The following is a 57,671-nucleotide window of genomic DNA, read 5'->3' on the forward strand; positions in this document are numbered from 1 at the left end:
TGAGCGAGACCCGGTCCAGAACGAGAGGAAGGTCGGTTAGCGCGGCCCGCATCATCAAGCCACCCGTTGCTCCGACCACAATCGCAGGCCCCAGGCAGCGGCATTGATGGCAAGAATGAGGCCGATCAGGATGACGCCGAGCCCGATCGCGAGCGGCAGGTCTCCCTTTGATGTTTCGAGCGCGATCGTGGTGGTCATGGTTCGGGTAAAGCCCTCGATATTGCCGCCGACGATCATGACCGTGCCGACTTCGGCGGCCGCCCGGCCGAAGCCGGCGAGCATTGCGGTAATCAGGCTGAAACGGCTGTCCCACAAGAGCGTCGCCACCCGGCCTGTCGGGCCGACGCCCATCGCCGTCAGTTCCTCGCGATATTCGCGCCACAAATCCTCGATGGTCTGGCGCGTCAGAGCCGCGATAATCGGCAGGACGAGAAGCGCCTGCGCGATGACCATGGCGGCCGGTGTGAACAGCAGGCCGAACGCGCCGAGCGGCCCTGATCGCGACAACAGCAGGTAAACGGTCAGGCCGACGACTACGGGCGGCAGGCCCATGAAGCCGTTGACAAGCACGACGAGCGCGGAACGTCCCGGAAAACGGGTCAGTGCCAGCAACGCCCCGAGCGGCAGTCCCACGACGGCCGCAACTGCAACGGCGGCCAGGGTAATGGTCAGCGAAAGCCGCACTATCGAGATCAGCGTCGCGTCGCCACTCGCGATAAGCTGCCATGCATTTAGGCCTTCTGACATACCCTTTCACCTGCGCTGCGTCGTCCTGCTATTTCTGCTGCATTTACTCCGCATTCGTCAAACAATTGAACCTGCGCAGGAATATGCATAGGATTGCAGGATGGATTTGCTGACGACTGCAGAAGCCGCAGACTATTTGCGCCTTGGCGAACGCAAGCTTTACGAGCTGGTCGCCAAAAACAGCATCCCGTGCAGCAAAGTGACGGGCAAATGGCTGTTTCCGCGTAACGAGCTCGACCGGTGGGTTCTGTCGGGATTGGCGCGTCCCGACGGAATGATTGCGCCCGAGCCGCCGCCCATAGTCGGCGGCAGCCAGGACGACCTGCTTGAATGGAGCCTTCGTCAGGCGGGCTCTGGCCTCGCCTCGCTTGCCGAGGGGACGGCAGGCGGCGTTGCGCGTCTTTTGCGTGGCGAGATTGCCGCTGCGGCGATCCATTTCCACGGTGATGCCGCCGACCCCAATGTGGAGGCCGCGCGCGCCATGCCGCGGCTGCACGATGCGGTGCTGATCGGTTTCACGCGGCGCGAACAAGGGCTGCTGCTGCCGCCGGGCAACCCCCGATCGCTCAACAGCCTGGCCGATGTCCTAGAAAGCGGCGCCAAGATCGCGATGCGCCAGGTCGGGGCCGGAGCCCAAATGCTGCTGGATGTCCTGGTCGCCCGCGCCGGCGCCAGCCAGAGGCGGTTGAACCGGCTCGAGCCGCCATGCCTGACAGGGCCGGAACTCGCTGCCGCGATCCGGACCGGCAGGGCCGATTGCGGCATCGCCACACGCGCCGCCGCGCGCGCCGCCGGCCTCAAATTCGTGTCATTGGCGTGGGAGAATTTCGATCTGCTGATGCGGCAGCGAACCTATTTCCAGCCTTCGATCCAGGCGCTGATCCGCCTCATGGCCGAGGACAGCTTCACCCAGCGCGCCGCAGAACTTACGGGCTATGACACCGACCCGGCCGGGCAGGTCCGATTCTTCCATTGATGTGGGGTGTCGATGGAGCGCCGGGCGCACCGCCGAACCTGTTCAGCCAAGGTCGATGTCGCCTTCGACGACGTGGTGCAGACCCGCGCGTTCGGCCGTGATCACGGCCCTCACGGTCAGGCGCCCCTGCCCTTTCAGTCCCGCATCCGCCACGGCCTTTTCGATCGCCTGCTGCGAGGTGACGCCGACCTGCTTCAGGAACTTGCGCATCGACACGTTGAAGGCATCGGTTTCCATGTTTTGAGTCATAGGATTGCCTCTAATAGCTTGGACTGTGCGGCTGGTCGGGTCGCGATCGCATGCTGTTCCCCGGCAAAGACGCTGCCCGCCAGCGGAACACGGAAACGTATGATGCGCAATGCATAAGACGCTCGCAACTGCTTTGCTCGCTGCTGTTTTCCTCGCCGGCGCGACGGCACTTGGTGCGGAACTGCGCGGGCATGGCGGTCCGGTGCGGGCGATTTCCGTGGCGCCGGACGGAAAGACGGTGGCAACCGGCAGTTTTGATACCAAGGCAATCATCTGGTCGCTTGAGACCGGCGAAGCACGCGACGTGCTGCTCTTCCATGAAGGTGAGGTAACTGCCGTCGCTGCATTGCCGAACGGGCGCTTTGCCAGCGCCGGTACGGATGGTCGTATCGCGATCTGGCAAATCGGTCGAGGCGAGCCGGCCCGCATCCTGGAGGGCCACACCGGGCCTGTCGCCGATCTCGAACTGTCACCCGACGGATCGATGCTGGCTTCGGCGTCCTGGGACACCACCGTCCGGCTCTGGCCGCTTGCCGGTGGGCCAGCGCGCGTCCTCGAAGGCCATCGTGCAAACGTCAATGCGCTCGCCTTCTTGGCGGACGCAACCCTCGTCAGCGCCGGCTATGACGCGACAGTCATCTTTTGGCCGAGCGAGGCTGGGGCGGCTCCGCTTCGGGCCATCATGCCGACGCCGCTCAACGCGCTAGCAAGAGCGTCCGGCGACCGCCTGTTCGTCGCAGGTGCTGACGGGCAGCTGCGGCTGCTCGACCGGCGCGGCAAAGTGCAGCTGGAAGTTCCGGCCTTGGGCAAACCGGTGATTGCTCTCGCCGCCACCCCAGACGCGAACTATCTCGCCGTCGCCGGCATCGGTGATGGAATCCTGTTGCTGGACGCCATCAGCCTCTCCACCATCCGCACGCTCGACACCTCCGGCGTGGCGGTATGGTCGCTTGCGTTCGCGGCTGGCGGCAAGACGCTTCTGGCTGGCGGCGCCGACCATCTGGTGCGGGAATGGAACGTCGAGACGGGCGAGCGCCTTGGAGCCGCTACAGCAGGCAGGACCGATCCGATGGCCAGATACGCAGGCAATCCGGACGCAGAAGTATTTCGCGCCTGCGTTGCCTGCCATACGCTCGACCCGAACGATGGCCATCGAGCCGGGCCGACGCTGCATGGCATTTTCGGGCGCAAGATAGCGTCCGTGCCGGGTTACCATTATTCGCCCGCTTTCCGGAAAATGGACATCGTCTGGACACCGGAAACCGTGTCAGAGCTGTTCGAGCTCGGTCCGAACGCCTACACCCCCGGCACCAAGATGCCTGAACAGACGATCAGCAATGCCGAGGATCGGGCAGCCCTGATCCGCTTTCTTCAGGCCGAGACACGCACCGACTGAACTTCGACATCACCGCATCGACCGAGCGCCCAAAAGGCTCGATGACTCCAGCCTGTGGAACACCGCCCGATTGCGGCCAGTCTGCTTGGCAACATAGAGTGCTCGATCGGCCTGCCGCTGGAGCTGCTCCGGCGAAATGGCCTGGTCCGGCGCCTGGACCGCCACGCCGATGCTGAGGGTGATATAGCGGGACACGCGGGATCCAGGATTAGGAAGACGAGCAGCTTCCACACACTCGCGAATTCGCTCGGCTACAATGGCGGCCTCCTGCTCGTTCACACTTGGAAGCAGCACGAGAAATTCCTCACCGCCGTAGCGCGCAACATGATCGCGATCGCGCCTCACGTTCTCCCGGATCAAGCGGGCGACCTCGATGAGGCAACGATCGCCCTCGGCATGACCGAGACGATCGTTGAGCTTCTTGAAGTCGTCGATGTCGCACATCAGCATGGCGGCGCCGCCGGGGCATTTGCCGCCACCGCCCCAGACGTGGTCGAGCGTTTCCGTCATCCGGCGCCGATTGTCGACGCCGGTCAGCGGATCGGTTCTCGCCAGAAGCTCCAGCCGATCGTTCGCTTCTGCCAGTTCGGCAACCCTGTGTCGGTCTCGAAGCTCGAACAGAAAAGTCTTCTGAGCCAAAATTGTCATCGTACGCCGCGCGGCGACCGTAGCGAGAATGCCGCTGGCAAAAAACAACGTGGCAGCCACCGCATTGCCAATCTCAAGGCCCGGGTTCTGCACCTGGAAGACGAGATAGAGACCGAGAGCCAAAGCCGCGACCGTCACGGTCCATGCCTGAGGGACGCCGAAGATGATGATGGCGGTAATCGCTACGAACAGCATGATGTTCAAGTGCCGTTCGTAGAACTCGCCGCCGGCGCTTGCGCCGACCAATACGATCGACAACAGGATGAGGAACATGCCTGTGATCAGGGAACCCCCCTGGACCCAGGACGGGCGCCGTTTTCGCCAGACAAGGACCACGGCTGCAGCGACGGGAGGGATGATGGCGCCAGGCAAGAGCATGGATAGCGCGATCGACCTTGGAAGCATCACCAGGTTGAGCGCCAGCGTCAGGACATCCAGGAACGCCACCCATGTCATCCAGGCGCGGATGATCTTGGCCGTTTGCGACCAGACACGTGCCTGAAACAGGCGCTTGATCTCGCCTTTGAGCCGGATGTCGCGCGTGCGCTGCGCCAGAAGTCGCTCAACTTCCGCCGTGACGGCAGGATCGTCCTGCATGTCGAGGTGCGTTCGATCTATCAATCGACGGGCCCTGAGGCCCCCCTTTCCCATACATCCATTCGAGCCACCCGGTGGTCAGCCGAGCGGCAAGCATGTCACGCTATGCTGAAGATTTGATTGCTAAAACCGTTTATTTGCGTGTTGATTGCAACCCTCGAAACCGGCTCTCCGCTTGACGCCGCAAGGCGGTGCACCCGACCTATGTCGAGGGGCAGTCCAAAGCGAGGGCTCAGACCGAGGGCTCAGACCGCCTTGTCGCTCGAGGCCTTGCGCTCCCGCAGATAGTCTTCAGTGGTTCGCGGCGGCGAGCGACCAGGGCCTGCATAAGGATCGAAGCCCTCATTCATCGCCGCATCGACGCGGCAATTGTCGCACATCCGTACAAGGTCGAGCCGCCGTGCGTTCTCGCCTGCAAACATCCAGTGTTTGCCTTCGAGCTTGGCGACGATCCGCTCGACGGTGCTCCTTGTGCCGAACGGCTTTGCGCAGCGGATGCAGTTGTACGGCTCCTCTTGCTTCACGACCCGGCTGCGAGCACCCCATGCCTGGAAATCCACCTGCGGCGTCAAGGTGATGACCTTCTCCGGGCAGGTCGCGGCGCAAAGGCCGCACTGCACGCAGGCGCTCTCGGAAAAATACAGGGCCGGCTGCTGTTCGCTGTCGGAAAGCGCCCCGGTTGGACAGGCGGAGACACAAGAGAGGCAGAGCGTGCAGCCGTCGACATTGACGTCCAGGCCGCCGAACGGAGCTGCAGCAGGCAACGCCACCCGGTCGACCGGCGTCGGCGCGGCTCGATGGAGCTCGAGCATGGTGCTCGTCAGCAGGCTGCGCTTCTTGCCGAGCGGCAGGAATGCCGCCGGGCGCCGCGACGCAACATCTGGAGTAATCAGGTCGAGCGCCGAGGCGAGTATGTCGGGATCGTCCACTTCGATCAATCCGCAGACCTCCGCGCCATAACCGAGAGACCGGCTCAAAAGATTGGCGATTGCGATGTTTGCGGCAATTCCGGTAAGCTCATGCCTTGGCTTGGCCGACGACAGCGCCCTTACGGCGCAAGCGCCCCAGGCGACCGGCGCGGTCCACGCCTCGATCCCTAACTGGGTTATCTCGTTCACCGCGACCGGCAGGACATTTGCGGGCAGACCCGCGCCGAAGCGGGCAAGTGCGTCGATCAGCGGCTCGCCATGGCCGAGATCATGGAAAAGCACAATCGCATCCAGGCCGCCCGCCTCACGATAGGTGACAAGAAGCGTCCGCAGCCGCCGAAGCAGCGACTCGGCATCCGGCACGGCGTAGGCGGCAGCGCCCGTGGGACATGCCGCCGCGCAGCTGCCGCAGCCGGCGCATACTTCCGCATCGATCGCGACGTGGTTCCCGGCGGGCGTTATCGCCCCAGTCGGGCACAGGTCGAGGCACCGTGTGCAGCCGGTGATGCGCGATCTCGAATGGGCGCACAGATCGGAGGAGAAATCGATGAAGCGCGGCTTGTCGAACTCGCCAACCAAATCGGCTGCCGTTGCGATCGCAACGGCGACGGAGGCGCGATCGCCGGGATCGGCCTTCACGTAGCCGTCGCGCAATTCATGAGCAGGAAAAAGCGGAGCCCCGCCGGAGAGATCAAGGATGATGTCGGCGTTCGAGACCGCTCCATCCCGCGATATCCCAAAGCCAAGCCGATCGCGCGAAGATGGATTGGGCGCCGCGAAATCGTCGACTGTCAGCTCGAAGGCGCCAAGATGGCCTCGCGCTTGCCGGATCGTTCCCTGCAAGACGGGAAAATCCCAGACCCGGTGCGGCGCGATTTCGCGCGGACGGCTAAGCAACACGGTGACGTCCAGCTTTTCGGCGAGTTGCCGGCCCGCATCGATCGCCGTGGCGTCGCAGCCATAGACCAGGACGACACCATTGCTCGAAAGCGTAACCAGCGCGGGTGGCGAAGCGGGTTCGGCCGCCATGGCGAGCAGAGCCGCCGCTTTCGGGCCGGCAGCAGCAGCATCCTGCGACCAGCCGCCCGTCTCGCGAATGTTTGCGAAAACCAGATCGCCTGCGAAACCGAGTTCCTCGGCGAGGTCGCCGAAAAGCGGCGCCTGCTGCGTGCAGCTGATGGTGACTGCTTCGCCGCCGCTCAGGGCGCTGCGCACCCGGTCGAGTTCCGCGCCGCAGAACTGGTCCCCCGCCTCGACCCGTGCGCCCGTGCATCCGCGGGCGACGCTGGCGCCGAAGCGTGGCATGCTCCGCTCGCAGGAGCAGACCAGGACCGTGCGTCGTTTGTCCAGGCTCATCCCGACTCCCGTGGCATCTTCCTTGCCCACGCGGTAGCGCCTCTTGTCTGGAAGTATTATAAAGACATTACAGTCGCCGTCATCAAAATATGGATCGGCCTATGAGGCCCTCTGTCAGCGACCTCCAACTGCCACCGCCTTACAGCCTCGTGCCGCTGAGAGAGGCGGGTGACGCCTTTGCGCACGCCTGCGCGATTGCGGCAGACGAAGGGGCAGGCACGCTTGCCTGGGTGCGCCGCTACGATCTGGCCGAATTCGCAGTGGTGCTCGAGCCTGAAGAGCCGCTGGAGGATGCGCGTCGCGCGATCTATGCCGGCATGAACGCACTTGCCGATGCGCTTGCGGTCCATGCTCCGCCGTCGCGGCCCATCACCTTCGACTGGCCCGACACTGTTCGCGTCGACGGGGTTCTCGTCGGCGGCGCCCGCCTGGGCTGGCCGGAAGGGGCACGGGAGAACGAAATCCCCGACTGGATCGTCTTCTCCGGCATGATCCGCACCGCCGTCATCCGCGCCGGCGAGCCCGGTCTGCGGCCGCTGCTTGGCGCGCTTGACGAACTCGGCTTCGTGGCGCTCGATGCCGGTGAGATCGTTGCGAGCTTCTCCCGCCATCTGATGGCCGCATTCCACGAATGGAGCGATACCGGCTTCGGTTCGATCGCCAGCCGCTGGCTCGACCGGCTGCCCCGAAACGGCGATGAACATGCAGAGCTTGCCGGCAACGGCGATCTGCTGATTTCCGACACGGCCTCTCACGGGCTTCGCGATCGAAGAAGCCTGCCCGAGGCGCTTGCCAGGCCCTCCTGGCTCGATCCGATGACGGGCACGCCATGGCTTTGAAGCTGCCGCGAACGATCCGCCTCGATCCATCGGATACTTTTGTCTATTCGCGCGCTGCAGAACCGGGCGAATGGGCGGTGACCGGCACCTTCCTGTTCTTCGGCGCCGATGTGGCCAGGCTTTCCGGCAAGCAACGGCAGGCGTTCCGCGCCGGGTTCCTCGGCATTGATAGCTTCGGCTGGTCCACCCTCGTCGTGGTCACGGACGCGACCGTGCATGATCGCGCGGCGGCCGTCGATCGGCTGGCCGAGCAGCTTGTGGTGCGATGCGGTGCGCCGGACACCGAAACGGCGCGCGCCGCCGCCGAAGAGGAGATAGAATTCGCGCAATCGCTGTGCGACCACCCGCCAAACACGCTGATTGCGGTCAACCGCACCAGCGAACAGGCCGGCACCCGCGAGTGTTTCCGAACCCTGCATCGCAAGGCGAGCCGGCTGGAGCCGGCAACGGCATTCCGCTTTGTCGAAATCGACGGCGAGGAGGAGTCGACGGAAAAGTTCGATCTCCTAGCATTGGCCGGGAGGCAGAAGTGAAGGATTTCTGGGTTTCCTCAGGTCATCACCTTCTCGACAGGGATGAGGCCGGGCGCCTGCTGGTGACCGACTCCTTTCTGAAGGCATATTTTGCGCGGCCAGAGCTTCTCCCTCCCGAAACGGCCTGCCCGGCGGAGCTGCGCCTGCATCACGAGCTTTTGATGCATCATCCGCGCCGGCCGGTCGCGAAGCAGGAGATCGCCGCCCTGGAGGACCCGGATGCGCGCGAGAACTGGGAGTTCATGATCGCCTTTCGCGACCATGTGTTGGCCGCTCCCTCACTCGAGGCCGCATATCTCGCGCTGGCGCGCGGCTCGGCCGAAACTATCCCGCCGCTGTTCATGAACCAGCTTGCGCAGGTCGTCCTGCGCAATGCGCTGGATGGTCAGCACGACGCCTGCGTCGTGCGAGCCGCGGAGCTGTTTTATCGGCCGCAACGGGTGACGTCTAACGAGGGCGCCGTGCTTCTCGCCGATGCCGAAACCATAGAGCTGCATGAACAGAACCGCCATGCCTCGCCACTCCTGAACATGCTTGGTGGCCCAGCCGTCACCGAACTGGAGATACTCGACGAGAACAATGCCGAGCGTTACTTCGCCAGGAGCGACGCTTTCGATATGGTGCTCAAGCTGGGCAGCGCGCGCAGTCCGACCCGGCGCGGCCTTGCCACAGCAATGGAGATCTGGGTTCGCCATCTACTTGCGGTGGACGTGGAGATCGAGCCGGTGGAGCGGATCGAGGACGAGGACTGGGCCTGGTTCGTCGGCCTCGACGCCGAAGCGACCCGCATCGGCAACACGCTCTGGGCCGGCGATGAACTTGACCCGGAGGCTGCACAGCGCGTGATTGCACTGTTCCGGCTCACCTTCTCCGACACAGGCGAAGTACTGCCGCAGGTGGGCGCCAGGCCCGTCTGGCTCATAATGGCCATGACCCCTGACCGAACGATCCGCATGAAGCCGCAGAACCTTGTCGCAGGCCTGCCGTTTCGCGTCCCAGGGACGGTGAACTAGGAGGATTGGTGCCATGGTGCAGGAGACGGCGGAAGTCGGGGTGATCGTCGAGCGACGGGCTCTGGACAACCCGTGGATCGACCATGTCTGGGTTCCCGTGGCCGTGCTGGCGGGCGCGCCGAGCGCGGCGCCATGGTCGGTGCTGCACGAATCAGACGGCGTGACGCGCTTCTATGCCGGAACTTTCAAGCTTGAGCTCTTCGGGTGCGACACGGGCATGTACCGGGACAACCTCCGTTCGGGGCGGCCTAGCCTGTGGATCGCGCTCCGGTCGAGCGATGCTCCACCCGGAGTTGTGCTGCACCTGGTGACCGCTGACCCTTTCGAGGGCGAGTCGCTGACCGAGGCTGGCCCCGACATCATCGAGGCCGTGCCGATGCCGATCGAGCTTCAGCAATGGCTGGCCGCCTTTGTCGAGACGCATCACGTCGAGCGTCCTTTCATCAAGCGCAAGCGCGATCGGGCGGACCCTGATGCCCTGGCGAGGCGCGGTCCTCGTTCCGGAACAACGGATGATGCCGAATGAGCGCGGGACGCGACAATGTCTTCGCCCGCTGGTCGCGCCTGAAACAGGCGGCGCGTTACAGTTCGACTGCGGGGCCGCAGAACGATCAGCTTTCGCCTGACGAAGTTGCGGCGCCAGCCGATACTGGTGAGCAGCTTGCACCAGCAATTGTCGAGCCGGAGGCCGCCGAGCCCGCCGAGCCCCTCCCTCGCCTCGAGGATCTGACCGCTCAAAGCGATCTCTCAGCCTTCCTGCGCAAAGGCGTGCCCAAAATGTTGAAGCGCGCCGCATTGCGCAAGATGTGGTCGCTCGATCCGGCAATTCGTGATCATATCGGGCCTTCCGAATATGCCTGGGACTTCAACAGCCCTGGATCCATGGCGGGATTCGGCCCCTTGAAAGCATCCAGCGAAGCTGTCGTGGATTTCCTGTCGAACGGCGGCAACCCGACCGATCCGGCACCCGCCGCCATGGCTTCGCAGGCGCCGGAGAAGGCGCCAGCGACCAGCGCCGTTTTGGCGGACGAGGGCGTGAACGCCTCAGCCGATGGGTCGGATTCTGTCACGCCGGACAGTTCGATCGAACCGGCAAACCCCGAATCTCCTTCGGCCGACGGCGCCGGGACCGCCATCGACCGCGACGAAGGCGCCGGCGCCGGCGCCGCGGAATCATCGCCGATCGATCGCCAGCGACGCCATGGCGGCGCCATGCCGCGCTGATCTGGATTTGTTGCCATTTTGGCACAGTCGCTGTTGCAATTGCCGGGCGGGGCACTAGTATTCACTTTACCCACTCGTTGAGGGGCACGGTCGAGGTCAGTAGATGAACCCAGACTTGCGCCTGGAGGAGGCAATCGGCACGTCGTTCGGAGCTGACGCTCTGGTTCCCGGCGTAGAAGATGCTGACGTCAACGACGTGAACAGCGCACGCGCGGATGAGTACGCGCTGCTCGCCACGCTTCTCCTGGCCGCTCCGGATGCAAACCTCATGGCGCGGCTTTCCGGGTTGCGAGGCGACGCCGAGACCCCGCTCGGCAAGGCTCATGCCGCACTCGGCCAGGCTGCTTCTTCAGCCTCTCCGGTTGCCGTCAGTCGCGAGTATTTCGAGCTCTTCATCGGGGTCGGGCGCGGCGAACTCGTTCCCTACGCCTCCTACTACCTGACCGGCTTTCTCAACGAACGGCCGCTTGCCCGCCTGCGCGGGGACATGAGGCGCCTCGGCCTTGAACGCGCGGACGGTCATTTTGACCCGGAAGATCATCTCGGCACGCTGTTCGAGATCATGAGCGGCTTTGCCGCCACCCATTTCGTGGTTCCCGCCGGCGAGGAGCGGGACTTCTTTGAACGTCACATCGCGCCGTGGGCGAGCCGTTTCTTGGCCGATCTGGAAAACGCGGCCTCGGCCAGGTTTTACCGGGCAGTCGGCGCGTTGGGGCGGATTTTCATCGACATCGAAGCCGAAGGCTTTGCCATGGAGGCGCGACCAAGCTCGTGACCTGATCGCGTCGACGCATAGGGAGGAAGGCAGATGCAGGAAAAGCAACAGACGGCAATGAACCGCCGCAGTTTCCTTCGCGCCTTCGGCGGCGCATCCACTACCGCCGTGGCCGCCGCCGCCGTGACGCTCACCCCAGGAGAAGCGCAAGCTTACGATCCCGGTGAGGAGGAGACGAGGGCTCGCTACCGCGAGACCGAGCACGTCAAGGCATTCTACCGTGTGAACGGTTATGAGACGTTGAAGAAATGAGGGCGCCATGCTGACCAAGCGCAAGAACGGTCAGGCGAGCCGCACAAGATTGCACACACTGATGGGCACGGTCGCCTCCGCTCCCATCGACCGGCGAACCTTCCTTCGCCGTTCCGGTCTCGCGGCCGGCGGAATGGCTGCACTCGGGTCGTTCCAGCTCGGCACCGTTCAGAAGGCGGCGGCCATCAGTCCGCCGCAGCCGGGCGTGCCCATAGAACTGAAGAAAAGCGTCTGCACCCATTGCGCGGTCGGCTGCACCGTTACCGCCGAAGTCCAGAACGGAGTTTGGACCGGTCAGGAGCCTTCGTGGGACAGCCCGATCAACCGCGGCTCCCATTGCGCCAAGGGCGCAAGCGTACGCGAGCTCGTACACAGCGACCGCCGGCTGAAATACCCGATGAAGCTCACCGCAGGGCAGTGGGAGCGTGTCTCCTGGGACGACGCAATCAATGGGATTGGCGACAAACTGCTCGAGATCCGTGAAAAGTCCGGCCCGGAATCCGTCTACTGGATGGGGTCGGCCAAGTTTTCCAACGAAGGAACCTATCTCTTCCGCAAGCTCGCGGCGCTGTGGGGAACAAACAATCAGGACCACCAGGCCCGCATCTGTCATTCGACGACCGTCGCCGGCGTAGCCAACACCTGGGGCTACGGCGCGATGACGAACTCCTTTAACGATATCCGCAATTCGAAGACCATGATCATCATGGGCGGCAACCCGGCTGAGGCGCATCCGATAGCGATGCAGCATCTGCTGGAAGGCAAGGAACTCAACCAGGCCAATCTGATCGTCATCGATCCCCGTTTCACGCGCACCGCCGCCCATGCGACCGAGTACGTCCGGTTCCGGTCCGGCACTGACATAGCGCTGTTGTGGGGCATGCTATGGCACATCTTCGAGAACGGCTGGGAGGACAAGAAATTCATCGCGCAGCGCGTCTACGGGATGGATGAGGTCCGCAAGGAAGTCGCGAAATACACGCCGGAGGAGGTTGAACAGATCACCGGCGTGCCTGGCGATCAGGTGAAGCGTGTCGCCGAGATGTTCGCCACGCAGAAGCCGTCGACGATGATCTGGTGCATGGGCCAGACACACCACACGGTTGGCACGGCCAATACACGCGCAAGTTGCATACTGTGTCTCGCCACCGGCAATGTCGGCAAGCCGGGGACGGGCGCGAACATCTTCCGCGGCCATGACAACGTCCAGGGCGCGACGGATATCGGGCTCGATGTGGTCACCCTGCCCTTCTATTACGGGCTGACGGAAAGCGCCTGGAAGCACTGGTCGCGCGTTTGGGAGATCCCCTACGAGGACCTGCTGAGCCAGTTCGACTCGAAGGATGCCATGGAAACCCCGGGCATACCGCTGACAAGGTGGTTCGATTCCGTCTCGCTGCCCAAGGACAAGATAGCGCAGCGCGACAGCATGCGCGCCATGTTCATTCAGGGCCACGCCAGCAACAGTATCACCCGTATCCCGGATTCGATGAAAGGCCTGACAGGCCTGGAGCTGCTTGTCGTCGCCGATCCCCATCCCACCACCTGGGCATCGCTGGCGGTGGAGGCGGGGCGAAAGGACAACACTTATCTGTTGCCGGTCTGCACGCAATTCGAGACGTCAGGCTCGCGCGTCGCCTCAAATCGGGCCATCCAGTGGGGTGAGCAGATCGTGAAGCCGAGCTTCGAGCAGAAGGACGACTACCAGGTCATCTATCTGTTGTCGAAGAAGCTCGGGCTTGCCGACAAGATGTTCAAGAAGATAGCCGTCGAGGGCGACCGTCCGGTGCCGGAGGACGTGCTGCGCGAGATGAACCGCGGCAGCTGGTCGACGGGCTATTGCGGCCAGTCGCCGGAGCGGCTCAAGGCGCATATGAAGAACCAGCACAAGTTCGACCTGGTGACGATGCGGGCTCCCAAGGACGATCCCGAGGTCGGCGGCGACTATTACGGCCTGCCTTGGCCATGTTGGGGCAAGCCTGAGATCCGCCACCCGGGTACGGCCAATCTTTACAGCACCGGCCTGCATGTCATGGACGGCGGCAGCCCGTTCCGCGCCCGCTTCGGCGTCGAACGAAACGGCCAGACCCTATTGGCGGAAGGCTCCTACACGCAAGGCTCGGAACTCACCGACGGCTATCCGGAGTTCACCATGGCCGTGCTCAAGAAACTCGGCTGGGACAAGGATCTGACGGCGCAAGAACGCGCCGTGATCGAAAAGATCGGCGACGACATCAAGAAGGTCTCGTGGTCGACGGATCTGTCAGGCGGGATCCAGCGCGTCGTGCTCAGCCATGGCTGCCATCCCTACGGCAACGGCAAAGCGCGCGCAGTAGCGTGGAACCTGCCCGACCCGGTACCCACCCATCGCGAGCCGATCTATTCGCCGAGGGTGGATCTGGTCGCAAAATATCCGACCTATCCCGACGCCACACAGTTCCGGTTGCCGAACATAGGCTTCAGCGTGCAGCAGGCGGCGGTGGAAAAGGGCATCGCCAAGTCGTTCCCGCTGATCCTGACCAGCGGCCGGCTCGTCGAGTATGAAGGCGGCGGCGAGGAAACGCGGTCGAACAGATGGCTGGCCGAGCTGCAGCAGGAGATGTTCGTCGAGATCAACCCGGCCGATGCTTCCGAACGCGGCATCGGCGATGGGACCTGGGTTTGGGTGAATGGTGCGGAGAACAACGCGAAGGCGCGGGTGAAGGCTCTGGTCACGGAGCGCGTCGGCCGCGGCGTCGCGTTCATGCCCTTCCACTTCGGCGGCTGGTTCCAGGGCAAGGACCTGCGCGCCAACTATCCGCAGGGCTCCGATCCATATGTTCTGGGAGAGAGCGTCAACAGCATCACCACCTACGGCTACGACCCGGTGACGGGCATGCAGGAGCCGAAGTGCACGCTCTGCCAGATCGTTGCGGCGTGAACGGGAGGAACAGAAATGGCCAGGATGAAATTCCTTTGCGACGCTGATCGTTGCATAGAGTGCAATGCCTGCGTCACCGCCTGCAAGAACGAGCACGACGTACCATGGGGCATCAACCGGCGCCGCGTCGTCACCATCAATGACGGCAAGCCCGGCGAACGCTCCGTCTCGATGGCGTGCATGCATTGCACCGACGCGCCTTGCGCGGCGGTCTGTCCGGTCGACTGCTTCTACACCACGGCCGACGCGGTTGTGCTCCACTCCAAGGACCTGTGCATCGGGTGCGGCTATTGCTTCTACGCCTGCCCGTTCGGCGCCCCGCAATATCCGCGTGTGGGCAATTTCGGTTCGCGCGGCAAGATGGACAAATGCACCTTCTGCGCCGCAGGCCCGGAAGGTGATTCCACCGAAATCGAATATGCCAAATACGGCGCCAACCGGCTGGCTGAAGGCAAGCTGCCGCTTTGCGCCGAAATGTGTTCAACCAAGTCGCTCCTGGCCGGCGACGGGGAGATCATCGCGGCGATCTACAAGGAGCGTGTGACGCAGCGTGGCTATGGTTCGGGAGCCTGGGGCTGGCAGACGGCCTATCGGGAAACAATCGACGTGTAGGAGGCAGTTGGGCTCGTCTCGCGCGCAACGGAGCTAGCAGGGAGGACGGAGAAATGCCGGACAACAGGCTTGGTCGACTGATTCCGCAGGCTATCGCGGCGTTCATGACGCTCACGCTGCTGGTCGCGGCGCCCGTGTACGCGCAAGCCCCATCCGGGAGCAACCCGACCGCTCAGGCGGTGAACGAACAGCAGCTTCTTGATGAGCTGCGCAAGATCGAGGGGCGCGTCACCCTGCCCAATACGGCCGCCGGCTTGCTCGAGCAACCGCAAGGCCGCGATTACCGCGGCTTCCACGAGGGCTGGCTGCCGTGGATCGGCGGCATCGCGATAACAGGAATTTTGCTGCTGCTGGCGCTGTTCTATGTCTACAGGGGCCGCATCCGTACACTGGCGCCCGAATCGAGCGTAAGGATTTTGCGCTTCGGTGCTCTGGAGCGGCTGACCCACTGGATGACTGCCACGGCGTTCATCATCCTGGCCATCACCGGCTTGAACTTTATCTTCGGCAAGCGTCTGTTGATGCCGCTGATCGGGGCCGATGCATTTTCAACCTGGTCGATCTGGGCGAAATACGCCCACGACTTTGTCTCCTGGGCTTTCATGCTCGGCATATTGGTCATGCTGGTGACATGGGTCTGGGACAACCTTCCCGATCGCCATGACGCGCATTGGCTCAGAGTAGGCGGCGGCTTTTTCGACAGGACCAACAGGACGCACCCGCCGGCCGGACGTTTCAACACCGGCCAGAAGCTGATCTTCTGGGCCGTCGTGCTCGGCGGAATTGCGCTGTCGGTGTCCGGCATATTCATGCTGTTTCCGTTCGCGTTCACCGACATAAACGGCATGCAGACGGCCCAGTATGTTCATGCGACTGTCGGCATAATCCTGATCGCCGTCATTATCGCTCACATTTATATCGGCACGCTCGGCATGGAAGGCGCCTATGAAGCAATGGGTTCGGGCACCGTCGATATCAACTGGGCGAAGGAGCACCATAGGCTTTGGGTCGAAAGCCAGGAGAAGAAGGGTGCGATACCGCCGCGCTCGGCGGCCGAACCGGCCGAATAATAGCTTCTGCGCACAATCGAAATGCCTGGGCCATTGGTCCGGGCATTTTTTTGGCGTGCTCGCAGGCTTTCATTGCCCGGCCTCGAAAACCACGTCAGCGAGCGCATTTCCGCGCTACGAAGGCGTCTCCTCGCCCTCCGCGGCTGCGGTAGAGTTGTCGCCCGGTTCGCCCGTCCAGTTTTGACCGACCAGATTGTGCCCTGGATCGCCGACGCGAGTGCTCTCGCTGCTGTAGACCTGCCATGCTGGCTGTTGCTGCTGCGCGCTCAGAAGAAAATAGCCGGCCCCGATCGCAATCGCGATCGAAACGACAATTCCGGTCAAGATCATACCCATCCCGCCTTCTCCCTTTCACCTGCTCAAAGTCCGCAGTCACTCATTGTGGCGGCGGCGTCTGCTGCGCCGGATCCTGCCCCGTCACAGATGGATTGCCAGTTCCCTGAGGTGCCGCACCGGACTTTTGCTGATATTGCAGGTCGAGCGCCGCCAGTGCAAGCAACGGCGGCGGCATGGCGACGCCGGCCACCCGCATTTCCCGCGCGGTCTTCTGGCATTGTGCAATGTCATTGGCGGCGGCCAGTTCCTCCGCTTTCGCGGCATTGATCACAGAATCCTTGGGAGTGCTCGACGTATCGGAGGGGGGCACCGGCGCGGCCCTGCTTTCCTTCTGGGGCGCGTTCGTCGCCGATCCGCTGGCCACCTTCTCCTTGTTCGGTTGTGGAGCATCGCTGGCAACCCCAGCCTGCCCGGTAATTTTCTGCGCCGAGCCCGTCCCGGTCTCGGGCTTGGCGGGCGCGGCTGCGCTGGTAGAAGATGTGCCAGACTGCTGAGCCGAGGCAGCCGCGGTCGGGCTAGCCGCTTCGGCAGGCGCCTTCATGAAGGCGAGGAGCTCCTGGCAGAGATTGGCAGGCCCGCCTGGCTGCTGGGCAGCGGGCGTTGCAGCCGCTGGAGCCGTAGGCTCGGGGGCAGTGCTCGTCTGCGCCAGCGATGTTGACGTCGACAAGGCAACGATTCCTGCGAGAAGCATTTTTTTCATCGCTTCGCTCCTTCCGTGATGAAAATCACCCGCCTCGGCGACAACATAACGTCAGAAGGTGCCCGAACGATCCATGGAATTGCGACGCCTGCCTCGCAATTCGGCCATCGGGCGATCCCGCGGCCTTCCCGACTCTTCAGCTCAACGAATGCGCCCGCCCTCAACGAGGCGAGCACGATGATTGCCGAAGTCGCAAGGGCTGCTCGGCGAGCGATTGGATGCGCCCGCCTTGGCTAAAGCGAAGGCCAATTGCGGACGGGGATTCGAATGCCCGCCGAGAGAGGATGACATGGATGAAAGACCAAGCGGTCGCTGAGTTACGCCCCACGATTCCGCGCAAGGGCAATCCGCTCCGATACGACAATGATAGCAATCATGGCTCCACTCACGCCTATGCAGGCGACGATGGCACTCACAATGTCGAGAGAAGCACTCAGGATGTTTGATCCTGCGATTGCCACTACGAAGAACATTAACAAAGTTAGTAGCGGATACCCACCCATCAGGGAAGGCTCTCTAAAGCTGAACCAGCCATACACAACTGCAAACAGGATTAGATACGCTGCCGCCATTGCGCCGAGATATCCAACACCGTGATACAATGGGATGCTCAAAGCGGCAATTCCAAGGAAAAGAAGCGCCCACCCGAGGTTTATTGCGAATCCAGTCCACATTCGTCCCGTGGCCACAAGAACATTACCGAGCCCCGCTCCGGTAGCTTGTATTCCGGCAATCAGCATGGCCCACGCAATTGCATTGCTGTCTCCAGCGAATTCAGGTCCGTAGAGGACTGGCAGAAGCCATCGAGCGAGCAGAGTAGTTGAGATGCCAATTGGGAAAACCGTGAGGGCGGAAAGGGATAAGCAATAGCGTACAGTTGCCCCAAAACGCTTTGGATCCGCTGCAGAGTTTGCCATTATTGCCAGCGTCGGCGCGAGCAACACCATGGGAAAGTAAGTGACCAATGAGCGCAGCTGGTCCGCAATGCGAACCAATGCGAGATCTGAATAGCCTATAGGTGATCGAATAAGCATTAGGTTCGCGAGCCACATCACCGGCACTACAAGTAGATTTGCAGCCAACATCGGCAACCCGACATTGACGATAACTCGCCATTCTCGTCCGGCAAGTCGAATTCGTGACCAGCGTATACCGTAGCGAGAACATTCGTCACCAGAAGCCAAATACGTCAGCACCATCGAAATAGCTGTACAAAGTACTTGTGAGCCCGCAGCGCCAGTTAGTCCATAATAATAAACTAGTGGGGGAGAAGTGAAGAGTGAAACAACAGCAACCGAAAGAGATATCCTCGTGATACGCGAAAATGCCTCTAGACCCGTCAAGATTGCAAGGAATAGACCGTCAAAGATCGAGAAGAATACCAATGCCGCCAAAATCTGAATAGGCAGTGTCAAGTCGCTTCGGCCGAGAGCTTGAGATGCGAGCGTGCCAGCAAAACCAAAGCATGCTGCTGCTGCCGACAGGCTGGTGACGAGCGCAACTATGCTTATCAAACTTAATATTCGTCCGGCCCGCTCGGGATCATTCTCCCGAAGCTCTGCGACGTATTTCGTTGCTACGGTCCCCAGTCCCATGCCGGCGACCATTCCCACCACCCCGATTGTGCTTTGGACCATGGCGAGCTGCCCAAACTGCTCGCGGCCAATCATTCGAACAATGATGATCGAAAGGAGCATGGCGGCAGCGCGCGACCCGGCGGCGCCGATCAGCGACCAGAAGGCTCCACGTATGAGGCGCTGACGTACCGGCGAACCCCAATAGACTCGCTGCCACCAAGCAGCGAAGCGGACGCGGGTACCGAGTTTCGTGTCGTTACGGCGCAAGGTACTTTCCAAAGTGCAGCAGCAGCAATAGCGACTGTCGCACGGCCGCAGCAAAGTGTCAGGCGACAAAATGAGGCTTGCCGAGGGACCTTGATCCCTCAGGGGGGATGTACGAATGGCGAAAGGGCGAGAGATCCTGCCATGGCTGGCAATCCAGTTAGCTCCTATCTCGCAGCGAGCAGGTGGAAACTTTCTTGACGCCGACAGGCTGGCGCGGGAGAGTGCGGTAGACAAGGCGCGTCCAGTGCCCCGATCGGCTCCATCGCCGCGAATGCCGCAGAACGCGCTGGGGATCGGCTCATCGCGAAGCGAGGCCTCTTGAGAGCTGCGCTAATAGGCACTGGGCAGATTGCCCGCCAGCATCTGGCATGCCTCCGCGAGCTGCCGGACGTCGAGGTTGTCGCTGTCTGTGACCTGTCCCGTGCCAGGGCCGAGTGCATGGCTGAGCGCTTCGACGTTGCCGCCTTTTTCACTGACAGCGCCGCCTTGCTTTCGGAGATGCGGCCAGATGTTGTTCACATCACGACACCTCCAGCTTCGCATTTCCCGTTAGCAATGGCCGCTCTTGAATTCGGGGCGAGCGTCATTGTCGAAAAACCGGCTGCATTAGCTTATGCGGACGTTGAGGCGCTGACGAAAAAGGCATTGGAACGCGGCGTTGCCTTCATCGAGGACCACAACTACGTTTTTAATCGAGCAACTCGACAGATTCGGGAGCTTATCGCGTCGGGTGAGTTTGGCGAGGTGACCCACGTCGAGGCGTTCCTCTGCTTGAATATTCTCAGAGCGGGAAGCCCGTTCTCCGATCCTAATTTACCCCATCCATCGTTGAGTATGCCAGGGGCCGCGATTTCTGATTTCCTGACCCATCTGGCGTCGCTCGCTTTTGTCTTTATTGGTGACCACCGCTGGGTCCACACGAACTGGTCAAACCGGTTTTCCTCGCCGTTGCCGTTCAGCGAATTCAGAGCCCTTGTCGGCGGGGAGCACGCAACCGCGATGCTGAGCTTCAGTGCCAATACTCGTCCGGACGCTTTCTGGTTACGCGTTTACGGAACGAAGATGCAAGCTGTAGCCAATCTTTTTGAGACCCGCCTCACTCTGTCTCGGCTTCACCGCGGCCCTAAGTCCCTCAACCCACTTATCAACGCGTTGCGGGAGTCCAGAGATTTGTCAAAGTCGGCATTTCAGACGCTTTTGTGGAAACTGAACGGCAGCCCCGGCACTTATGAAGGCTTGTGGGATTTGCTTGCCAGAGTTTACCGAGCCCTGAACTACGGAGCCGAATTGCCGGTTTCCATAGACCAGGTCATCGCCGTAAACCGACTGGTATCTGACCTCGTCGCAGAAGTGAGGCCCCCGTGAAAATCCTGGTTACGGGGGGAGCTGGATACCTTGGGAAGCGAGTTGTTGCGCAGTTCTTGCTGCGCGGGCATTCGGTTCGAGTCATCGCCCGCGCCACCAGCCGGCTCGACAATTTGCCCTGGGCGGGCGATGTGGAGGTACATCACGCGGACTTACGAACGTCGGCTAATCTCGTCGAGGCATTCGACGGCGTAGACGCGCTCGTACACCTGGCCGCCTCCTTGACCGGTGATGAGGACGCTCAGTTCGTTAGCACCGTGGTCGGCACGGAGCGGCTGCTTGAGGCAATGGCGAGTTCCGCCACTCGCCATTTGGTGCTGGCGAGTAGCTTTTCCGTCTACGCCTGGACCAAGGTTACGGGTACGCTAGACGAAGCATCGCCGGTTGAGCAGGCCCCCGATCTTTATTCCAGGGACAGTTACACCATTGCTAAGGTTTGGCAGGAGCGGGTGGCGCGACGGCTGAGCGCTGAGCACGGCTGGGATCTCACTGTTCTTCGGCCCGGCTTTATCTGGGGCCAAGGGGGTGAGTACTTTGCTGCGCTCGGATACAAACTGGGGCCAGTATATCTCGCCGTTGGGCCGAGAACGCGACTGCCACTCACGCATGTCGACAACTGCGCTGATTTCTTCGCGAATGCAACAGAGAACCCAAGCGCAGCAGGAGAGACGTTCAACGTCGTGGACGGCGATGATGTCCGAGTATGGCAACATCTTCGCGAGCACCTTACACGCTCGCACGCCGGCGGCCTGCCTATCCCGATGCCCTACAGAGCAGCGAGGCTCATTCCTGCCCTTGCCGCTTGGATCAATCGACGCTTGTTCCGAAACAAAGGCCGATTGCCGAACATTGCTGTGCCGAGCCGCTTTGAGGCGCGCTTTAAGCCGGCGCGGTTCAGCAATCGGAAGGCTCAGGGGGTCCTCGGTTGGGCACCGCCACTCAGCCGGGAGGAGTGCTTGCGCCGCACCTACAATCCGCCGGCAGTCTCTATGTCTGAGGCGCCCGCTGCTGTCGCGGCTCAGTTGCCGCGGGTCCCTCGATCCGAGGGCAGTGGAAGCGAGAAGTCGACCGCGCCTCGTGCCACCATCATCATACCAACCTTCAAACGGCCGCTTCGTCTCCGAGAATGCATTGCAAGTTGTTTCGCGCAGGAAGGTCCGATCCCGGGAAGCTTTGAAATACTCGTGGTTGATAACTGCCCGGACGGCTCCGCTGCTGCGGTCGTCCATGAGCTTTCGCGATCAGCTGCAGTTCCGGTTCACTATCTGCATGAGCCGCGACCCGGAATCTCAATGGCGCGAAACGCGGGGCTTTGCCATGCCAGAGGAGAGTTCGCTGTATTCATAGACGATGATGAGGTCGCAACGAAGGGTTGGTTGGCTCATCTGCTTGAAGCGCAATTCCGGTCTGGTGCCGATGTGGTATTTGGGCCCGTTCTTCCGAGGATGCCCGAGATAACGGACCCGGCCCAGCGTGCGTTTTTCCGCACGGCTTTCTCGCATTGGACAGATCATCCGTCCGGTACCTCCGTCGGGAGCACACTTCTGACGCCATTTTGGGCACGTGGCACGGGCGCTTACCCATCCCTGGCCACGGGTAACTGCCTGATAAGGTACCGATCGAGCGAGATCGCGGCTGTGCGTTTCGATGATCGCCTCGGTCTGTTCGGTGGAGAGGATGCTTTGTATTTCAATCAGTTGGCCGCAAGTGGCGCTCACTTTGTCTGGTGCGCGGAAGCCGTGGCGTGGGAGCATGTGCCGCAGGAGCGTCTTCGCCTCGGCTACGTGCTTCTGCGCGCGCTTCGGGGCGGTCAGGTTGCATCGTGGGCGCCCATGCTGCTGTCGCCGGCGCGACCGGCACTAACGGCACTTTCCATGGCCATAGCCCTCGTGCAAGCTCCCGTGTTCGCTTTTCTGGCGTGTGGCTACGCTGCATTCGCGTCGCCTAAACGATACTATTATCTCACGCGGCTAGCGGGCGCTATTGGGAAGCTATTTTGGGCCGCACCGTTCAGGAGGAGATCATGGCCGTCGTGGCCAAGCAAGCGGTAATTCTGCGGGCCGATATCTCGACGGGTAGCTGCATGGCCTCACCGGTCGCAAGCAATTTCATGATTTCGCCGAGCAGTCTGCGACGATGGTGATCTGCGCGCTCCGTTCCCATAAATCGCTCGGCGTCAAGCGCCATCCGCGATGGCGCGCAGGCGCTCGATCGGCCGGCGATGCTTCGGTGTCGCGGGATGCAACAAACCGCCGCCAGCGGGGCCTGTCAACCACCTAATCATTGGTGTGATGTCAGCTTGAATGCCCGCTTCCGACCCGTTCCGGTCTTTGATCCGCACGAATGCCCGTTGGGGGCTTTTGGAAGGCTATGTTCGGCGAAACAAATAAAATTCCGACGGATACAGGCCGTGATCGCGCAAAATCTGTGATTGCGCAAATTTCGGCTGCTGCACAATCAGCCGATACCCAGACTCCTCAATTTTTTCCCGAAAATCATTGCGAACGCCGTACCCATCACGAGACGTCAAGCCGAAGTCTGTCTCAATGAACAACCAAGGAATTTTTATGGCACTAAGTTCCTCGAGCCACCACGCCACGACGCGACCGCGGCACTCGGTAAAGCTATGCACGTTAATCGCCAGCTCGATCGGGATGGACCGTAACTCGGTCACCTTGTCAAGGGGCACCACGGCGCACCGGTCGAGCACATTCCGAAACGCCAAATAGTACTGCGATAGAAAGGTCGACTCCGGTACCGCATCAGTACAAAAATACTTCCCAACATTAGGGCATGCCGCCGTCATTCTGTGTGCAAGCCTGCCATAACCGGCCCCGATATCGAGCACATTGATAGATCGGGACTCAGAAAACAATGGAACGTACGCGGCCAAAAAGTTAAGTTCGATGATGGAGTCGAGAAGGTCCCGACTCACGAGTTTTCCATGGAAGTCGAAAGTTTCGGCGCCGAAGTAGTTGTCCTCCTCCAACACCTGAAACAGGTCTGCCTTGTCGGTTTTCTCCACATACGCAGCCGTCGCGTAGAATACCAGAGGGGAATACGCTCGCGACTGAAAGACGTAAGGATTGTCAGCCCGAAAATACGACAGGTCTAACCGGGTCTCGACATCTTGGCGCGACCATTGGATGTGCTCCGTTGCCGGGTGATTGGCGTATCGTCGTCGCAGGTCCTGGAGGTCAGGGTGGTCCGCGCGAAGCACGGTGTGACACCCGTCAGGCAGTTTGCCTATAGGGTGTTTCGGTCGCTCGACTAGCAAAAAGTACCGGCTAAGGTTGGGCGCGTCGGCAAGGAGGCGATCGCGGGTTCGTGTGCTTATTGCGGTGAAGCCCAGACAATTTTGGAAGAGCGCAAGTATATCTTTTGTAATCTTACGGACCCGAGCAGACATGCCACCTGATGTCCCTGCGAATAGAACGTATTGGGCGCGCAGCATCAGTGCAGCCGCTCGTGAGGCTCGATGCTACTGCTTCCGGGCGCTGGAATCCAGACGTCTGAGAAACTTTGCCAAGGCGACAGAGCAGCTTGATCAAACACGCCGTGATCTCTTAAAGCCGGACAGGCGGCAGTAGGCGCGAGCGTGGCCAGTGGCCGCTCTCCGGCTCCGCCTATATCCATCTGTAGCCGGGCACAGTTCCTCCAAAACGTGTCCGTGTTTTGGAGCCTGCGAGGAATACCGAAGTGCCTCGCCGGCTCGTCTTTCTTATCGCTCATCCTCTCGGCTCCGGCGACGAGCCCGCCCGCCGAAACGCAGCCTTGCGCGAGCGCCGGCTCACACAAACGAAAGCCGCCCCGGTTTCCCGAAGGCGGTCTTTGGCGCGGAACCCGGCTGGCTCTGCCGGATGCCACGACCTCCAACCAAAGACAGGTCATCAGTGTCGCGGTCCACACTTGCTGCACAATCGCTGATGAATGCGGGAGGTTCCCGGCCACACCGAAGGCATTCACCTGCAACGCCATTGCCGCCTCTTGCCGCGACAGGGCCATCGACTGGCACTTCATCGCGCCCGGAAAACCCATACAAAAAGGCAATCGAGAGCTTCAATGGCGACCTGCGCAATTGCCAGGAGGCGCATGATCCGCCAAGACTTTAACCGCCGCTGCAGGAAGTTCGCACGGCTCACAAGACTTTCACGGCCGCAACTAGATCGGGCGTATCAAGGCCTTCTGTGAACCAGCCATAAAACGGCGCTAAGACTTCTCTGGCTTCAGCGCGGCGCCCTAGGTCGCGCCACAACTTTGCGAGGCTGAGTGCAGCGCGCAGCTCGAATGAATTGGCATTCTGGTCCCGTGCAATTTCGAGGGCTGCCATAAAGAAAGCCTCGATTTGGGGTGCCGGCAATCCCTGAATGCGCCGCAGTTCGCCCTCAATTCGATTAAGCTCGGCCTCCCTCATGTGTTCTTCGGCGCGCCGCGAGCTCCTTAGCTTTGGCGATGGCCACCAAACCTTCGTCGGCGCTGCCATGTTGCAGATAACTCTCCGCCAGCATGCACAAATATCGGGCTGATACCAGCTAACACCCATGGCCAGGCGTTCTGTGGCACTCTCCCGCATCAGCGCGAGGCCCTCCTTGCCATCTCCCTGTTGGGCCATTGCCCAACCTCTCAGGATCAGCCCGCCTGAGCATCTATCAGTTTGGACCTTCGAGCCAAAGCGTGGGGAGTGGCAGGGATTTGATCATGAGTCTGCACAGGTAGCGCAGGCCTCGTGTGAACCAGGAGAGGCTTGAGCGCTGCAGCTTTGCGGGCTGGTATCGGGGGAGTTTTTTTCGGCGGGAACCGGGTTTTCGGCGGCGTCGGCGATGCCGGCGGACACGGCCCAGTAGATGGCGAGGGCCATGACGAGGATGAGGCGGGCAAGGCGGCCGGGGTACTGGATCTGGGTCTGCGCGAGGCCGAAGCCGCGGGACTTGAAATCCGAAAACATCGGCTCGATGCCCCAGCGCTTCGAATAGTCCAAGGTGTTGAGATAATTGGGCTTGTCCGACATGGCGATGATCCATGGCTCGCTGTGGCCCGGGTCCTTGAGGAGCCGATATGGGTTCGCACGCGCTTGGCCGTGAACCGGACATCGGCAAAATAGGTGTCGCCGGAGAGGGCGAGATCGCCGGTGGTGGTTTTGGCCGCGCCGAGCCGCACCGTCAGGTTGCCCTTCAGGCGCAGGCGGTAGCCCCAGCGGTGATCCGCCAGCCAGCCGATCAGGCTCGGCGTGCCATAGAAGCGATCGGCCATCAGCGTCACGACGACGTCTTGCGGCAGCCAGCCGACGACGGCCTCCAGCAAGGCCTTCTGCGTGGCGAAGCCGATGGCGCCGTCGGTTTCCTCCACCCGCCAGGCCAGCGGCAGGGCCCGCTCGCCGAAGCCCACGCTCAGCATCAGGATTCGATGGCGGTCCGAGTCCTTGGTCTGGTCCATGATCAGCGTGATCTTGCGCCCGTCCCTGGCCAAATTGGCCAGGATTTCGATCGCAAACGGCTGCATGACCGCGTCACAATCGACCCGATCATTGGCCAGGAACCGCGCAATCCACTGATAGCGCATGTCCGTGCGTTCGGCCGCCAGCGGCAGGCCCGAGGCCAGTTCGACCAGATTGGCGCTCCGCACGTTCAGCATCGTCGCCACCAGCAAAGCCAGATTGCCGCGCTGGGTCATTCGTTGGCCGGGAAGCTTGCGCTGCAGTTCGGCCGCGATCCCTTCCGCCCAGTCCGTCGTCGTGCTCGCTATCCCAGCCATCCAGACACCGCAAGCAGTGCGGAATCCTTGAATCACACGCAGATTCTGGCCGTCAAGCGGCTATCCGACAAACTGATGGCTGTTTAAGTTGTGGACAGAATGTCACTCCAACATCTTTATGCCGGAACCAGTCACATTGTCGTCATATTCCCTACTTACGTTCGGACTGGTAAGATCAACTAATATCCGCAATAGGATATCACCTCAACAAAACATCTAAACTCTCCCGAAACACTTATATGTGGACAATCAAAGATTATGGCTGGATCCTACGATAACTTCCTTGATGCCCTTGCATTCAGCGAATCGAGCAATCGATACGATTACGTGAACCCGCAGGGTTATGCAGGCGCTTACCAGGTCGGCGAATCGGCAATGCGGATGATCGGCTACTACAAGCTCGATGGCACCGCAGCAGTGGACTGGAACAACGGTTGGACCGGCAAGGACGGCATCAACAGTCTGGCAGACTGGTTGAGCCATCCGGCTATCCAGGACAAAGCAATTGGCGAGTATTATACCTACCTATGGAATAGCGAGTTCAAGGATCTTGGCCTTCAGAAGTTCATCGGACAAACAATCAACGGTGTTGAAATCACAGCATCTGGCCTTCTCGCCGGGGCGCATTTGGTTGGCGCTGATGCTGTGGCGGTGTATCTTAATTCAGGAGGCACTCAAGGCGCGACCGATCCGTGGGGAACGCCTGTCGCGGAGTACATCTCGAAATTCGGCGGCTACGATGTCAGTCCAGTAATTGGAACGGCCACACCAACCGACACGGGTGCCGATCAAACGGCCGCACCAACCACCGGCACGGACGCCGATCAAACGGCCGCACCAACCACCGACACGGGCGCCGATCAAACGGCCACACCAACCGGCACGGGCGCCGATCACATGCGCGGTAGCGACCGCAACGATAGCTATATAGTCGACAATATCGGAGACGTCGTGGACGAAACCGGCACGACCGGCGTCGACACAGTCAATTCCTCGATCAGCTACAGTTTGTCGGACACGGCGCATGCCCTCGGCGCCATCGAGAGGCTGACCTTGACCGGCACGGCCAATATCGACGGCACCGGCAACGCCCTGGCCAACACCCTCACCGGCAATACCGGCAACAACCATCTGTCGGGGCTTGGCGGCAAAGACACCATCACCGGCGGCAATGGCAACGACACCATCGCCGGCGGGCTCGGCAATGACCTGTTGACCGGCGGCACCGGCGCCGACACCTTTGTATTCAACTCGATGACCGAAAGCAAGCTGGCTGCCAAGAGCCGGGATGTGATCCAGGACTTCAGCACTGCGCAGGGCGACAAAGTCGACGTCTCGGCAATCGACGCCAATAGCGTGACGGCCGGCTCGCAGGAATTCAGCTTCATCGGCACGTCCGGCTTTACGCATCATGCTGGCGAGTTGCGCTATGCCACGGTGAAAGGCAACGCATTGGTCTATGGCGATGTCGACGGCAATGGCACCGCCGACTTCTCGATGCAACTGCTGCACGTCGCTTCGCTCCACGCGAGCGATTTCATCCTGTAGGGGCTCAGATCAGCACGCTTTGCGCCCTGGTCGGTCGACCAGGGCAGAAGCTTCAGCGCATCATCGGGGGTACCGGCTTCTGAAGCGCGAGCGCTTCCTCGTCGTCTGTGGAGAACTCGCAAGCTGCTGATTTTGTGTGAACTTTTTGATTTGAGCAAGTATTCGTATTTGCCGGAATTCGTGGCTATGGACGACGATTCCGGCAAATTTGATCCTGCCTGCGCCCTGTGATGCCATCGTCCTGACGAGCGGGGCGTGCGCGGGCAATGCGACCGAGGGAGCGCCGAGAGAGCGGCCAGACCGACCTGTTCCGGTCCCGGCTCGATCAGATGCTCGACATGGATCGGGCGCTGGTGAAGCTGGCGCGCACGATCGACTGGCGCTTTCTGGAAGAGCCGCTCGGCGCAGTCTTTTACGACGATCCCGGCCGGCCGCTCTTGGCGACGCGGCTGATGGCAGGATTGGCCTTCCTCAAGGCAATGCACAACTTCTCTCGATGAGGGCAATGGGTGCTGCAGCCCTATTCCAATTTTCCAATTCTTCAATTCTTCTGCGGGGAGGAGTTCTCCAGCGCCGCTTGCCCTTTGGGTCGCTCGCCGCTGACGCGCCGGCTCGCCTCCAGCCGGTTCGGAACCGCCTCAAGAACATGGAAACTTCTATCATCAGACATAGGCGCAGACCTGGAAATTGACGCTGCAAGCTCCTCGGCTCCTTCAGTGTCATCATCTCTCGCCCATCATCTCATGCCACCCAGATGGGGTACGCTTCGCGCGTACGGCGTACGACGCGCTGACGCCAGTGCATGGAGCCTTGCGGCGGCCACAAGAGTAGGAGTGGCCAAGTCGCCGACTTCCGCCAAGTGATCGTCGACACCACGGTGGAGGAGAAGGCCGTCACCTTCCCGACCGACGCTAAGCTGATGCATCGCGCCGGCGAGCGGCTGGTGAAGCCCAGAAATATGGCCTGGCCCTGCGCCAGTCCTGTGCCGGGGTGGGCAAGTTCGCCCTGATCAAACCATCAGCGCTATGCCCACGCCAAACAGTTCGGGAGGAACGTTCATCCCCCCTGAATTGATGAGCGAGCGCGAAGAGAACCCATCCAATGTATTGAGTTGCGCGAGGTGACAAAGTGTTCATGGACAATTTTCTCGTTTAGCCCCCGCCACTTCGCCTTATGCTGACTAGTAAGAGAATCACGGTGCAGTCGGTAAAAATAACAGGGCTCATAATAATGCAATGCGGGATACCGGATGCATATTCTTACCCAGTAGTCGAAGTCCTCCGCGTGACGGTATTTGGCTCGGTACTCGCCTATTTCGTCTCGCACTTCGCGCCTATACATGAAGCAAGCGCCAACCACTGCCGACGCCAGGTCGGGACTGCGAAGGCCCGTTGGGGGCATACTCATGGAGATACCAAGGCGGTCGCCAAGTTCATCAATGCGAATAAAACTCGTGTAAACCAATCCCGCGCTCGGATACGTCGTCAGCTGTTGAGCCATATACTCAATCGCACCGGGAGCGTACAAGTTGTCATCGCTGGTCCAGGTGAAGTAAGCGCCTGTGGCCGCGCGGAAACCGATATTCAACGAATCGGGAAGCCCGTGGTTTGAGGTGTTCCTGATCACCTTGATACGGCTGTCGACCGCCGCATATTCACTGATAATTCGAGGCGTCGCGTCGGTCGAGCAATCGTCAACAATTATCAGCTCCAAATTTCGGTGGGTTTGGCAAAGGCAACTTTCGAGCGACGCGCGAAGGAATCGTTCGCCGTTGTAAACCGGAAGAACGATAGTGATCTTCGTATCGGGATCATATTTACGCCATCTGGCAGTCTCTTGAAGCGCTGAACTCTGGCCTGAATCCACCAAAATCTTTAGCGCGGGGAACTGTTCGCTCAGGAATTCGAAAAGCCATTCCTTCGACCGACAAAGCCCCCGCAAATCTATTACATCCGGGTCACATGCGGCAACATTTGACACTATATCGTCCTGCCAGTGGAGACGCCTGGCGGCATCGAATCCCAATATTTCCGAAATCGCCCGTCTGAATCTGTGTCGGCTTCTCCAGGTGCGCTCCCCGAGGCGGAGCTGCGCCCAACTCATAGGTAGTACCAGCCTGCGATTAGAATAGCTCACGGGTTGCCCGAATGAGGTGAGCACTGCTACCCGACTAAAGCCCGAGTTTGCGTCTCCGGCCGCCGAAGCCATCGACTTGTTAGAATCCGCCATAACGAGCAAACGCATCGGTGATGTGCCCCAACACTCTGAAAGTTTGAACACCTTTTCGATCCATTCCTCTGCTGCGACCTTTAGGTTACGCCTAAAATTGCGTCGAGGACCTGCTCCGTCGCGCGACTGTCGACGGTGGGCACCGCACGTCTGGGTTTCTTGGCGGGGGCAAGCCGCTCAATATCTCTCATCGTATCTATTCTCCCCAGTGCTCCTTCTGCGATGAGCTTCAGGTCGACCCCAGCCATTCGACCTCTGAACACTGTGCAGGCGGGCGTTCCCAAAACAACAGCTTCCCGATTCATCGACCCTCCTGCACTGATGGTAAGGTCGGCGTAATAGATCAAGTTGAGACCGTCCAATACTTCCGTTGGAATTATTAAGTTTCGCCCACCAGCAGCACGAAAGCTTTCGGACTGGGAACTGTAGCGCGGGAGAAGGATGACCTTCGTCTTTGCCATCCTCGAAAAATGGTGCACTAGATGGGCGAATAGATCGTTCTCGAACCGATGGTAGGCACTGTGTGTCGCCGGGGGACGGATTAACACCAGAACGTCCTCGTCAGTGATATTGTACGCGCGCAGCGACTTTGGAAAATCCGGATTTGGCGTGAAATCCACGAGCGTGACATGCTCCTTCAGGCCATCGTGAAATCTTACCTTTGAGAGCTTTCCGCCTTGCCGGCGCAGCGCTTCGAGATTGAATCCGGAGGGAACAACTATGCACCGAGCTAGGCGAAAAGCAACGTGGTTCGCCGGCTGATGCTCATAGTCCATGCACGTTACAAGAGGTATCGACACAAGTCGCGCTGCCAATGCCTGTGCGTACGAGTTGAACCCGACCGCGACATCAAAGCGTTCGTTGTAGACGCGGTGAGCCAGCATAGCAGCGCGCTTGAATATGGCCGCACCTTTGCCCATCATGGTCGAGCCGCCATGCCGCCCGATCACCTCCACGGGGAGGCCACACATTTTCGCTATTGCGGTTGTCTCGCTGAAGTCACGAGCTGTCAGCCAGGTCGTATGGCCTCGCTCGTTCAGGCGCTTTATCAAGGGACGAAAAAACAGTGGATCTGGCGCCGTCGAGAGGTCAATCCATATTTTCATCGTCTCCTCCGTTGCGGCGCAATCGCCCCAGGCTGGCGGTAGAGAGGCTCCGCAACGAGCTTCTCTACCCGGGGAGATCATCGGACTCCGATCGGATTTATGGTGAATTCGCCCTGTGCAGCCGGCCCAATTTTGTATATTGTCGCCGTCCGCTAGTCATTAGTCCTAACTGAGCAAGTGCACGCGCAGTTCGCTCTTTCCGCTCCATGCCGATTAACCTCACGAGGACTCGCCCAAGCCGGGTTGGCGATACGGCCCGTTTTCCTGCTAACCGCACACCCCGTTCCAGGGCTTCACGCGCCAGATCGGTGCGCGCGGAAAACGCGCGGTGAGCCAGCATCTGATATGCAATTCCCAATGGAATTTTGTAACTGTCCCACAAGTCGCGCTGGTGCAACTCTGTTTCCAGTTTTTCGAACGCCCGCATGCTTGACCGGATGCGATGTTCCGAGAAGATGTCGCGGCTCATCGAAAGAGCATTCGTGCCATGCCGGCGGTAGTACGACTCGCCTCCACGCGCGACCGCCAAACGGGTTCCGCGCAGGAGAGCTCGATACATCAGATCTCCATCTTCGTTTGTCGTTAGCTCTCCGTCGAAGCCGCCAAGCCTGTTGAATAACTCTCGCGGCCAAAGGAAGGAACAGCACGGTATCCACTGTCCCAGGAGCCATCCCGCAAGGGGGTCAGGATGTGGGAGCGGGAACGGCACTTCGCTGGCCTCGGCAATCCATGCGCCGTTTTTCTGAACGAGTGTTCTCCACTTGCAACAGGCGACGGTGTCGGGTTCCTCCTTCACGGCGGCAAGCAGCGCCGCCACTGTGTCGGGAGCGATCAGGTCGTCGCAATCCAGGAACAGCAGGTATTCGCCCCTCGATCGCGCAACCCCTGCATTACGGGATCGCGGAAGTCCCTGGTTGGAGTGGCGGATCCCGATTAGTCTATCGGCATAGGAATGTATGATGCTTCCGCTCTGATCCGTTGACCCGTCATCCACCACAACAATCTCAACGTGCGGGTATGACTGCGTCAGAGCTGAATCAATTGCGTCTCGAAGGTACGCCTCTCCATTGTAGCAGGGGATGATGATAGAGACGAGCGGGTCAATGGGCATCGGATCCTCCAAAGTGGGATCGCTGGATGCGATAAGCATACAGCCGCTTCGCGACAAAATCCAGTTAACCTTAACAGGGCGTCCGGGTCGCCTTGCGACGTGTTGTCGGTGCAGCGGTCGACCAGGGTGTAGCCGCCGCGCGATTTGTGGGGGGACATGCCCTTGCGCGCTCGATCACGCGAGAGAAAAGGCGACGCGATTCACGTGTCGCCGCCCCGGCGCTTTGTCGCCCGGAGCCCGGGTCGATTCTACCGTTGGGATGGCCCCTTGCGACGCGCCGCTGCCAGACCCGTTACCGGCCCGGCTCGCCCCTTGCCCACCCGTTCACCCGTCTGACCTGGCGAACGTGCTGTTGCTCGTCCCACCCTGCTGGCGCCGGGCCGGCGCACCGTCACGGTGGCATTGCGCATTCTCGGGCGGCGAGTTGCACCCCGATTTCCCATCTACCACCGGGTTCTGGGGCGGGCGAAGTGGTCGTCCCGCGCCGTGGCCGGACGCCTGCTCCGTCTGCTCGTCGCCGCCTTCGTTCCCGCCCAAACGGACATCGTGATCGGCCTCGACGATACGGTCGGGCGAAGATGGGGGGCCGAAGATCAACGCCCGCGGCATCTATCGCGATCCTGTCCGATCCTCCAACGGCCGTGCGTAGGAAACTCCGCCGCCGTCCGACGCCAAATCTGGCAGCATCAATATCTTATGCATCTCCCCGTCACGCCGAGACAGCATAAAAATTCCCCCTCCTATCTGGCACAGAATGACCACAGCTCTCAGCCACGCCAGATAATGCCATCAAGGCCGCCTCACCGCGATCCTAGCCTCCCTCTCTTTCTCTTTGGGGGATAAAGTCGCGCTTAGGAATGGCCTTCTAAAAGCCCTCATTCGGGGGTTAGCCCTGCGCTTCCAACACTCTTAGCCAGCAATACATCGTGAATTACAAGCTGCAAAGCTGCCTCTGTATTGGTCAGCACATAGCGGCCGTTTGATATGAAACGCGAGTTCTTATAATCATCGAAGATCATAGTTCTTATTAGGCTCGCAAATTCCCCTTCTCGTCCGGAAAAGGTCAAAAGACTTTCTGCTGACCTCACTACATCCTTCGACACATTGATCACCGACTGAACGTCAAAGTTAGGAAGGGGTTGATTAAGTTTTTTTGCGTAACTTTCCCCTATATTATGGATGTCGTGATCGTCGGCATAATTATATATGCCAAACGAAATCGAGCCCGCTGCTAACAATGAGGCCGTGGTAACCAAAGCGCACTTCTTCAGGACTTGACGGCGAGTTCTCCTCTCCTTCATAAGCTTCATAGCTTCATCTCCTTGAGGACGATATCTGCGGTTCTAATTGCTAAAGCACAAATTGTGAAGGTTGGATTGGCAAACCCGTTTGTCGGCATGACTGACGACCCGGCTACATACAGATTTTTCACGCCAAATACCTTCGTAGAGCTATCTACAACTCCAAATTCTGGGGAGGCCGCCATTCTGGTTGTCCCATGTAGATGGCCAACAGCGACTGTATCAACCGGAACCGCTGGCTTGGAGATTGAATGGGCGATGTTCCGGGTGAACCAAGTGACAGCATGCCCCACAAGTTCATCTTGATCCTCGCCGAATGCTAAATTCAAGTCTCCGTCGAGACCTTCGGCAAGTGCCTTTGAACTGATTGCGGAGTTCTCCACTCGCGGAAGCTGCTCCATCCCAAGTGTTGCTTCAAATACAACCGGTGTTAAGGAAAACAAAGACCGGTAGTTTTGTGCCATGATCAACATTTCTTGTGATATTTCGTGTTCCTTCTCGCCTATCTGAAAGTTGAAATCAGCCCATTTGTTTTTCCTAACTAGATCTTCATGTGGCGCAAGGGATACGAATTTCTCTTGGTTTATAAGGCCTTGGCTAAATATTTCCTTTGATACATCTGGGCGAAGAAGGCACTCAAACATTCTGTATTTGTGTGGATGTTCTTGGAGCCATTTCCCAATGTTTCTTTGGGCACCAAGGGCAATTCCGGAGGCGCGTGTAAGTCTTCCTAGAAGCCTGGCATTTCCAACGGCCCCACCACATAATACAATCACATGACCTTTGATAACTGACTTGCTTCCATTATCGCTTTCTATAACGCAACCGCCAACAGATCCATCAGCTTCAAGCAAGTTAACGACAGTCGCATTCTGAATTACCGTAATCAGTTTGGACTTAGCAAGGCCTTCTCCAAACTCGTCTAAAACCCTCACAGGAGGCGAAAAAAAGAACTTTCCAATTTTTGTATTACCCGTGCTCGACAAAGACCTTTCCTCGGCGAAGAAGTCGCTCCCTGTATCTAACTCAAGGTAATGAGCGGCCTTTTCATAATAAGGACGCAGCGCATCTCGGCCTATTGGCCATCCGTAGCTAGGACCCAAGCCCCTGCTTTCGAAAGTTACAGCGCGGGGGATGGCGCACCAGCCACCCCAAACAGCAGAGGTACCGCCAAACTGACGCCGAATATGCAGCTGTGTGAAATCTTGCTGGATCCAATAATCAGCCACAGCGAATGGTGATTTCCTGACATTCCAGCGAGCGTCCGGGTTGTCCTGATTTCCGCTTTCCAGAACGACGACGCGCTGGCCCGCCTTCTCCAGACCCTGTGCTATCGCAATCCCGGCTAAGCCGCTGCCAACTACGATTATGTTTCCGGGGGGCTCTGCGCCCTTGAGGTCTTGAAGGTCTAGAATTGTCATGGTCTTACCAGCGGTGATTCTGTTTCGCAGGGCCGGACTCTGAGCGTTCGGCAGCTCTGCATCGAGATTATTCGGGCCAAACGACCAGACATGCCATACATCCTGGTCACCGGTTGTTACGGGCTGCGCTACGGAAATTGCGGCGGCGCCTCTTTTCCAGGGCGCCGCCCCCTAAATTCTGTCGGCCATCAGGTCCTCTGGAACGGCCAGCAGCCTCGGCACCTTGCTCCCGCAACAGCAAGCTGGCGGCTCCAATGTCGGCACATACTATAAGCAAAGCCAGCCACAATGGGTCGAATGCTCTAAAAAAGGAGCTTTCCATGCCATTATGCAGCATCGCGAACAAAAAAACCGACAGGCAGAGCCACGCACGCGAGGGTTCCGCACGCGCCACCCTTCCGACGGCGGTCAAGCTGAAGAAGATCGCTGTCGCGAATACGGCGAAGCCAATACTCCCCGTCTGCAATATGGTATCAAGGTATCCGTTATGCGCATGCGGCATCTCGGCAACAAAGCCAGGCGCCTCACGCACGCTGGGCGCGTCAGGCCCAACGAGCCAAAACGATTGGAATCCCCAGCCGAACATTGGCCTGCGTTCGATCATTTCGAGCGCAAAGGACCAGATTTCCGTTCGGCCCGTGAACCCAACATCTCCGAAGAAAAAGAGGAATGCATCCTCCTTGCTGAAGTCCAGAACGTTTGAAGCGATGAATACACCGACTATAAGCAACGACGACAGATAACCCATGAGCGCTGCGGGCGAGAATGGCGTTACGATGGAAGCCGCAATAACAATGCCGGCAACCGCGGGGCTGAGCAATGCCAAGCCAAGCGACGTCTTCGACTCGCTCGCAATAAGCAATGTGAGCGCGACCACGACCCCGATGCCTCCCCGCAGGCGGTAAATGACGCCGGTCCTACTCACCTGGTGCAACGCAAAGATGAATGCGAGTGCCGACATCTCCCCCAACAGGTTCTTTCCAGTAAAAAAGCCAGCATGACCCAGTTCGCCTCTCTGCGTCAGGAAAAGGAACGGAAGGTTAAGCAAAGCGGTCAGGCCAAAGCAGACGAAAAGATGATCAGTTGCGATTGGCATCCGTCGCAATGAGACGATGGGAAGCACGGCGCAAACGAATACCATGACTTGCAGGACGTATCTCCTCACGGAGATTTCCGGCGCAATCGACCATGCGACGCTCAGTCCAGCAACCAACAGGTAGACAATGAACCACATAATGTTTGCGGGCAGCGCAAAATCCAGTAGGCGGCGCAAGCTTGCAGCCAAGCCGATGCAAAGGATGAAAAGAGCAGCCCAGAAAAACTGGTTCTCCGGTCGAGAAATGGCTTCGACGCCTTGAACGGGAAACCAGAACAGCAGTAGGGGAGAAACGATCAGGGAGAAGCTACACGCCAGCGCCGGTATCAGGGCGTAGATTGAAGCCGCGAAGTCAGCGGCGCGGCCGTGCGCCGGCTCTCTCACCAAGTCATTATTGCTTGAGTCGGATCTCGCATCCGCCATTATGGCCTTCGTTCAGTATTTGCCCATTACGTCATGTCCCAGTGTAATGGACATCCCCACGCGCAAGTGAACGTTCGATTCTCCACGGTACGATACTTGGGAAGCTTTGAGCAGAGGGCGATTCCGCATACTCCTGAAAGCGATACTTCGAGAGATGACTCTCGATAGGGTAAGAGAAAGGATCGATTGCAATGCGGTTCACCTTATTCAAGACAAAGCCGAGAAAATCATTCTGGTTCATCCCTGCCGCCAATACGGCTGAAGTAAGGAGTGAACTGGGTGTTCGAGCCCATTCGACCACAAGCACGAAAGCGTCAACAAACGTGCGAGCGCACAATAACTCCGGCACAGGCGCGAAGGGTGGCAGGTCTACAACGACGATGTCGTAGCTGTCGCGGCATTCGCGCACGAACGATTGGACCCGTACCGCATCTACGACGGGCGTGCCGACCCCGCCCGCGTAAGGAAGAAAATGGACACCCGATTTCATGTTGATTGCGACAGCCTCTGCTATCGTGCACCGTCCCGCAAGCACATCCAGCAGCCCTGTCGTGGCGCCAGGCTCGAACAGGCGAGTTAGCGAGGGCTTGTATGGATTGCCATCTATCAGTAACACGCGACATCCTGCAACCACCGCAGAGCAGGCGAGATTCGACGCTAACGTGGTCGCCCCTTCCCCTGAGATTATCGAGGTCAGGCCGATGATCTGCCCTCTCCCTCGCCGAAGCGCTGCGGTTCTAATGCGCTTCACCACGAAGGCAAGGTCTGACGAGGGCGACAGAGGCGCTCGCATCAGCCGCCGACTTGTGCGGCGTTCTGGCCAAGCTCTATACGGCGTCCGCGGAAACCTCATGACGGCACCCAGATAGGGTACATTCAACAATCTTTCGATCTGCCGCGGGTTTCGAATGGTCTGATCGAGCGCAAAGCGTAGAGCTGCAGCGCCGATGCCAAGGAGCAAACCGAGTGCAACGAAACCTGCCAACAGCAACGTTCGCGTAGGCCCCTCGCGTCGAATCGGCGGTCCCGCAAGGCTGATGACCCTTGCCTTGGTTCCTAAGTCCTTGACGCGGTCGCGGAGCCAAGCGCTTGCATTGGCCGTTGCAGCGGCAGCGGCATCCAGCTGTTGCGCGAGATAGGCATTCAAAATTTCGTTGACAATCCGAGCGGATTTGTCCGCATCCTGAGACCTGAAGCTCACCTCGATAACTGAACTCATGCCGACGCGCTTCACAGAGAGCATGTTTTGGAAAGCTTGAAGCGCAACCCGTTCCGACCGCTGCTGTCCTTGCAGCGACCCGCTTCCCAGCCCCTCTGCGATGTCACGGAGGGCCACGTATTCGCTAAACGCGTCCAATGTCCGCCGTGCCAGGCTTTTCGCCCCGCTTCCGACAAAATCCAAGTCACGCACCAAGTCGAGGCTGGCAATGACGTGCAAGGCAATCGCATCTGACCGAATGATCTCCACCTGCGTGTCTACAGCCGACACATCAACGTTCGAGACAATTGGAAGCAGCTCCTCGCGGCCAGTTTCAAGACGTGTATTCTCGATCAGGAGGAGGCCGCGTGCGGTGTAAATTGGCCTCTGTTGAAGGACATAGAATACGCCGCAGACCGAGATAACGAGCAAGGTGGCCAACACAAGCCACTTCTGAGCGTACAGGATACGCAAAGGACGCAGGAGATCGACAGGAGGCGCGTGGGCCAAAGCAACCTCGCGTTCTTCCTCCCGTGTCGATTGTGCCACAATACTGGATTTGTCGATCCGATCCATGTTTCACCTACTTGGAACGACCGGCGGCGCTCTCCAATGCGCCATGCCCGATCCACTGCCGCCCAAGCGCGATCCACCAGCAGAACCGGATTCAGGAGCAACTCGCTCGACACTGATGACATCGCCGGGTTCGACCCGCGCGTCATCGTCGACTTGGAACTTGTGCACGCCCGTCGAATCCTCTCGAACAATCTGATACCGGAATCGCATACTCCGCTGGTCGGCAACGACGCCACGAACCGCCGCCCCGGAAAGCTCCGCCTCCCGGATCAGTTCCTCATGCGTCGCTATCTCGCTTTGCACTTCCACGAGTTCGGCGAGAACCTGCTGGATCTCGGTCGCGATATCCTTTTTTCGATCGTCGGTAGCCTTGGCCAGAGCCAACTCAGTCTGGATAATGGACTGCCGCGCGCGCGTGATTAGAACCTCTACGTCCCTTTGGTCACCTTCTATTTGCGCGCTCAATCGCTCGAGAGTTGCTTGGCGAGGCATCAGTGCGAGCCCTTTCTCTTCCAGAATTCGGCCAGCCTCTAATTCCCGTTGCACTGACTTCTGCTGCTTCTGCAAGCTTTCAATCCGGGCTTCGAGCCCTCCGATCTCCTGCGCATATGTTTCAACCTGTGCGTGCAGGCTGGCTTTCTGGTTATCGAATGCGGTCTTCCTGGCGGTGAGGATCGAGGTCTCTCGCGCGAGTTCTGCCGAGGTCACGCCTGCAAGTTCGCCCGGTTCCTCGAGATTCACCTCGATTATGGCTAGTTCGCGCGTCTCGCTCTTAAGTCGCGCGAGTCGAAGCAGGAGCGCTCGACGTTTGCCCTCATAAATGTTCAGGCTGCCTCTGCTGAGAATGGCGTCCCGTTCCGCTCTTAGCGCCTGAAAATCCGACACGCGATAAGGTCCGCCAGCGATACTAAGGGCCGTCAGGATTCTCGTCCCGGGTCGGTAGGCATACTCCCCTGGGTGCTGCACATCCCCTAAAACGTAGAACGGGCGGTACTGTAGTATGTCGATTGAGACATAGGGCGGTTCACGCAGGTTCTCCTTTTTCTGGAGCCGGCTCGAGATTTCCTTTGCGAGATCGGCGGCGCTGATGCCATCCGCCTTCAGTGTCCCGACCAGCGGCAGCGCTAGAGTTCCGTCGTCTCCTACCGCAAGGTCGTCGGACAGAGCGGGCCATTCATAAACCTTGATGCGAACCTTATCTTGCGGGCCTAGCTTGTAGTCGGCTGCGGCGGCTTGGAATGAAATCGGTACAGCAGCACAAAGCAGCACGCCAAACAAAAAGCGACGAACATCTTGGATAGCCATGGATGCAACCTCACCATGCGGTAATCCTGAACCAATCCGGCTCACTGTGCAAATTACATCGAATACATGGGGCTTGGCGGATGTGGTGCAAGCCGTTGAATGACGTAGGATTTGGTTGCTTACGCCGATCCGCGCCACTTCCCGGAGACCACACCCGCCGTGAATGTTCCTACGCTGCCGCTGACCGGTTTGTCATCTGTTCGCGGCAAGTCCGTCGTCGCGCGTTTCGACGGCGGCATGCGGTCGTCCAACAGCGGGGTTCTCGCTCTGGCTGAGGTGGAAAAGCGGCTGCGGGTGGCTGACCGTCTGGCGCGCTGCATCGATGATCCGCGCTGCCCGGACCAGGTCATCCATAGCGTGGCGGATATGATCGGCTTCCGGATGAAGATGATTGCGCGTCTTGCAAAGTCGTCCACCGCGCGCACCCGCACGGCAGCGAACGAGGCCCTGAGCGGGCCCTTCGCGCCGCGGCGCAATCTGACCTCCGCCATTTCTCACCCGCGAGCCTGTCCTGCGCTGCAAGGGCCTGATGTCCCGCACCAGCCTCTGGCGCGGCCGTCCATGGGGTGCCCCGGGCCAGGTGAGCCCGACATCGGGGCGAGTAGACCTGAAATGAATAGACCGTATGGTTTATTGCGCGTGTCCGAAAAATGGAATTGGATGATGTTTAACGCCGAGTAAACGGGGGACAAGCTGTGACCAGCCGTATCCCAATTGCTGTCATCGGGTGTGGATACTGGGGTTCGAAGCACGTTCGCATCGCCTTGGGAATTCCATCGGTACGACTGGTATGGGCGGTAGACGTTCGTCAGGATCGTCTGAATTATATTCGATCAGAGTACAATCGCGTGGCTGTGTCGCGGAGTTTCGACTCGATCCTCGCAAGTGATGTTGCTGGAGTGGTTATCGCAACGCCTATTTCGACCCACTTCGAATTGGCGAAGGCGGCGCTGGAGGCCGGCAAGAACGTTCTGATCGAAAAACCCATGGCTATGACGAGTGCGGAATGCCGCACCTTAATTGCGATTTCTGAAAGGAAATCGCTTATTCTAATGGTTGGACATACCTTTGAATATCATCCGGCAGTGCGTTTTATGGAAGATGTGATCAAGAGGGGAGGTCTCGGCAATCTTCATTATATAAGCTCCCGCCGTCTTAATTTAGGGTTGTACCAATCAGACACCAACGTCCTCTGGGACTTGGCGCCGCATGACTTCTCCATAATTTTTTCGCTACTGGGCAATAGGGTCGAGAAAATCGACGCTTGGGGCTGCGCTCATGTATTTCCCGACGTTGAAGACGTTGCGTATGCGATGGTTAAATTCAGCGGTGGAGTTAAGGCACATCTGCATGTGTCCTGGCTTGACCCTGTGAAGGTGCGGCAAGTCACGGTGGTCGGCAGTGAGGGCATGCTGGTTTTTGACGATGTTCTACCTGCCGAAAAAGTGCGTGTTTATGACAAATGTTTCAAGCCGACCACCACGAATGGCGATTCCTACGCGGACTTCGTTTCGGCGTATCATCATGGAGACGTCCATATCCCCTCGATTGCAGTTGCTGAGCCATTGAAGCTCGAGTTTTTGGACTTCGTCACCGCCATCAGTACCGGCAAGCAGCCGCGCGCGGATGGGCGCTCAGGGCTACGCGTTGTTCAGGCACTCGAAGCGGCCTCCAAGCGAATCCACCATCAGACAATCATTCGAAACGCCGCTAAGACGCCGCCCAGGACAGTCCTGCCGCCGATTCGGAAAGTTGCGGCAGCCCACAACCCGAACGTCTTCAACAAGATCCAATGACTCGGCCAATAAAACGCCCCGCTCTGGCACGCGGCGTGATCGGAAAGCGCGTCCTTGACGTAATGCTGGTAGGGATCGCTTTTATAGTGCTCGCACCAGTGTTTCTCGTGCTTGCCCTCGCCATTCGCATTGACAGTCCGGGGCCGGCGATTTTCAAGCAACAGCGCGTCGGGAGGAATGGCAAGATATTCGTCTGCCTCAAGTTTCGCACAATGGTGCAGGGCAGCAGTGACCAAACACATCGGCGTGCCATACAGCGCCTGTGGGCTGGGGAGCGAATATCAGACGACCCTAAGGCTGAGTTTAAGCTGACGAACGATGCTCGTGTCACCTCGGTTGGCCGCTGGCTAAGGCGCACGAGCCTCGACGAGTTGCCGCAGTTGATCAATGTGCTCAGAGGCGAAATGAGTATTGTCGGGCCGCGCCCGGCCATCCCCTACGAAATCGACTATTTTCAGGAATGGCACCACGAGCGCCACTCGGTCAAGCCCGGCATCACGGGCTTGTGGCAGGTCCGAGGACGTGGCCGCGTTGGTCCAATGGAAATGCTCCGGCTGGATGTCGAGTATGTGCGAACGTGGACGCTCTGGACCGATCTCAAGCTCATTGTACTCACTATCCCAGCGATGCTGCGCGCACTGGGGGCACGTTGAAGCAGGAGTCGCCGGCGCGAGCGGCTGCGACTGAGGTAGAACGGCCGATCCATGGCGTGGATTCGAGAACTTGGGAGAAAGTGATGGCAATCCCGCTTGTAGATCTCACCGCGCAATATGAGTCTATCAAGCAAGAGGTCGATGAGGCCGTGGCTGACGTTATGAGATGCGCGTGCTTTGTTGGTGGCGAACAAGTCGAGGCCTTCGAGGCTGCTTTCGCATCCTATTGCGGCACACGCTACTCAGTGGGGGTGTCCAGCGGAACTGACGCCCTCCGCATCGCGCTGCAGTCACTTGGCATTGGCCAGGGCGACGAAGTCATAACGGCTCCGAACACCTTCATGGCAACAGCGAGTGCGATCGTGGCGGTGGGAGCAACGCCCGTATTCGTCGACATAGACCCGGCAAGTTACACGATCGATCCGGAGTTGATCGAGCGAGCCCTGACACCCATGACAAAGGCGATAATTCCTGTCCACCTCTACGGCCAGGCAGCCGACATGGGCCCCATCATGGACATCGCGCGCAGATACAATCTTCACGTGATCGAGGACGCCGCCCAGGCGCACGGCGCGGAATATAACGGTCGCCGGGTTGGGTCAATCGGTCACCTTGCCTGCTTCTCCTTCTACCCCGCCAAAAATCTCGGCGCCTATGGGGACGGCGGCGCGATAACGACCAGCAACGAAACTTTGGCAAAGCGAATCCAGCGGCTACGCGACCATGGCCGAGTAAGCAAGTACGTCCACGCGGAGATCGGATCGAACAGTCGTTTGGATACGCTGCAAGCCGCAGTGCTAACGATCAAGCTTGGCTATCTCGACCGCTGGAATGGGCGCCGGCAATTGGCTGCTCAGTGGTATGCCTCGGAATTGTCAGATGCAAACGTCGCTCTCCCCGAGTTGATGCGTGGCCGAACGCACGTTTACCACCTATACGTCGTACAAACCGATACTCGCGACCGCTGCTGCACGCATTTCGAGGCCATGAACATCGCGACCGGCGTCCACTATCCTCTGCCCCTCCACCTCCAGCCTGCATTGGCGTACTTGCAATATCACGAAGGCGATTTGCCACGGGCTGAGCGCGCCGCCGGTCGGATTCTCTCGCTTCCTATGTTTCCCGAACTCACTCGCGGACAGGTCGCCAGCGTCGCCGCGGCTTTGAGGCTGGCAACAGGCGTCGCCCATGGGGACGATCCCGCGCAGACGGCTGTTCTCGACAGTTGGACGGGCACTCCTGGGAGGACAGTTGATGAACAGGACAAGCGAGTGGGCGGTCGTCCAAACTGATCTGGTCGGCTCCAATGTGACGATCGCCGAGTTTGCGGTCGTGAGGGGCGGAGTAGTGATCGGAAACGACGTCGTTATTCACCCCCACGTCGTTCTCGAACCCGGGGTGATAATAGGAGATGCCGTCGAGATTTTTCCCGGGGCCTACATCGGAAAAGTTCCCAAAGGTCCAGGAGCCCTCACCCGAATTCCGCATTTCGTCCCCAAAGTCGAAATCGGCAGTGGCTGCTCGATCGGGCCGCACGCTGTGATATTCTACGATGTCGAAATAGGCCAATCGACGCTGCTGGGAGATGGTGCGTCTGTTCGAGAGCAGACTCGGATAGGTTCCGACACAATCATCGGACGTTACGTCACCATAAACTACAACACACTTGTTGGGAATGGAGTGAAAATCCAGGACCACACGTGGCTTGCGGGCAATATGACGATCGAAGATGGGGTATTTATCTCGGGCGGAGTAGGAACCTCGAATGACAACGCAATCGGGCGGAAAGGATATGACGAGGCGCGCAGCCGAGGTCCATACATCGAACGCGGGGCTGCAATAGGCGTGGGAGCGAATCTATTGCCCGGAACGAGGATCGGAGCGTATGCGATCGTTGGCGCAGGCGCCGTAGTTACAAGAGATGTCCCTGAACGTGCCGTCGTCATGGGCGTGCCCGCACGAGTCGTTTTGAAGGATGGCTACTGACCGAAGGGGATGAGTTGGTCTTTGCCGCTGCATTTCGGCGGGCGACACACGGCACGAGCGCATGATCGACCTGCTCGTCGTCCTCGCTGGAACGTGGCACGACACCGTTTAGTCTCGTTCAGAGCGTGTCCACGCTGACACATTTCCGAGGAGATAGTTGAAGACGATCAAACCTACGGTGCCGCTATGCCTCGGTAGCGCCATGACCTCGCGCCAACCGACGAGGTCTCTTGCCACGAAATACCAGCAGATTGCTATGGCGACAGCCAGAAAGAACATGCCAATCAAGCTGACGCTGAGCGCGACAATTGAAGCCGCGGCAATTGCAAAAAAAAGTCCGAGCGTTTGCAGTGCAAGCAAGACTGAAAGAGGTGGCACCATTAAATCCACAGCCAGCGCAGACATCTGTAATGAACGATGCCTGAGCGCGTCGCCCATCAGGCCTGGAACGGCGCCTTTCAACAAGGCAAAGAAGCCATGAATCCATCTCCGTCGCTGCGAGTTGCGCCCTTTCTGCCTCCGGGGAAACTTGCTGGTTATTCGGGCGTCGGCGCAAAACCATGCCGGGACTCCGCTACGGGCCAGCTGAATGCCGAGCAGAACGTCCTCTGCGAGATGTGCAGTACCAAGATCGGCCATACGAGTGACGCTCCACGGGAGGGCCATACCCGAGCCCATCAGGTGACAGGGGAAACCAAGATTGGCGAGTCCGGAGGGTCTGACGAGTGTCCGGATTCGCCAGGCGAATTCCGCGACACGCGCACTGCTGTCACTGTCTGGTGGATTGCTCATGACATAGCAGGCTTGAATTGCACTCGATCTTTCAACACAGGCGCGCGCCATGCAGGACAGCGCTCCGGGATCCAAAATGCAGTCGGCGTCAAGGAAAACGATGACGTCGCGCGGACCGGTCCGGGCGATGTGTCGGACGCCGGCCTCCAGAGCATACCCCTTCCCTATATGGCTTTCGTCACGCCGGACCACGACCTCAACTCCTGCGGCCTTTGCGACCGCTTCGGTTTCATCGTTGCAGTTGTCAGCCACCACGACCAGCCGGTCGGCAATAGTCATCTGTTCCCGGGTGCACGAAAGCATTTCCCCAATCACGGCAGCCTCGTCGTGAGCGGGCACAAGGACAACGACGGGCGGACGGTCATCCGCGAGGTGCATCTTTCGTGGCCGCAGGAAGAAACACGCAAATGTCTGCAACAGCAACACCGAAGCAGGAATCAAGAGAACGGTATTGACGAAGATTACGAAGGACACGGCCAATTGCCCGACCACGATCACCCTCCGATGCAGACGGCCATCGCAATGCCGATGGCACAATCCAGCGTCGCCCCGCAATTCCGACGGAAAAGAACCCATGCCCAACGGCTAGTGTAGGCTTCCACCCGAGTGCGCGCTAGCGCAAAATTCCTATGATGGAGAAGCTGTATGATGTGGAAAGCAGCAGTTATTTTCGGCACTCGACCTGAGGCAATCAAGCTTGCGCCCGTCATTCTGGCATTCGAAAAACATCCTTCAATCGAGACGATTACATGCAGCACGGGCCAGCATCGTGAAATGGTTAGCCAAGTTTTGCAAAGCTTCTGCATCAACCCAGCGGTACAAATGAACATAATGCGGAGCAATCAGACGCTATCTCAGCTTAGCAGCCGACTGCTGGAGGCTATAGACGATTTTCTTCTCGCAAAGCGTCCTGACCTCGTCATTGTACAGGGCGACACCACCACAGCTTTTTGTGCCTCCCTCGCTGCATTCTACCACGCGATCCCGGTCGTTCATGTAGAAGCCGGCCTAAGAACAGGCAATATTCAGGCCCCATGGCCAGAAGAAGCAAACAGAGTCATGATAAGTCGGCTGGCGTCCCTCCACTTTGCACCGACCGAGGGCGCTGCACTGAATCTGTTGAACGAGGGAATACCAGAAGAGTCGATATTGTTAACTGGAAATACCGTTGTAGATGCGCTTCTGTTCGCGTCTGAAATGGTTAAACAAGTGATTCCACCGGTTCCCGGAATTCCAGAAGACTTGCTCGATGGAAGGACACCCGTCGTACTGATCACCGGCCACCGCCGGGAAAGCTTTGGCCCACCCTTTCGGCGAATTTGCCAAGCGATTCTTTCTCTCTCCACCCGTTTCCCGAACTGTCACTTCGTCTACCCCGTTCATTTGAATCCGAACGTAAGGGCGCCCGTTACGGAGATCCTTGGCGAAAGGGGAGAGCATCCGAACATTCACCTTATCGAGCCGCTTGCGTATCTTCCCTTTGTTCGGCTTTTGAAAACGTCGGCTTTGGTTCTGACGGATTCGGGAGGAATCCAGGAGGAGGCTCCCAGCCTGGGTAAGCCTGTGCTCGTGATGAGGGACACCACAGAACGGCCTGAGGCTATTGCATCCGGAGCAGCGGAATTGGTTGGAACGGACACGTCACGGATCGTTCAGGCTGTGAGTTCCTATCTGGAAGATGCGGAGCGGTGCAGACCGAAGCCGTGGGTTCGCAGCCCTTTCGGCGACGGAAAGGCTGCAGATCGCATCCTAACCAGGTGTGTCGAGTTCCTCGATCGGCGTTAACCTGACAGGTGCCGGTGCACATCCGGGTTAGCAGGACGATACCGAGCACACTTCGGCTCAGTGATCGGCCCTGCAGTTCGTCGCTGCGTGCCAAGTGCTAACTTGTTTTCCGTATTTTGCATTAAGCGAAGAAAGACTCGATGCGAAGTTGTGAATTGTCATCACGTGTCAACAAGGTCTCAATCAGCAAACCGCGTTCTTGTGTGATGTCAATAGGCCTAAGCCTTGTGAAGCCGACGCCCGGGACGACTTCCTTGTAGACAAGCTCGAAATGATTCGAGTAACCCGCGTTGATGAGCTGACGCTTTATAGCACCAAGATCAAAACCGCCTGCCTTGAGCGATTCGAAGTTGATCTCCATTGCAATCAACGGAGAATGTTGTGTTAGTACATCCTGCATTCCATCGAATATAAGGGGCTCCGCGCCCTCTGCATCAATCTTTATAAAAGTTATTCGCTTTCCGTACGATAGGTTTTCATTCAATATTGAATCTAACGTTTTGGACTCGACCTTGATTATCCCTATGACCTCTGCCGCAGCGAGATAATTCGGGAAACTACTGGTGTTTCCGAGCATTTGAGTTAGCGAGAGATCGATGTGTCCCGTCTTGTCACCGAGGGCGACAGGGAAAACCTCGATTTGCTCGAAACCATTCCTGTCGCGATTGACCGCCAAAGCTTCGAATGCCCTCGGATCTGGTTCGAAAGCAAGCACCCTTCCGGTCGCCCCTACCGCCTGCGCGAGGAGGCAGCTCACATATCCCTTATGAGCGCCAACATCAATGCAGACTTCGCCCGGCTTCACGGCCGCCTTGATGATGCTGCGCAATGCTGGTTCCCACATGCCGCCCGCCGCAACAATTTCGCGATCAACGAACTGGTTCGGGTCCAGCATCATCCAAAAACCATCGCTGGTCTTAACCCATTTCGGGCTTGTGAACCCAACCAATCGGTAGGTTCGAATTGCATGACAAACCGCAGCTTTGACCGGTCGCACCGCTCGGATAAGTGCACGTGCCGCCATTGGTCGCCCTCCAGAGGACGCATTGCCGCATCAGACCTGCTTAGCCGTTCGTTGTCAAACTAGATGCCGCAATGGGCCGGCGCTCCTCGAAGGGATCGTCGAAGTCGTCTGGATGTCGAAAAGTAAGAACGTTGCTATCGGTCTTCATAGCGTATCCCCCTTCGGGAGGTTCTGGCAGGCTTTGTCACCCGCCTGGATACGCCGCCTTCCTCAAACCGTCTTCACCCAGCTTCCGCCATAGCTCCCGACAGGTTTGGCGATGCGTTCGCGGAAGCCGGGCAGCCAGTATGGGCTGTAGGCGAAACCTATTGCGTAGCGAGTTCGCCCCAAAACCACACGCCTCGGCTCGGGCTCGACATAAGCTCAACTGCGTGTCAAAATCATTGTGCGGTCGGGCATTTTTCAATCAGAGAGCGCCCAAATGGCATTGCATGCAAAGCCTTTGATACGCGCGCTTCTCCCTACTTCGGTCCGGCGGAGAGCACGTTCTGCGCTCAATCGGCTGATCTGGGCTCGCTCGGGGCTTAGCGTCAAGAGTGGAAGCGAGTTGGCCTTCTGGCAGGGCTGGTTTTCTACGCACGGAATAGAGCCGGAAACCGATTATTACCGTGCATTCATGCTGGCAATGGGGGGACTTGCCGATGCGGAGTTTTTCCGGGAAAAGTCGTGCATCGACATAGGGTGCGGTCCTAAAGGCTCGCTTACTTGGCTGGACGGAATAGCAAAGCATGCGATCGGGATTGATCCGCTGGCGTCGAGATACGAACTATTTAATATTTCTAGTCACAATATGCTCTATATCGCAGCACGTGCCGAGGAGTTGCCACTTCGTAGTTCCTCTGCCGATGTCGTCTTCAGCATGAACAGCTTAGACCATGTCGACGATTTGGAACAGGCATGCGGTGAAATTCGACGTGTACTTAAACCGGGCGGGCATTTCATCGGCAGCTTGAACCTTGATGAGCCTGCAACGCCGACCGAGCCCTGGACGCTGACCGAAGACTATCTAGAGCGCCATCTCTTCCGGGGCTGGACACCGGAATTTAGGCGCGTCTGCCCTCGTTTAGACTCGGAGGAGCATTGGGGCCCATACCGCTACATGTTTGAACGACCTCCTTTGACCATGAACAATGACGGCCCCCGAGCCTTGTGGTGTCGCTATCGGAGCGATGGCTCCGAGGGGGTTGAAAGAGGTGGGACAAAAATGGGCAAAAAATCCAAGTAAATCAACGGCCACAAAAGCCGATGGTGGGCCCGGAGGAGGTTTGGGAACCATGAAAAATCAAGTACTTGGAAATCAGTGGGACTGCCGAGTGTTCAAATCTGCTCCAATGTTTTTCAATGTTTCTGTCCCACTATAACGATCAACGCCTCGCTCAGATTCACGCGTGAGCGATGAAATCCTGCCGGTATTTCAGTCTCACATGAGGGGTCGCGGTAGCGTCACTTCTCTAATTGCAGAGTGCATCCTTCACGATTGTCACGCCACAGCAGCACGCTTCCGATAAGGTGCTTGAACTGTTCGACCTCACCCTCGTTCGCGCCATACATGCGCCGCTTATCGACGATCTTTTTTCCAAACTGCAGGAGAGACGTGCGGACGTGCGGTTGTCACGTCCCAGTGCTATGCAAGTGGTGCAATGGTGCAATAGCGTTTTCGGAGTGTAGCAAATGTCCAATCTGCCGATTTCATCGAAGCCTATATCGCCGCCTATAACCGCAGAATGAGAAGCAGGTCGGACCTCAACGCGCGGGAGCGGCCCTGTTCCTCCCGACAGAACCGCCGCACGTCGGGATGCGCAATGGCTTGTCAGATCCGCTTTAGCTCGAGCGCATGGCGATGCCTACGCAGCGGATAAACGCGAGATGTGCGTTCGCGCTCCCCGGTTAGCCGCTTCCTGTCAATGCTTTCAAAAAATTGATTTGTGCGGCACACAAGCTGCCTAGATGTTACGGACTTCGCATGAAGGACCGATTACGAGGGGTAACCATGGTTCACACTGCACGCCTCCGCCACGATTCTCTGGCCGCCCCCTCCAGCAGAAACGTCCCTGCAAAATGGCTCGCCGCCGCGGCCTTCGCGGCGATCGGCTTGCTCGCGGCCCCGGCCGCACAGGCGCAGGAAGCGCCTCCCGCGCCCGTCGTCACTGTAGCCAAGCCGCTGGTGCGCGATATCGTCGAGGACGATGAGTTCGTCGGCCGTTTCGAAGCTGTCGACCAGGTTTCGCTGCGCTCCCGCGTCGGCGGCTATCTCGACCAGGTCCATTTCCAGGACGGTACGCTGGTCAAGCAGGGCGACCTCCTGTTCACCATCGACCAGCGGCCGTTCAAGGCGGCGCTGAACCAGGCGCAGGCGCAGGTCGACTCGGCCAAGACCCTGGTCGAATTCAGCAAGATGCAGTTCGAGCGCGCCGAGACCCTGTCGCGCGAAGGCAACATACCGGTTTCGACACTGGACGACCGCCGCCGCGAATATCTCGCCGCCCAAGCGCAACTGGACGGCGCGGAGGCGGCACTTGAAAACGCAAGTCTCGATCTCGAATTCACCGAGATCAAGGCGCCGTTTTCCGGCCGGGTCGACCGCCGGCTCATCTCGCCGGGCAATCTGGTGCAGGCCGACCAGACCGTGCTGACCACCATCGTCTCGATCGACCCGATCAACTTCTATTTCGACATCGATGAGCGGACCTACTTCTCTTATGCGCGCGACGCCCGCGAGCGCGGCGGCGTCATGCAGGAAGGCGCCGGCGGCGTCGATGTTGTCGTCCGTGTCGCCGACCGTGATGAAGCGACGTTCAAGGGCAAGCTCGACTTCGCCGAGAACCGTCTGGACGAAGCTACCGGCACGATGCGGGCCAGGGCGCGCTTCGACAACAAGGACGGCGTTCTGCAGCCGGGCATGTTCGGCCGCATCAACGTGCCCGGCTCGTTGCCGCATCCGGGCGTGCTTCTGCCTGACGAGGCGATCGGCGCCGACCAGAACCGCCGCATCGTCTTCGTTGTCGACCAGGCAGGCCTGATCTCGGCCAAGCCGGTCCGCACCGGCCCGCGCATCGACGGCTATCGCGTTATCCGCGAGGGCCTCACCGGCGAAGAGACAGTGGTAATCAACGGGCTGGTGCGAGTGCGGCCGGGCGTCACCGTCAAGTCCGAGATGACCAAATTGCCGCCCAAGGTTGAAGCCGAAGGGCAGACGCAATGAACTTCGCGCATTTCTTCGTCAACCGCCCGATCTTCGCGGCGGTGCTGTCGATCGTGCTCGTGCTCGTCGGCGGCATCGCTTATACGCAGCTTCCGGTCGCGCAATATCCCGAAATCGCGCCACCGACCATCGTGGTGCGCGCCTCCTATCCGGGCGCCGACGCCGAGACGGTCGCCGCGACCGTGGCGACGCCGATCGAACAGGAAATCAACGGCGTCGAGCACATGCTCTACATGTCGTCCTATTCCTCCGGCGACGGCTCGATGTCGCTCACCATCACCTTCCGCCCCGGCACCGATCTCGATGCGGCCCAGGTGCTGGTCCAAAACCGCGTCTCGATCGCCGAAGCGCGCCTGCCGGAAGAGGTGCGCCGGCTCGGCATCACCACGGCGAAAAGTTCGCCCGACCTGATGATGGTCGTCCATATGCTGTCGCCCGACGACACATATGATCAGCTTTACGTCTCGAATTATGCGCGTTCGCGCGTGCGCGACGTCCTGCTGAGACTGGACGGCGTCGGCGACGTGCAGATCTTCGGCGAGCGCGAATATTCGCTGCGCGTCTGGCTCGACCCGGAAAAGCTGTCCGCCTACGGCATGACCGCAGGCGACGTAGTCGAGGCGCTGCGCGACCAGAACGTCCAGGTGTCGGGCGGCTCGATCGGCGCGCCGCCGATTGGCGACGGCTCGGCCTTCCAGTATACGGTCACCACGCAAGGGCGCTTTGAAGACGCGCGCGACTTCCGCTACGTCATAGTCAAGTCGGCCGAGGACGGCCGCTTGATCTCCCTGCAGGACGTGGCGCGCATAGAGCTCGGCGCCAGGGACTACGTCACCAATTCCTATCTCAACAACAAGGCGGCGGTGGCGCTCGGCATCTTCCAGCGGCCGGGCACCAATGCCTTGGCCTCAGCGGAAGAAATCCAGGCGACCATCGCGGAGCTTTCGAAGGATTTCCCGAAGGGGCTGGCCTACGAGATCATCTACAATCCGACCGAGTTCATCGCCGAATCCATCAACGAGGTCTATGTCACCATCGCCGAGGCGATCCTGCTGGTGGTGATCGTCATCATCGTGTTCCTGCAGTCGTGGCGCATGGCGATCGTGCCGATCGTGGCGATACCGGTCTCGCTGATCGGCACGCTTGCCGTGCTGCTCGCCTTCGGCTTCTCGCTCAACATGCTCACTCTGTTCGGGCTGGTGCTGGCGGTCGGCATCGTTGTCGACGACGCCATCGTGGTTGTGGAAAATATCGAGCGGAACATCCGGCTGGGGCTCGCTCCGCGCGCCGCTGCGCACAAGACCATGGATGAAGTGGGAAACGCGGTCCTCGCGATCTCGCTGGTGCTGATCTCCGTCTTCGTTCCGGCGGCTTTCATTCCCGGGATTTCCGGCCAGTTCTACCTGCAGTTCGCCATCACCATCGCGGTCTCCACCGCGATCTCCGCATTCAACTCGCTGACGCTTTCGCCGGCTCTCGCCGGCGTGCTTTTCAAGCCGCACAGCGAGGAACATTCGAACTTCTTCCTGGCAAGGTTCGGCCGCGCTCTGGCGAACGGGTTCAACAACGGGTTCGACAGGATGGCGGACGGCTATGCCTGGCTGGTGCACAGACTGGTCGGCACGACTTTGGCGCTTGCCGCCATGCTGCTCGTTTTCGCAGGCCTGCTCTACGCGACCTATCACATGCTGCAGACGGTGCCGCGCGGCTTCATCCCCAACATGGACCAGGGTTATGCGATCGTCGTCGTGCAATTGCCGGAGGGCTCTTCGCTCGCCCGAACGGACGCAATCATCCAGAAGGCGTCGGATATCATCCGCGAGACGCCGGGTGTCGCCAACGCCGTCGCCTTCGCAGGATTCAACGGCGCGACATTCACCAACGCCAGCAATTCCGGCGTGATCTTCGCGCCATTCAAGAGCTTCGAGGAACGGCTCGAGAGCGGCGATACTTCCGACAAGATCATCGGCACGCTGTTTGGCAGCCTGCAAAGCATCCAGGAGGCCTTCATCATCGCGCTGCCGCCGCCGCCAGTGCGGGGCATCGGCAACTCCGGCGGCTTCAAGATGATGCTCCAGGAGCGCAACAGCGCCGACATGCGGCCGATTCTGGCGCTGGCCAACGAAATCGCCGGCAAGGCCAACCAGACGCCCGGGTTGATGGGCGTCTTCACCACCTTCTCGGCCTCCAGCCCGCAATTCTTCCTGGCGATCGACCGCGACAAGGCGCGCATGCTGAACGTGCCGATCCCCAACATCTTCGAGACGCTGTCGATCAATCTAGGCACCGCCTATGTCAACGATTTCAACGCCTTCGGTCGCGTCTACCAGGTGCGGGCGCAAGCCGACCAGGCTTTCCGCATCGATCGCGACGACATATTGAAGCTGAAGGTGCGCTCGGCGGCCGGCGACCTGGTGCCGCTCGGCACACTGATCGAGATCCGCGACGTCACCGGTCCCTCGCTCGTGCAGCGCTACAACATGTATGTCTCCGTGCCGCTTCAGGGCAATGCAGCGCCTGGTGTCGCCACGGGCACGGCGCTCGACCTGATGGAGGGGATCGCAGCCGAATCGCTGCCGCAGGGCACTTCCTTCGAATGGACTGAACTCGCCTTCCAGGAGCGGCAGACCGGCAACACGGCAGTCTTCATCTTCGGCCTGTCGGTTCTGTTCGTCTTTCTGGTGCTCGCCGCGCTATACGAAAGCTGGATTACGCCCTTCGCCATCGTGCTTATCGTCCCGCTCAGCGTGCTGGCCGCCCTCTTGGGCGTCGCCTTCCGCGGTCTCGACAACAACATTCTCGTGCAGATCGGGCTGATCGTGCTCATCGGCTTGGCGGCGAAGAACGCGATCCTGATCGTCGAGTTCGCGCGCCAAGGTGAGGAGCGCGGCCTTGACGCCGTCGAGGCGGCTGTCGAGGCCTGCCGGCTGCGGCTGCGGCCGATCCTGATGACGGCATTCGCCTTCATCCTGGGCGTGGTGCCGCTGGTGATCGCCAGCGGGCCTGGCGCGGAAATGCGCCAATCGCTCGGCACGGCCGTGTTCTCCGGCATGCTGGGCGTGACGTTGTTCGGCCTCTTCCTGACGCCGGTCTTCTACGTTGCTCTGCGCAGGACATTCCGGCGCAGGCGGCCTGAAGCCGGCCCGACCCTGGCTTCCGAGAGCGGCGCGGCCGAGTAGACGCCGAGCCGATGAGGCGCCGGGTTCAGGCTGAAGCCAGACCGGCGGGTTCCTGGATCTCGCGGAGGGATGGATCGGCGATCCATCCCTCGAGCGGATCGAGATGATCCGGCGCGCCGTATCGCTCGCTTCGCATCGTTCACCCCCAGGCCGTCTGGATCGCGCAGAAAAGCGCATCGAGCCGATCGCCGCTGGGGTCGTTGGCCGACCGACGAACAGGAGCAAAAATAGAGGATAGAAACAGGCACAAGATCGCTTCTCCTGCCCTTGGATAGACGTCGGCCATAAATTATTGATATTGAGCGACAATGGTGGGCCCGGACAATGTCTAAGAATTATTGATTTTATTGGTTTTTTCATTGGCAAGTTTCGAAAAACCCTCTCGCATCGTTCCGTATTGCTCCGCGATTGATGGCAACGTCGAGCTGAGCTATTCACTCCTGGTGGCACCGTGCACGCTCAATGGCCGGTTGCCGTGAGCCGCGTGCCAACCGTCGTCACGGCGCTCACAGAGAGACGACTTGCTACCCAGAGTTGAGTTAATCAAACCCACAACAGTTGATTGTCGCCTTCCTCCACCAATGTCATGAAACTTGATCCTGCTCTAAGGACTCAGGAAGCATATCCGAGCGCTTATGCATACGTGCGGATGGACGTAGGAGTCATCAGGCCCGACGACGCCGGCCGTGGCGGTACACCAGAATGTTGCGGTCGAACTGTAGCCTGCGTTGAAGTCGACGCCGCTCCCGTAACCTGTCCCGGGTGCGCCCTTGGAGCGCAACCGTCGGCAGACTGCCGGCGCCGCGTGTGGCTGCGAAGTTGCCGAACCCATTTTGGACAGCCCCAGGACGCTAGCCCGCGGCAGCGGCCAGGATCGTGCGGCGAACGACCGTCTCCAGCACTGGCACCTTGTAGCCGTTCTTCGCCAGCGGGGTAGCGCCGGCCACCGCGGCACGGGCCGCCTGTCGCGCCAAGTCGTCGGTAAGCCTGTTGCCGATGAGGAGACGTTCGCTTTCGACGGCGCGGCGAGGCGTTGGTGCGACCCATCCCATGACGATCGAAGCATTTTGCACTGTCTGGCCCTCCATCGTCAGCACCACCGCCACATCGCAGATCGGCCAGTCGTAGCTGTCGCGCTCGGTCTGCTTGCGGTAGGCGGCCTTCGCCCCGGCGTTCAGCGGCGGAACGATCACGCGCGTCATAACCTCGCCAGTCTCGATCCTGGCATCGTGAGCGCGCTGCATTTCGGGTGGCAAGAAGAAATCCGAGAGCTTTACGACGCGTGAGCCGTTGGCGCCGCCGGCCAGTTCGGCGCTTGCATCATAGGCGACCAGTGCCGTCGCCGGCGTCGAGGCTTGGACCATCGCGTTTTTGTCGTTGTCGAAGATCGCGTGGTGCTGGTTCTCGTCAGCGCCCCTGCTCCCCATCTCATCTCCACCTTCGCCATGGAAATGATCGTGCCGAAAATACCAGCAGCGCGGCCGCTGCAGCAGATTGCCCCCGATCGTTGCGGCGTTGCGGACCTGCGGCGTCGCCGCATGTCCGGCAGCATCCGACAGCGCCAAGTAGCGCGCGCGGATCTGTGGATCGTTGTCGATGCGGTCCAGCGTCACAAGTGCGCCGAGCGACAGCCCGTTTTCCGTGTCGACTTCGTCGAGACCGCGGATGGTCTTCAGATTTACGAGTCGCATCGGCGCTAGAGTCCCTTCCTTCATCAAGTCCAGAAGGTCGATCCCGCCCGCCTTCGCGATGACGGGGCGTTGCTCGGTGCTTTCGGCAAGCAGACCTGCTGCCTGCTCGACCGTCGTGGCATCCACCCATTCGAAGCTGTTCATGGCCATGATGGACTCCTTCTGGCCGATCTCAGGCGCTGAGCGTCGCCAGCACATTTGCCGGGTTCATCGGCAAAGTGCGAATCCGCTTTCCGGTGGCGTTGTAGAATGCATTGGCGATCGCGGCGCTGGTCGCCACATTGCTTGCCTCGGCGATGCCTCGCGCGTCGGTCGACGACTGCGCCCCGATCTGCTCCATGAGCAGCACCTCGATCGCCGGAGTCTCGCGTGATCCGACCATCTTATATTGATCGACATTGGCGTTGAGTTGATGGCCGCTCGCCGCGTCCATGATGCGGTCCTCGTAGATCGCGTAGCTGATACCCTGGATGATGCCGCCGATCACCTGGCTCTCGACCAGTTTGGGGTTGATCGGCCTGCCGCAATCGCTGGCAGCGACGATGCGCTCGACCTTGACCACGCCGGTCTCGACATCGACCGCCACCTCGGCGAATTGGACACCGCCCAGCCCATGCCGGCTGATGGAGAGCTCTCCCGGCACCGCAAATCCCTCATAGTCGTCGTGCCGCTTAGCGAGTTTCGAGATTTCGCCGAATTTGGCTTCCTTGGCTGCATCCTTGAGCGGCCTTGCGGCTCCCTCCTTGCCGCGGACGCCCACCTTGCCGTCGGCGAAAAAGATGTCATCGGGATCGGCGTCGTCGAAAAGCGGCGCGAGGCGCGCGGCCAGGTCGCGTGCCGCCGCATAGGCCGCATTGCGGGCAGGCGCGGTCACCGACGCAGTCACCCGGCTTCCGCCGGACGGCGGTCCCCACGGGAACCGCGTGTCGCCGATAAAGACGCCGATGTCCTCGGCGTTGAGGCCGAACTCCTCTGCAACCACCTGGGCAAGCACAGTCCGCGTGCCGGTGCCGACATCCTGCGTGCTGTTGTAGACGGAGACCGACCCGTCATCGGCGACCCGCACCTCCACCGTCGTCGGAGGGCTGACGACATACACCCACTGCGCCTGCGCCATGCCAATCCCCCGCTTGATCGGCCCGGCGTCGGCGTTCGGCGGACGCCGGCGGCTCCAGCCGAACCGCTCGGCCGCGACCTTGCGTTCATGTGCCCGTGCAAGCATGTCGTCGGTGGGCTTTGTGTCGATGCGATCGCGCAGGATCAGCGGGTCGAGTTGCAGCCGATCCGCGAGTTCGTCCATCGTCTGCTCGAGCGAGAAGATGCCCTGCACCTGTCCGGGTGCGCGGAAAGCCGCGCACGGGCCGGCATTCGTGAACACGTCATACTGCTCGGTGCGCATGTTCGGGCACGGATATAGCGCATTGTAGCAGAAGCCTATGCCGGCGCCCCCAGCGATGCCGCCGGAGCCCCAGCTTATGACGTCGATGGCGGTAAGGGTGCCATCTTGTTTGGCGCCGATCCGTACGCGCTGCAAGCTGTTGGGGCGATTGCCCGCCGAAACATGCTCTTCACGGCGGTCCAGCATCATGCGCACGGGCGCGCCGGCCTTTTGCGACAAATGAATGGCGAGGAGGCCGAAATTGTTGATCCCATATTTGGCGCCGAACCCGCCGCCGGTGAAGTCGCTGATTACCCGGATCTTGCTCTTGGGCAGATCGAAATATTCGGCGGCCTCATCGCGCACGCTGTGCGTGTGCTGCGTGGAGGCATAAATGGTCAGCCCGTCATCCTGCCAATCCGCGACGATGCCATGTGTTTCCATCGGCACATGAGTCTGAACCTGCGTGCGATATTCGGCCTCGACGATCACGTCCGCCTCCGCCAGGCCCTGGTCGATATCGCCCGTGGGCGTCATACCCGGCATGCCGAAGTTGGGACCGCGCACATTGCCCTTCTGCGGCAAGCCTTCCGGTGCGCCGCCGCCGCCGGCCGTTGATGGCTGCTCGACCGGTCCTGGAAAGACGATCGGTGCCTCATCGTCCATTGCCGCATCGAGGTCAGTGACATGCGGCAAGCGCTCGTATTCGACCTTCACGAGCTTCGCCGCCTGGTCGGCG

Annotated in this window: 48 protein-coding genes and 2 pseudogenes (2 of these 50 cut by a window edge); 27 read left to right on the forward strand and 23 right to left on the reverse strand. The window is 59.8% G+C overall.

From position 1 onward, the window contains the following. Together AC0L28_RS12890 and AC0L28_RS12895 are read right to left on the reverse strand one after the other, a co-directional pair. Nucleotides 1-52: the start of an ATP-binding cassette domain-containing protein gene (locus AC0L28_RS12890; RefSeq protein WP_473477941.1), read on the reverse strand. The gene continues 671 nt to the left of window position 1, outside the view; only the first 52 of its 723 coding nucleotides appear in the window; its start codon is at nt 50-52; the stop codon falls past the left edge of the window. Nucleotides 53-54: 2 nt separating this feature from the next. Further along, entirely contained in the window at nt 55-747 is a 693-nt protein-coding gene (locus AC0L28_RS12895) for an ABC transporter permease (RefSeq protein WP_023797611.1), read from the reverse strand. A 100-nt stretch (nt 748-847) separates the two neighbouring features. Between AC0L28_RS12895 and AC0L28_RS12900 the strand changes: the two genes are divergently transcribed. Further along, nucleotides 848-1,723 (forward strand): helix-turn-helix transcriptional regulator, encoded by an 876-nt coding sequence (locus tag AC0L28_RS12900; RefSeq protein ID WP_287375849.1) that lies wholly within the window; start codon nt 848-850, stop codon nt 1,721-1,723. Between the two features lie 42 nt (nt 1,724-1,765). On the opposite strand, the gene AC0L28_RS12905 is transcribed toward AC0L28_RS12900, so the two are convergent. Beyond that, on the reverse strand, nt 1,766-1,972 hold the full coding sequence (locus AC0L28_RS12905; protein WP_031254328.1) for a DUF6494 family protein: 207 nt from the start codon (nt 1,970-1,972) through the stop codon (nt 1,766-1,768). 109 nt (nt 1,973-2,081) lie between these two features. On the opposite strand from AC0L28_RS12905, the gene AC0L28_RS12910 reads away from it, so the two are divergent. Then, a complete protein-coding gene (locus tag AC0L28_RS12910; RefSeq protein ID WP_473477797.1) occupies nt 2,082-3,368 on the forward strand; it encodes a hypothetical protein in 1,287 nt (428 codons plus the stop codon). Nucleotides 3,369-3,377: 9 nt separating this feature from the next. Here the strand turns inward: AC0L28_RS12910 and AC0L28_RS12915 are convergent, their stop codons facing one another. Together AC0L28_RS12915 and AC0L28_RS12920 are read right to left on the reverse strand one after the other, a co-directional pair. Beyond that, nucleotides 3,378-4,613, reverse strand: coding sequence for a GGDEF domain-containing protein (locus AC0L28_RS12915; protein WP_473477943.1), 1,236 nt, complete (start codon nt 4,611-4,613; stop codon nt 3,378-3,380). Between the two features lie 245 nt (nt 4,614-4,858). Beyond that, nucleotides 4,859-6,898, reverse strand: coding sequence for a 4Fe-4S binding protein (locus AC0L28_RS12920; protein WP_287225590.1), 2,040 nt, complete (start codon nt 6,896-6,898; stop codon nt 4,859-4,861). 101 nt (nt 6,899-6,999) lie between these two features. Between AC0L28_RS12920 and AC0L28_RS12925 the strand changes: the two genes are divergently transcribed. The 10 genes from AC0L28_RS12925 (at nt 7,000) to AC0L28_RS12970 (ending at nt 16,136) form a co-directional block, all read left to right on the forward strand. Next, on the forward strand, nt 7,000-7,737 hold the full coding sequence (locus AC0L28_RS12925) for a biotin/lipoate--protein ligase family protein (RefSeq protein WP_473477799.1): 738 nt from the start codon (nt 7,000-7,002) through the stop codon (nt 7,735-7,737). After that, complete coding sequence (locus tag AC0L28_RS12930; RefSeq protein WP_023797601.1) at nt 7,728-8,270, forward strand: DUF6505 family protein; 543 nt, start codon at nt 7,728-7,730, stop codon at nt 8,268-8,270. Before AC0L28_RS12925 ends, AC0L28_RS12930 begins: the two co-directional genes overlap by 10 nt. Then, nucleotides 8,267-9,283 carry a DUF6352 family protein gene (locus AC0L28_RS12935; protein WP_287375859.1) on the forward strand — a complete coding sequence of 339 codons (1,017 nt, stop codon included), beginning with the start codon at nt 8,267-8,269 and terminating at the stop codon, nt 9,281-9,283. The genes AC0L28_RS12930 and AC0L28_RS12935 overlap by 4 nt, the downstream gene beginning before the upstream one ends. 13 nt (nt 9,284-9,296) lie before the next feature. After that, complete coding sequence (locus AC0L28_RS12940; protein WP_091597656.1) at nt 9,297-9,809, forward strand: DUF3305 domain-containing protein; 513 nt, start codon at nt 9,297-9,299, stop codon at nt 9,807-9,809. After that, a complete protein-coding gene (locus AC0L28_RS12945) occupies nt 9,806-10,507 on the forward strand; it encodes a DUF3306 domain-containing protein (protein WP_128166282.1) in 702 nt (233 codons plus the stop codon). The genes AC0L28_RS12940 and AC0L28_RS12945 overlap by 4 nt, the downstream gene beginning before the upstream one ends. A gap of 103 nt (nt 10,508-10,610) precedes the next feature. Next, nucleotides 10,611-11,282, forward strand: coding sequence for a TorD/DmsD family molecular chaperone (locus AC0L28_RS12950; protein WP_023797597.1), 672 nt, complete (start codon nt 10,611-10,613; stop codon nt 11,280-11,282). Nucleotides 11,283-11,315: 33 nt separating this feature from the next. Continuing rightward, nucleotides 11,316-11,534, forward strand: coding sequence for a formate dehydrogenase (locus AC0L28_RS12955; protein WP_023797596.1), 219 nt, complete (start codon nt 11,316-11,318; stop codon nt 11,532-11,534). 7 nt (nt 11,535-11,541) lie between these two features. Then, nucleotides 11,542-14,454, forward strand: a complete 2,913-nt coding sequence (locus AC0L28_RS12960; RefSeq protein ID WP_473477804.1) for a formate dehydrogenase subunit alpha — start codon at nt 11,542-11,544, stop codon at nt 14,452-14,454. 15 nt (nt 14,455-14,469) lie between these two features. Beyond that, a complete protein-coding gene (fdh3B, locus tag AC0L28_RS12965; protein WP_027151217.1) occupies nt 14,470-15,066 on the forward strand; it encodes a formate dehydrogenase FDH3 subunit beta in 597 nt (198 codons plus the stop codon). Between the two features lie 53 nt (nt 15,067-15,119). Next, entirely contained in the window at nt 15,120-16,136 is a 1,017-nt protein-coding gene (locus AC0L28_RS12970) for a formate dehydrogenase subunit gamma (protein ID WP_473477807.1), read from the forward strand. A gap of 114 nt (nt 16,137-16,250) precedes the next feature. Here the strand turns inward: AC0L28_RS12970 and AC0L28_RS12975 are convergent, their stop codons facing one another. The 3 genes from AC0L28_RS12975 to AC0L28_RS12985 all read right to left on the reverse strand — a co-directional run bounded on the left by AC0L28_RS12975 (nt 16,251) and on the right by AC0L28_RS12985 (nt 19,016). Then, complete coding sequence (locus AC0L28_RS12975) at nt 16,251-16,472, reverse strand: hypothetical protein (RefSeq protein ID WP_473477810.1); 222 nt, start codon at nt 16,470-16,472, stop codon at nt 16,251-16,253. Between the two features lie 40 nt (nt 16,473-16,512). Next, the gene (locus AC0L28_RS12980; protein ID WP_473477813.1) at nt 16,513-17,013 is read right to left on the reverse strand and encodes a hypothetical protein; all 501 of its coding nucleotides are present in this window, start codon (nt 17,011-17,013) and stop codon (nt 16,513-16,515) included. Nucleotides 17,014-17,489: 476 nt separating this feature from the next. After that, nucleotides 17,490-19,016, reverse strand: coding sequence for an oligosaccharide flippase family protein (locus AC0L28_RS12985; protein ID WP_473477815.1), 1,527 nt, complete (start codon nt 19,014-19,016; stop codon nt 17,490-17,492). A gap of 318 nt (nt 19,017-19,334) precedes the next feature. On the opposite strand from AC0L28_RS12985, the gene AC0L28_RS12990 reads away from it, so the two are divergent. Next, the gene (locus AC0L28_RS12990; RefSeq protein WP_473477818.1) at nt 19,335-20,381 is read left to right on the forward strand and encodes a Gfo/Idh/MocA family protein; all 1,047 of its coding nucleotides are present in this window, start codon (nt 19,335-19,337) and stop codon (nt 20,379-20,381) included. Next, the gene (locus AC0L28_RS12995; protein ID WP_128166271.1) at nt 20,378-22,432 is read left to right on the forward strand and encodes an NAD-dependent epimerase/dehydratase family protein; all 2,055 of its coding nucleotides are present in this window, start codon (nt 20,378-20,380) and stop codon (nt 22,430-22,432) included. Before AC0L28_RS12990 ends, AC0L28_RS12995 begins: the two co-directional genes overlap by 4 nt. A gap of 317 nt (nt 22,433-22,749) precedes the next feature. Here the strand turns inward: AC0L28_RS12995 and AC0L28_RS13000 are convergent, their stop codons facing one another. From AC0L28_RS13000 to AC0L28_RS13010, 3 genes are all read right to left on the reverse strand, one after another. Further along, a complete protein-coding gene (locus tag AC0L28_RS13000; RefSeq protein WP_198032777.1) occupies nt 22,750-23,406 on the reverse strand; it encodes a putative sugar O-methyltransferase in 657 nt (218 codons plus the stop codon). A 1,113-nt stretch (nt 23,407-24,519) separates the two neighbouring features. After that, nucleotides 24,520-24,993, reverse strand: a complete 474-nt coding sequence (locus AC0L28_RS13005; RefSeq protein ID WP_473477821.1) for a hypothetical protein — start codon at nt 24,991-24,993, stop codon at nt 24,520-24,522. Nucleotides 24,994-25,077: 84 nt separating this feature from the next. Then, nucleotides 25,078-25,389, reverse strand: a complete 312-nt coding sequence (locus AC0L28_RS13010; protein ID WP_473477823.1) for a hypothetical protein — start codon at nt 25,387-25,389, stop codon at nt 25,078-25,080. Between the two features lie 47 nt (nt 25,390-25,436). On the opposite strand from AC0L28_RS13010, the gene AC0L28_RS13015 reads away from it, so the two are divergent. The 4 genes and pseudogenes from AC0L28_RS13015 to AC0L28_RS13030 form a co-directional block, all read left to right on the forward strand. Continuing rightward, complete coding sequence (locus AC0L28_RS13015; protein WP_473477825.1) at nt 25,437-26,219, forward strand: hypothetical protein; 783 nt, start codon at nt 25,437-25,439, stop codon at nt 26,217-26,219. 171 nt (nt 26,220-26,390) lie between these two features. Beyond that, entirely contained in the window at nt 26,391-27,680 is a 1,290-nt protein-coding gene (locus tag AC0L28_RS13020) for a calcium-binding protein (protein ID WP_473477827.1), read from the forward strand. Between the two features lie 266 nt (nt 27,681-27,946). Beyond that, complete coding sequence (locus AC0L28_RS13025; protein ID WP_473477829.1) at nt 27,947-28,180, forward strand: transposase; 234 nt, start codon at nt 27,947-27,949, stop codon at nt 28,178-28,180. A gap of 306 nt (nt 28,181-28,486) precedes the next feature. Beyond that, nucleotides 28,487-28,731, forward strand: a pseudogene (locus tag AC0L28_RS13030) (IS5/IS1182 family transposase); the annotation flags it as partial. Nucleotides 28,732-28,736: 5 nt separating this feature from the next. On the opposite strand, the gene AC0L28_RS13035 reads toward AC0L28_RS13030, so the two are convergent. The 8 genes from AC0L28_RS13035 to AC0L28_RS13070 form a co-directional block, all read right to left on the reverse strand. Then, nucleotides 28,737-29,660 carry a glycosyltransferase family 2 protein gene (locus AC0L28_RS13035; protein ID WP_287171299.1) on the reverse strand — a complete coding sequence of 308 codons (924 nt, stop codon included), beginning with the start codon at nt 29,658-29,660 and terminating at the stop codon, nt 28,737-28,739. A 329-nt stretch (nt 29,661-29,989) separates the two neighbouring features. Further along, nucleotides 29,990-31,015, reverse strand: coding sequence for a DUF354 domain-containing protein (locus AC0L28_RS13040; protein WP_128166261.1), 1,026 nt, complete (start codon nt 31,013-31,015; stop codon nt 29,990-29,992). Between the two features lie 97 nt (nt 31,016-31,112). Further along, complete coding sequence (locus tag AC0L28_RS13045) at nt 31,113-32,126, reverse strand: glycosyltransferase family 2 protein (RefSeq protein ID WP_287137188.1); 1,014 nt, start codon at nt 32,124-32,126, stop codon at nt 31,113-31,115. Between the two features lie 875 nt (nt 32,127-33,001). After that, nucleotides 33,002-33,436, reverse strand: a complete 435-nt coding sequence (locus AC0L28_RS13050; protein WP_473477833.1) for a hypothetical protein — start codon at nt 33,434-33,436, stop codon at nt 33,002-33,004. Then, nucleotides 33,433-34,848, reverse strand: a complete 1,416-nt coding sequence (locus tag AC0L28_RS13055) for a GMC oxidoreductase (protein WP_287171301.1) — start codon at nt 34,846-34,848, stop codon at nt 33,433-33,435. Before AC0L28_RS13055 ends, AC0L28_RS13050 begins: the two co-directional genes overlap by 4 nt. Before the next feature lie 106 nt (nt 34,849-34,954). Beyond that, nucleotides 34,955-36,367 carry an O-antigen ligase family protein gene (locus AC0L28_RS13060; protein ID WP_473477835.1) on the reverse strand — a complete coding sequence of 471 codons (1,413 nt, stop codon included), beginning with the start codon at nt 36,365-36,367 and terminating at the stop codon, nt 34,955-34,957. 31 nt (nt 36,368-36,398) lie between these two features. Further along, nucleotides 36,399-38,141 carry a Wzz/FepE/Etk N-terminal domain-containing protein gene (locus tag AC0L28_RS13065; RefSeq protein WP_473477837.1) on the reverse strand — a complete coding sequence of 581 codons (1,743 nt, stop codon included), beginning with the start codon at nt 38,139-38,141 and terminating at the stop codon, nt 36,399-36,401. 3 nt (nt 38,142-38,144) lie between these two features. Then, entirely contained in the window at nt 38,145-39,446 is a 1,302-nt protein-coding gene (locus AC0L28_RS13070; RefSeq protein WP_473477839.1) for a polysaccharide biosynthesis/export family protein, read from the reverse strand. 159 nt (nt 39,447-39,605) lie between these two features. Between AC0L28_RS13070 and AC0L28_RS13075 the strand changes: the two are divergent. From AC0L28_RS13075 to AC0L28_RS13095, 5 genes and pseudogenes are all read left to right on the forward strand, one after another. Continuing rightward, nucleotides 39,606-39,842, forward strand: a pseudogene (locus AC0L28_RS13075) (transposase); the annotation flags it as partial. Between the two features lie 299 nt (nt 39,843-40,141). Further along, nucleotides 40,142-41,242 (forward strand): Gfo/Idh/MocA family protein, encoded by a 1,101-nt coding sequence (locus tag AC0L28_RS13080; RefSeq protein WP_287309992.1) that lies wholly within the window; start codon nt 40,142-40,144, stop codon nt 41,240-41,242. 35 nt (nt 41,243-41,277) lie between these two features. Beyond that, nucleotides 41,278-41,895: a sugar transferase gene (locus AC0L28_RS13085; protein ID WP_473477842.1), complete on the forward strand. Its 618-nt coding sequence runs from the start codon at nt 41,278-41,280 to the stop codon at nt 41,893-41,895. Nucleotides 41,896-41,978: 83 nt separating this feature from the next. Further along, a complete protein-coding gene (locus AC0L28_RS13090) occupies nt 41,979-43,187 on the forward strand; it encodes a DegT/DnrJ/EryC1/StrS family aminotransferase (protein WP_473477844.1) in 1,209 nt (402 codons plus the stop codon). Beyond that, a complete protein-coding gene (locus AC0L28_RS13095; protein ID WP_473477846.1) occupies nt 43,150-43,881 on the forward strand; it encodes an acyltransferase in 732 nt (243 codons plus the stop codon). The genes AC0L28_RS13090 and AC0L28_RS13095 overlap by 38 nt, the downstream gene beginning before the upstream one ends. Before the next feature lie 108 nt (nt 43,882-43,989). Here AC0L28_RS13095 and AC0L28_RS13100 read toward each other — a convergent pair whose 3' ends face one another. Then, nucleotides 43,990-45,165, reverse strand: a complete 1,176-nt coding sequence (locus tag AC0L28_RS13100; protein WP_473477849.1) for a glycosyltransferase family 2 protein — start codon at nt 45,163-45,165, stop codon at nt 43,990-43,992. Nucleotides 45,166-45,318: 153 nt separating this feature from the next. Here AC0L28_RS13100 and wecB point away from each other — a divergent pair, with 153 nt between their 5' ends. Further along, the gene (gene wecB / locus AC0L28_RS13105) at nt 45,319-46,458 is read left to right on the forward strand and encodes a non-hydrolyzing UDP-N-acetylglucosamine 2-epimerase (protein WP_473477851.1); all 1,140 of its coding nucleotides are present in this window, start codon (nt 45,319-45,321) and stop codon (nt 46,456-46,458) included. A 121-nt stretch (nt 46,459-46,579) separates the two neighbouring features. Here the strand turns inward: wecB and AC0L28_RS13110 are convergent, their stop codons facing one another. Continuing rightward, a complete protein-coding gene (locus AC0L28_RS13110) occupies nt 46,580-47,482 on the reverse strand; it encodes an FkbM family methyltransferase (RefSeq protein WP_473477853.1) in 903 nt (300 codons plus the stop codon). 547 nt (nt 47,483-48,029) lie between these two features. Between AC0L28_RS13110 and AC0L28_RS13115 the strand changes: the two genes are divergently transcribed. The 3 genes from AC0L28_RS13115 (at nt 48,030) to AC0L28_RS13125 (ending at nt 53,863) form a co-directional block, all read left to right on the forward strand. Beyond that, a complete protein-coding gene (locus AC0L28_RS13115; RefSeq protein WP_198032775.1) occupies nt 48,030-48,707 on the forward strand; it encodes a class I SAM-dependent methyltransferase in 678 nt (225 codons plus the stop codon). Nucleotides 48,708-49,472: 765 nt separating this feature from the next. Continuing rightward, nucleotides 49,473-50,684, forward strand: a complete 1,212-nt coding sequence (locus tag AC0L28_RS13120) for an efflux RND transporter periplasmic adaptor subunit (protein ID WP_473477855.1) — start codon at nt 49,473-49,475, stop codon at nt 50,682-50,684. Further along, entirely contained in the window at nt 50,681-53,863 is a 3,183-nt protein-coding gene (locus AC0L28_RS13125; RefSeq protein WP_473477858.1) for an efflux RND transporter permease subunit, read from the forward strand. Before AC0L28_RS13120 ends, AC0L28_RS13125 begins: the two co-directional genes overlap by 4 nt. An 851-nt stretch (nt 53,864-54,714) precedes the next feature. Here the strand turns inward: AC0L28_RS13125 and AC0L28_RS13130 are convergent. Together AC0L28_RS13130 and AC0L28_RS13135 are read right to left on the reverse strand one after the other, a co-directional pair. After that, complete coding sequence (locus tag AC0L28_RS13130; RefSeq protein ID WP_473477860.1) at nt 54,715-55,704, reverse strand: FAD binding domain-containing protein; 990 nt, start codon at nt 55,702-55,704, stop codon at nt 54,715-54,717. A 22-nt stretch (nt 55,705-55,726) separates the two neighbouring features. Continuing rightward, nucleotides 55,727-57,671, reverse strand: partial view of a xanthine dehydrogenase family protein molybdopterin-binding subunit gene (locus AC0L28_RS13135; protein ID WP_473477863.1) — the 3' portion only. The gene runs 464 nt beyond the window's last position; only the last 1,945 of its 2,409 coding nucleotides appear in the window; its start codon lies beyond the right edge, outside the window; it ends in the stop codon at nt 55,727-55,729.

This window comes from Mesorhizobium sp. WSM4847 (genome assembly GCF_055811335.1).

Bases quoted from the DNA above. Each gene is read 5' to 3' on its own strand.
- AC0L28_RS13065 (WP_473477837.1), bottom strand. From the start codon at position 38,141: ATGGATCGGATCGACAAATCCAGTATTGTGGCACAATCGACACGGGAG.
- AC0L28_RS12910 (WP_473477797.1), top strand. From the start codon at position 2,082: ATGCATAAGACGCTCGCAACTGCTTTGCTCGCTGCTGTTTTCCTCGCC.
- AC0L28_RS12950 (WP_023797597.1), top strand. From the start codon at position 10,611: ATGAACCCAGACTTGCGCCTGGAGGAGGCAATCGGCACGTCGTTCGGA.
- AC0L28_RS13005 (WP_473477821.1), bottom strand. From the start codon at position 24,993: ATGGCCCAACAGGGAGATGGCAAGGAGGGCCTCGCGCTGATGCGGGAG.
- AC0L28_RS12945 (WP_128166282.1), top strand. From the start codon at position 9,806: ATGAGCGCGGGACGCGACAATGTCTTCGCCCGCTGGTCGCGCCTGAAA.
- AC0L28_RS13090 (WP_473477844.1), top strand. From the start codon at position 41,979: ATGGCAATCCCGCTTGTAGATCTCACCGCGCAATATGAGTCTATCAAG.
- AC0L28_RS12970 (WP_473477807.1), top strand. From the start codon at position 15,120: ATGCCGGACAACAGGCTTGGTCGACTGATTCCGCAGGCTATCGCGGCG.
- wecB (WP_473477851.1), top strand. From the start codon at position 45,319: ATGATGTGGAAAGCAGCAGTTATTTTCGGCACTCGACCTGAGGCAATC.
- AC0L28_RS13050 (WP_473477833.1), bottom strand. From the start codon at position 33,436: ATGAAGCTTATGAAGGAGAGGAGAACTCGCCGTCAAGTCCTGAAGAAG.
- AC0L28_RS13020 (WP_473477827.1), top strand. From the start codon at position 26,391: ATGGCTGGATCCTACGATAACTTCCTTGATGCCCTTGCATTCAGCGAA.
- AC0L28_RS13010 (WP_473477823.1), bottom strand. From the start codon at position 25,389: ATGTCGGACAAGCCCAATTATCTCAACACCTTGGACTATTCGAAGCGC.
- AC0L28_RS13055 (WP_287171301.1), bottom strand. From the start codon at position 34,848: ATGACAATTCTAGACCTTCAAGACCTCAAGGGCGCAGAGCCCCCCGGA.
- AC0L28_RS12905 (WP_031254328.1), bottom strand. From the start codon at position 1,972: ATGACTCAAAACATGGAAACCGATGCCTTCAACGTGTCGATGCGCAAG.
- AC0L28_RS13130 (WP_473477860.1), bottom strand. From the start codon at position 55,704: ATGGCCATGAACAGCTTCGAATGGGTGGATGCCACGACGGTCGAGCAG.
- AC0L28_RS12895 (WP_023797611.1), bottom strand. From the start codon at position 747: ATGTCAGAAGGCCTAAATGCATGGCAGCTTATCGCGAGTGGCGACGCG.
- AC0L28_RS13120 (WP_473477855.1), top strand. From the start codon at position 49,473: ATGGTTCACACTGCACGCCTCCGCCACGATTCTCTGGCCGCCCCCTCC.
- AC0L28_RS13025 (WP_473477829.1), top strand. From the start codon at position 27,947: ATGCGACCGAGGGAGCGCCGAGAGAGCGGCCAGACCGACCTGTTCCGG.
- AC0L28_RS12940 (WP_091597656.1), top strand. From the start codon at position 9,297: ATGGTGCAGGAGACGGCGGAAGTCGGGGTGATCGTCGAGCGACGGGCT.
- AC0L28_RS13060 (WP_473477835.1), bottom strand. From the start codon at position 36,367: ATGGCGGATGCGAGATCCGACTCAAGCAATAATGACTTGGTGAGAGAG.
- AC0L28_RS12930 (WP_023797601.1), top strand. From the start codon at position 7,728: ATGGCTTTGAAGCTGCCGCGAACGATCCGCCTCGATCCATCGGATACT.
- AC0L28_RS12975 (WP_473477810.1), bottom strand. From the start codon at position 16,472: ATGGGTATGATCTTGACCGGAATTGTCGTTTCGATCGCGATTGCGATC.
- AC0L28_RS13040 (WP_128166261.1), bottom strand. From the start codon at position 31,015: ATGAAAATATGGATTGACCTCTCGACGGCGCCAGATCCACTGTTTTTT.
- fdh3B (WP_027151217.1), top strand. From the start codon at position 14,470: ATGGCCAGGATGAAATTCCTTTGCGACGCTGATCGTTGCATAGAGTGC.
- AC0L28_RS13110 (WP_473477853.1), bottom strand. From the start codon at position 47,482: ATGGCGGCACGTGCACTTATCCGAGCGGTGCGACCGGTCAAAGCTGCG.
- AC0L28_RS13015 (WP_473477825.1), top strand. From the start codon at position 25,437: ATGGGTTCGCACGCGCTTGGCCGTGAACCGGACATCGGCAAAATAGGT.
- AC0L28_RS12915 (WP_473477943.1), bottom strand. From the start codon at position 4,613: ATGCAGGACGATCCTGCCGTCACGGCGGAAGTTGAGCGACTTCTGGCG.
- AC0L28_RS12925 (WP_473477799.1), top strand. From the start codon at position 7,000: ATGAGGCCCTCTGTCAGCGACCTCCAACTGCCACCGCCTTACAGCCTC.
- AC0L28_RS13045 (WP_287137188.1), bottom strand. From the start codon at position 32,126: ATGCCCATTGACCCGCTCGTCTCTATCATCATCCCCTGCTACAATGGA.
- AC0L28_RS12955 (WP_023797596.1), top strand. From the start codon at position 11,316: ATGCAGGAAAAGCAACAGACGGCAATGAACCGCCGCAGTTTCCTTCGC.
- AC0L28_RS12900 (WP_287375849.1), top strand. From the start codon at position 848: ATGGATTTGCTGACGACTGCAGAAGCCGCAGACTATTTGCGCCTTGGC.
- AC0L28_RS13095 (WP_473477846.1), top strand. From the start codon at position 43,150: ATGAACAGGACAAGCGAGTGGGCGGTCGTCCAAACTGATCTGGTCGGC.
- AC0L28_RS13125 (WP_473477858.1), top strand. From the start codon at position 50,681: ATGAACTTCGCGCATTTCTTCGTCAACCGCCCGATCTTCGCGGCGGTG.
- AC0L28_RS12920 (WP_287225590.1), bottom strand. From the start codon at position 6,898: ATGAGCCTGGACAAACGACGCACGGTCCTGGTCTGCTCCTGCGAGCGG.
- AC0L28_RS12960 (WP_473477804.1), top strand. From the start codon at position 11,542: ATGCTGACCAAGCGCAAGAACGGTCAGGCGAGCCGCACAAGATTGCAC.
- AC0L28_RS12980 (WP_473477813.1), bottom strand. From the start codon at position 17,013: ATGAAGGCGCCTGCCGAAGCGGCTAGCCCGACCGCGGCTGCCTCGGCT.
- AC0L28_RS13070 (WP_473477839.1), bottom strand. From the start codon at position 39,446: ATGGCTATCCAAGATGTTCGTCGCTTTTTGTTTGGCGTGCTGCTTTGT.